Origin of the sequence: Streptomyces sp. NPDC058470, assembly GCF_042721055.1 — a bacterium.
Classification (GTDB): Bacteria; Actinomycetota; Actinomycetes; order Streptomycetales; family Streptomycetaceae; genus Streptomyces.
The window spans coordinates 1-46,423 of sequence record NZ_JBHXMF010000060.1 but is presented as its reverse complement, the minus strand read 5'-3'; the positions used below and the strand labels follow the sequence as shown (position 1 = coordinate 46,423).

43 protein-coding genes and 2 pseudogenes are annotated in these 46,423 nt (G+C 70.4%); 25 read left to right on the top strand and 20 right to left on the bottom strand.

Translation table 11 applies throughout. The annotated features are described in order from the left end of the window. On the top strand, nucleotides 1-2,674 hold a 2,674-nt coding region (locus ACFWP7_RS34150; RefSeq protein WP_384389629.1), incomplete at its 5' end, for a tetratricopeptide repeat protein. A 67-nt stretch (nucleotides 2,675-2,741) separates the two neighbouring features. Here ACFWP7_RS34150 and ACFWP7_RS34145 read toward each other — a convergent pair. The 4 genes from ACFWP7_RS34145 to ACFWP7_RS34130 all read right to left on the bottom strand — a co-directional run bounded on the left by ACFWP7_RS34145 (nucleotide 2,742) and on the right by ACFWP7_RS34130 (nucleotide 8,220). After that, nucleotides 2,742-4,439 carry a bifunctional 3'-5' exonuclease/DNA polymerase gene (locus ACFWP7_RS34145; protein WP_384389626.1) on the bottom strand — a complete coding sequence of 566 codons (1,698 nt, stop codon included), beginning with the start codon at nucleotides 4,437-4,439 and terminating at the stop codon, nucleotides 2,742-2,744. 86 nt (nucleotides 4,440-4,525) lie between these two features. After that, nucleotides 4,526-5,269 (bottom strand): Clp protease N-terminal domain-containing protein, encoded by a 744-nt coding sequence (locus ACFWP7_RS34140; RefSeq protein ID WP_384389623.1) that lies wholly within the window; start codon nucleotides 5,267-5,269, stop codon nucleotides 4,526-4,528. A 480-nt stretch (nucleotides 5,270-5,749) separates the two neighbouring features. Next, on the bottom strand, nucleotides 5,750-7,879 hold the full coding sequence (locus ACFWP7_RS34135; RefSeq protein WP_384389620.1) for an FtsX-like permease family protein: 2,130 nt from the start codon (nucleotides 7,877-7,879) through the stop codon (nucleotides 5,750-5,752). Next, entirely contained in the window at nucleotides 7,873-8,220 is a 348-nt protein-coding gene (locus ACFWP7_RS34130) for a hypothetical protein (RefSeq protein ID WP_384389617.1), read from the bottom strand. The genes ACFWP7_RS34135 and ACFWP7_RS34130 overlap by 7 nt, the downstream gene beginning before the upstream one ends. On the opposite strand from ACFWP7_RS34130, the gene ACFWP7_RS34125 reads away from it, so the two are divergent. Continuing rightward, nucleotides 8,198-9,310: a DUF2786 domain-containing protein gene (locus ACFWP7_RS34125; protein ID WP_384389614.1), complete on the top strand. Its 1,113-nt coding sequence runs from the start codon at nucleotides 8,198-8,200 to the stop codon at nucleotides 9,308-9,310. The genes ACFWP7_RS34130 and ACFWP7_RS34125 overlap by 23 nt on opposite strands. A gap of 9 nt (nucleotides 9,311-9,319) precedes the next feature. Here ACFWP7_RS34125 and ACFWP7_RS34120 read toward each other — a convergent pair whose 3' ends face one another. After that, on the bottom strand, nucleotides 9,320-9,871 hold the full coding sequence (locus ACFWP7_RS34120; protein WP_384389611.1) for a DUF4232 domain-containing protein: 552 nt from the start codon (nucleotides 9,869-9,871) through the stop codon (nucleotides 9,320-9,322). A 305-nt stretch (nucleotides 9,872-10,176) separates the two neighbouring features. Between ACFWP7_RS34120 and ACFWP7_RS34115 the strand changes: the two genes are divergently transcribed. After that, the gene (locus ACFWP7_RS34115) at nucleotides 10,177-10,422 is read left to right on the top strand and encodes a hypothetical protein (RefSeq protein ID WP_384389608.1); all 246 of its coding nucleotides are present in this window, start codon (nucleotides 10,177-10,179) and stop codon (nucleotides 10,420-10,422) included. 50 nt (nucleotides 10,423-10,472) lie between these two features. On the opposite strand, the gene ACFWP7_RS34110 is transcribed toward ACFWP7_RS34115, so the two are convergent. The 3 genes from ACFWP7_RS34110 to rpmB form a co-directional block, all read right to left on the bottom strand. Next, entirely contained in the window at nucleotides 10,473-10,985 is a 513-nt protein-coding gene (locus tag ACFWP7_RS34110; protein WP_384389605.1) for a hypothetical protein, read from the bottom strand. Nucleotides 10,986-11,051: 66 nt separating this feature from the next. Beyond that, entirely contained in the window at nucleotides 11,052-11,357 is a 306-nt protein-coding gene (rpsN, locus tag ACFWP7_RS34105) for a 30S ribosomal protein S14 (RefSeq protein ID WP_384389602.1), read from the bottom strand. Further along, complete coding sequence (gene rpmB, locus ACFWP7_RS34100) at nucleotides 11,357-11,593, bottom strand: 50S ribosomal protein L28 (RefSeq protein WP_384389599.1); 237 nt, start codon at nucleotides 11,591-11,593, stop codon at nucleotides 11,357-11,359. Before rpmB ends, rpsN begins: the two co-directional genes overlap by 1 nt. A gap of 62 nt (nucleotides 11,594-11,655) precedes the next feature. On the opposite strand from rpmB, the gene rpmG reads away from it, so the two are divergent. The 5 genes from rpmG (at nucleotide 11,656) to ACFWP7_RS34075 (ending at nucleotide 14,210) form a co-directional block, all read left to right on the top strand. After that, the gene (gene rpmG / locus ACFWP7_RS34095; protein WP_266457123.1) at nucleotides 11,656-11,820 is read left to right on the top strand and encodes a 50S ribosomal protein L33; all 165 of its coding nucleotides are present in this window, start codon (nucleotides 11,656-11,658) and stop codon (nucleotides 11,818-11,820) included. A gap of 5 nt (nucleotides 11,821-11,825) precedes the next feature. Further along, nucleotides 11,826-12,089: a type B 50S ribosomal protein L31 gene (locus ACFWP7_RS34090; protein WP_365429666.1), complete on the top strand. Its 264-nt coding sequence runs from the start codon at nucleotides 11,826-11,828 to the stop codon at nucleotides 12,087-12,089. Continuing rightward, entirely contained in the window at nucleotides 12,089-13,315 is a 1,227-nt protein-coding gene (locus tag ACFWP7_RS34085) for a GTP-binding protein (protein ID WP_384389594.1), read from the top strand. Before ACFWP7_RS34090 ends, ACFWP7_RS34085 begins: the two co-directional genes overlap by 1 nt. Before the next feature lie 4 nt (nucleotides 13,316-13,319). Next, the gene (gene rpsR / locus ACFWP7_RS34080) at nucleotides 13,320-13,553 is read left to right on the top strand and encodes a 30S ribosomal protein S18 (RefSeq protein WP_384389591.1); all 234 of its coding nucleotides are present in this window, start codon (nucleotides 13,320-13,322) and stop codon (nucleotides 13,551-13,553) included. Nucleotides 13,554-13,937: 384 nt separating this feature from the next. Further along, nucleotides 13,938-14,210, top strand: a complete 273-nt coding sequence (locus tag ACFWP7_RS34075) for a DUF397 domain-containing protein (protein WP_384389588.1) — start codon at nucleotides 13,938-13,940, stop codon at nucleotides 14,208-14,210. Between the two features lie 78 nt (nucleotides 14,211-14,288). Here ACFWP7_RS34075 and ACFWP7_RS34070 read toward each other — a convergent pair whose 3' ends face one another. After that, nucleotides 14,289-14,804: an ATP-binding protein gene (locus tag ACFWP7_RS34070; RefSeq protein WP_384389585.1), complete on the bottom strand. Its 516-nt coding sequence runs from the start codon at nucleotides 14,802-14,804 to the stop codon at nucleotides 14,289-14,291. 337 nt (nucleotides 14,805-15,141) lie between these two features. On the opposite strand from ACFWP7_RS34070, the gene ACFWP7_RS34065 reads away from it, so the two are divergent. The 7 genes from ACFWP7_RS34065 to ACFWP7_RS34035 all read left to right on the top strand — a co-directional run bounded on the left by ACFWP7_RS34065 (nucleotide 15,142) and on the right by ACFWP7_RS34035 (nucleotide 22,265). Continuing rightward, on the top strand, nucleotides 15,142-15,966 hold the full coding sequence (locus ACFWP7_RS34065) for a helix-turn-helix domain-containing protein (RefSeq protein ID WP_384389663.1): 825 nt from the start codon (nucleotides 15,142-15,144) through the stop codon (nucleotides 15,964-15,966). Between the two features lie 168 nt (nucleotides 15,967-16,134). Then, nucleotides 16,135-17,595, top strand: a complete 1,461-nt coding sequence (locus ACFWP7_RS34060) for an aldehyde dehydrogenase family protein (protein WP_384389582.1) — start codon at nucleotides 16,135-16,137, stop codon at nucleotides 17,593-17,595. Between the two features lie 135 nt (nucleotides 17,596-17,730). After that, nucleotides 17,731-18,276 carry a DinB family protein gene (locus tag ACFWP7_RS34055; protein WP_384389579.1) on the top strand — a complete coding sequence of 182 codons (546 nt, stop codon included), beginning with the start codon at nucleotides 17,731-17,733 and terminating at the stop codon, nucleotides 18,274-18,276. 63 nt (nucleotides 18,277-18,339) lie between these two features. After that, a complete protein-coding gene (locus tag ACFWP7_RS34050) occupies nucleotides 18,340-18,981 on the top strand; it encodes a PadR family transcriptional regulator (protein ID WP_384389577.1) in 642 nt (213 codons plus the stop codon). Between the two features lie 117 nt (nucleotides 18,982-19,098). Continuing rightward, complete coding sequence (locus tag ACFWP7_RS34045; RefSeq protein WP_384389574.1) at nucleotides 19,099-20,067, top strand: ATP-binding cassette domain-containing protein; 969 nt, start codon at nucleotides 19,099-19,101, stop codon at nucleotides 20,065-20,067. After that, on the top strand, nucleotides 20,064-20,867 hold the full coding sequence (locus ACFWP7_RS34040) for an ABC transporter permease (protein WP_384389572.1): 804 nt from the start codon (nucleotides 20,064-20,066) through the stop codon (nucleotides 20,865-20,867). Before ACFWP7_RS34045 ends, ACFWP7_RS34040 begins: the two co-directional genes overlap by 4 nt. 198 nt (nucleotides 20,868-21,065) lie before the next feature. After that, nucleotides 21,066-22,265 carry a WD40/YVTN/BNR-like repeat-containing protein gene (locus ACFWP7_RS34035; RefSeq protein ID WP_384389569.1) on the top strand — a complete coding sequence of 400 codons (1,200 nt, stop codon included), beginning with the start codon at nucleotides 21,066-21,068 and terminating at the stop codon, nucleotides 22,263-22,265. A gap of 53 nt (nucleotides 22,266-22,318) precedes the next feature. On the opposite strand, the gene ACFWP7_RS34030 is transcribed toward ACFWP7_RS34035, so the two are convergent. Together ACFWP7_RS34030 and ACFWP7_RS34025 are read right to left on the bottom strand one after the other, a co-directional pair. Further along, on the bottom strand, nucleotides 22,319-23,725 hold the full coding sequence (locus tag ACFWP7_RS34030) for a glutamate decarboxylase (protein ID WP_384389566.1): 1,407 nt from the start codon (nucleotides 23,723-23,725) through the stop codon (nucleotides 22,319-22,321). A 134-nt stretch (nucleotides 23,726-23,859) separates the two neighbouring features. After that, nucleotides 23,860-24,291, bottom strand: a complete 432-nt coding sequence (locus ACFWP7_RS34025) for a zinc ribbon domain-containing protein (RefSeq protein WP_384389660.1) — start codon at nucleotides 24,289-24,291, stop codon at nucleotides 23,860-23,862. Between the two features lie 374 nt (nucleotides 24,292-24,665). Here ACFWP7_RS34025 and ACFWP7_RS34020 point away from each other — a divergent pair, with 374 nt between their 5' ends. Continuing rightward, nucleotides 24,666-25,433, top strand: coding sequence for a MerR family transcriptional regulator (locus ACFWP7_RS34020; RefSeq protein WP_384389564.1), 768 nt, complete (start codon nucleotides 24,666-24,668; stop codon nucleotides 25,431-25,433). Between the two features lie 471 nt (nucleotides 25,434-25,904). Here ACFWP7_RS34020 and ACFWP7_RS34015 read toward each other — a convergent pair whose 3' ends face one another. Continuing rightward, nucleotides 25,905-26,270, bottom strand: a complete 366-nt coding sequence (locus ACFWP7_RS34015) for a YbjQ family protein (RefSeq protein ID WP_384389561.1) — start codon at nucleotides 26,268-26,270, stop codon at nucleotides 25,905-25,907. A 158-nt stretch (nucleotides 26,271-26,428) separates the two neighbouring features. Between ACFWP7_RS34015 and ACFWP7_RS34010 the strand changes: the two are divergent. Next, nucleotides 26,429-27,178, top strand: a pseudogene (locus tag ACFWP7_RS34010) (DedA family protein); the annotation flags it as partial. Nucleotides 27,179-27,289: 111 nt separating this feature from the next. On the opposite strand, the gene ACFWP7_RS34005 reads toward ACFWP7_RS34010, so the two are convergent. Further along, nucleotides 27,290-28,930 carry a threonine/serine exporter ThrE family protein gene (locus ACFWP7_RS34005; RefSeq protein WP_384389558.1) on the bottom strand — a complete coding sequence of 547 codons (1,641 nt, stop codon included), beginning with the start codon at nucleotides 28,928-28,930 and terminating at the stop codon, nucleotides 27,290-27,292. 193 nt (nucleotides 28,931-29,123) lie between these two features. Then, entirely contained in the window at nucleotides 29,124-29,615 is a 492-nt protein-coding gene (locus tag ACFWP7_RS34000; RefSeq protein ID WP_168529311.1) for an inorganic diphosphatase, read from the bottom strand. Nucleotides 29,616-29,694: 79 nt separating this feature from the next. On the opposite strand from ACFWP7_RS34000, the gene dacB reads away from it, so the two are divergent. From dacB to folE, 6 genes are all read left to right on the top strand, one after another. After that, nucleotides 29,695-31,257: a D-alanyl-D-alanine carboxypeptidase/D-alanyl-D-alanine-endopeptidase gene (gene dacB / locus ACFWP7_RS33995; RefSeq protein WP_384389555.1), complete on the top strand. Its 1,563-nt coding sequence runs from the start codon at nucleotides 29,695-29,697 to the stop codon at nucleotides 31,255-31,257. Nucleotides 31,258-31,516: 259 nt separating this feature from the next. After that, nucleotides 31,517-32,656 (top strand): zinc-dependent metalloprotease, encoded by a 1,140-nt coding sequence (locus ACFWP7_RS33990; RefSeq protein ID WP_384389553.1) that lies wholly within the window; start codon nucleotides 31,517-31,519, stop codon nucleotides 32,654-32,656. A 194-nt stretch (nucleotides 32,657-32,850) separates the two neighbouring features. Further along, nucleotides 32,851-33,978 (top strand): tRNA lysidine(34) synthetase TilS, encoded by a 1,128-nt coding sequence (gene tilS / locus ACFWP7_RS33985; protein WP_384389550.1) that lies wholly within the window; start codon nucleotides 32,851-32,853, stop codon nucleotides 33,976-33,978. 109 nt (nucleotides 33,979-34,087) lie between these two features. Further along, entirely contained in the window at nucleotides 34,088-34,648 is a 561-nt protein-coding gene (hpt, locus tag ACFWP7_RS33980; protein WP_384389547.1) for a hypoxanthine phosphoribosyltransferase, read from the top strand. A gap of 187 nt (nucleotides 34,649-34,835) precedes the next feature. Further along, a complete protein-coding gene (ftsH, locus tag ACFWP7_RS33975) occupies nucleotides 34,836-36,863 on the top strand; it encodes an ATP-dependent zinc metalloprotease FtsH (protein ID WP_384389657.1) in 2,028 nt (675 codons plus the stop codon). Nucleotides 36,864-37,008: 145 nt separating this feature from the next. Beyond that, nucleotides 37,009-37,614, top strand: coding sequence for a GTP cyclohydrolase I FolE (gene folE / locus ACFWP7_RS33970; protein ID WP_384389544.1), 606 nt, complete (start codon nucleotides 37,009-37,011; stop codon nucleotides 37,612-37,614). A 133-nt stretch (nucleotides 37,615-37,747) separates the two neighbouring features. Here folE and ACFWP7_RS33965 read toward each other — a convergent pair whose 3' ends face one another. From ACFWP7_RS33965 to ACFWP7_RS33940, 6 genes are all read right to left on the bottom strand, one after another. Then, a complete protein-coding gene (locus ACFWP7_RS33965) occupies nucleotides 37,748-38,233 on the bottom strand; it encodes a DUF3180 domain-containing protein (RefSeq protein WP_384389543.1) in 486 nt (161 codons plus the stop codon). Between the two features lie 131 nt (nucleotides 38,234-38,364). Further along, nucleotides 38,365-38,976, bottom strand: a complete 612-nt coding sequence (gene folK / locus ACFWP7_RS33960) for a 2-amino-4-hydroxy-6-hydroxymethyldihydropteridine diphosphokinase (protein WP_384389540.1) — start codon at nucleotides 38,974-38,976, stop codon at nucleotides 38,365-38,367. Further along, the gene (gene folB, locus ACFWP7_RS33955) at nucleotides 38,973-39,332 is read right to left on the bottom strand and encodes a dihydroneopterin aldolase (protein ID WP_384389538.1); all 360 of its coding nucleotides are present in this window, start codon (nucleotides 39,330-39,332) and stop codon (nucleotides 38,973-38,975) included. Before folB ends, folK begins: the two co-directional genes overlap by 4 nt. A gap of 308 nt (nucleotides 39,333-39,640) precedes the next feature. Beyond that, nucleotides 39,641-40,147 (bottom strand): nuclear transport factor 2 family protein, encoded by a 507-nt coding sequence (locus tag ACFWP7_RS33950; protein WP_384389535.1) that lies wholly within the window; start codon nucleotides 40,145-40,147, stop codon nucleotides 39,641-39,643. Continuing rightward, nucleotides 40,144-41,004 carry a dihydropteroate synthase gene (folP, locus tag ACFWP7_RS33945; RefSeq protein ID WP_384389532.1) on the bottom strand — a complete coding sequence of 287 codons (861 nt, stop codon included), beginning with the start codon at nucleotides 41,002-41,004 and terminating at the stop codon, nucleotides 40,144-40,146. The genes ACFWP7_RS33950 and folP overlap by 4 nt, the downstream gene beginning before the upstream one ends. A 153-nt stretch (nucleotides 41,005-41,157) precedes the next feature. Further along, nucleotides 41,158-43,071 (bottom strand): phosphatidylglycerol lysyltransferase domain-containing protein, encoded by a 1,914-nt coding sequence (locus tag ACFWP7_RS33940; protein ID WP_384389530.1) that lies wholly within the window; start codon nucleotides 43,069-43,071, stop codon nucleotides 41,158-41,160. A 226-nt stretch (nucleotides 43,072-43,297) separates the two neighbouring features. Between ACFWP7_RS33940 and ACFWP7_RS33935 the strand changes: the two are divergent. Together ACFWP7_RS33935 and ACFWP7_RS33930 are read left to right on the top strand one after the other, a co-directional pair. Further along, a pseudogene (locus ACFWP7_RS33935) lies at nucleotides 43,298-44,432 on the top strand (alpha/beta hydrolase). A 292-nt stretch (nucleotides 44,433-44,724) separates the two neighbouring features. Continuing rightward, the gene (locus ACFWP7_RS33930; protein ID WP_384389527.1) at nucleotides 44,725-46,338 is read left to right on the top strand and encodes a hypothetical protein; all 1,614 of its coding nucleotides are present in this window, start codon (nucleotides 44,725-44,727) and stop codon (nucleotides 46,336-46,338) included. Nucleotides 46,339-46,423 lie beyond the last annotated feature (85 nt).

Below are 46,423 nucleotides of genomic sequence, written 5' to 3'. Positions count from 1 at the left end.
GTCCGGCTCCCTAGGGTCCGGCGCCGTAGAGTCCCGTTTCGCAGGGTCCCGCTCCGTGGAGCCGGTGGGCCCGGAGCCGGTCAACCCGGAGCCCGTCAACTCCGTGCCCGTCTCCCGGGAGTCAGGCCTCCCGGAGGCGGGCTCCCAGAGGTCTGGTTCCGCGGATCCCCGATCCGGCGCCTCGGGGTCCGGTTCCTCGGGTCCCGGTGGCCTAGGGTCCGATGCCCCAGAGTCCCGTTTCGCAGGGTCCCGCTCCCTGGAGCCCGTAGACCCCGAGCCCGTCAACTCCGTGCCCGTCTCCACGGAGTCGGACCTCCCGGAGGCGGGCTCCCAGAGGTCAGGTTCCGCGGAGCCCACCCCACCTGGTCCCACCCCACCTGATCCGACCCTTCCCGGCCCCGCCACCCCCCGCCCCGCCCAACTCCCGCCCCCGCCCGCGCACTTCACCGGCCGAAGCGAGGTAGGAGAGGCGCTGCGCCTGGTCCTGGACGCGGAGCACCCGGCCGCTACCGGACCTGGACCCGGCGTCGCCGTGATCAGCGGAATGGCCGGCGTCGGCAAGAGCGCGCTCGCGCTGCACGTGGCGCACCGGACGAGGGACCGTTTCCCGGACGGGCAGTTGTACGTCAACCTGCACGGGGCCACGCCCGGAATGGCCCCGCTCACGCCTGGCCAGGCACTGGCCGCGCTGCTGCGAGACCTCGGTACGGATCCGCGTCGTATCCCCGAACACCCGGACGCGGCAGCCGCGTCGCTCCGGTCGATTCTCGCGCCGACCCGCACGCTGATGGTGCTCGACGACGCGGCGCACGCCGGGCAGGTACGGCCGTTGCTGCCCGCGGGACCGGGGTGCTCGGTGATCGTGACGAGCCGTTCGCCGCTCACGGCACTGGACGGCGCGCACCGTTTCCCGCTGGCACCGCTGTCGGACGAGGACAGCGCGGCGCTGCTCCGCGCGATCTCCGGACGGGAGGAGGGGCTCGACGGCGGACACCCGCTCGTCGAACTCACCGGACGGCTGCCCCTCGCCCTCCGCATCGTCGCGGCCCGTCTCGCCGCCCGCCGCGCGCTCACACCGGACGCGCTCGCCCGTCAACTGGCCGCCACAGAGGGCCGGTTGCACCATCTTGAGTACGACGACCTGAGCGTCCGCAGGTCACTGGCCGTCGCCCATGACGCGCTGCACGCCTCGGAGCGGCAGGCCGACCGGGACGCGGCGCTCGCCCTGCGCCGTATCGGCGCGCTCGACCTCCCCGTGTACGGGATCCACCTCCTCGCCCGGCTCACCGGCACCGACGAACGCCGTGCCGAGGCCGCCCTCGACCGCCTCGTCGACGTCGCCCTCCTTGAGGAGACGGCGTACGGCCGCTACGCACCCCACGACCTCGTCCGCGACTTCGCCCGCGAGATCGCGGGGACGCCACTGGAGCAGGAGGCGGTCGACGAGACGCCTGCCCAGGCAGCCGGCAAGACGGCTACCGAGAAGGCCGGTGGCAGGGCTACCGAGGAGACCGGCGGCCGTACGGTCCCCGAGGCAGAGGTCCCCCTCCACGCGGAGCGCGCCCTCCGCTGGTACGCCGCCGTCGCCGCGCGCACCCTCGCGGCGATCGTCGAACCGGGCCTGGACCGCGACGACCGCGGCACGCCGACCGCGTCGCAGCCGGACGCTCACGCGGCGGACGTCGCGACGACTCTGCCGTTCGTCTCCGCCAAGGAGGCCTTTGCCTGGGGCGATCTGGAACTGGAGAACGTGGTGGCGCTGGTGGAGCGCTACGCGCAGCTGGGCGCGTACATCCCCGTCCTGGTGCGGCTGCTCCACCCGTACGCCCAACGCAGCGGCCGAGTCGCCGAGGCGGAGGTGCTCCAGCGGGCCGCGCTCGGCGCCGCGCGGCGGCTCGGGGACGAGGCCGCCGAGGCGTACGCGCTCGGGGACCTCGCGGGGCTGCACTTCATGACCGGGCGCGCGGGTGAGGCACTCGCGCTGAACGACGAGGCGTTGGCGATCTGGCGGCGGCTCGGCGTCCTGTCGTGGGTGCGGCGAGGCCTGAACAACCGCGGCATGCTCCTCCAAGGGCTCGGCCGGCACGACGAGTCCAGCGAGGCGCTGCTGCAAAGCCTCTGCCTCTCAAGGAGGTTGGGAGACCAGCACACCGAGGCCATCACCTACAGCAACCTCGGCAACCTGTACGAGCACACGGACCCACGGGCCGCCATCGACCATCACAAGCGGAGCCTCGCGCTCGGTGACGCCCTGGACGACGTGATCATCCGGCACTCCGCGCACTGCAACATCGGCTACGCCCATCTCACTCTCGGTGAACCGGCCGCCGCCCTGCCGCACTTCGAGGAGAGCCTGCGCATTCTCGGCGGTCACGGCGACTGGCACGGCGAGGCCCAGACCCGGCTCGGACTGGTACGCGCCCTGCGTGGAGTGGGGCTCCGCGCCAGGGCCGCCCGCGAGTGCGACCGGCTGCTGCGCCGCGCCGACAGCCGCGCCGACCGGTACACCGAAGGACTCGCACGCCACCAGCGCGGACTGCTGCTGAGCTTGGAGGGGGACGCCGAAGGGGCGTATGAGCTGTGGCGGTCGGCCCTCGAAGCGCTGGACGGGACGGACACCTCGGTGCTGGGGGAGTTGAGGGAACTCCTCGCCCAGCCGGCCGCTGTGACCTGACACCAACGTCACATTCCCCGAGCGAGGTCCAGACGTCTATTCGCTCTTCGCCTCGGCTTCTCTTGCCTCACTTCGCGTCCGCGTAGCACTCCACCACCGCCGTCGTGAACGGAAAACGGACCGGTGTCTCGCCGAACGTGAGGCGCCCCGCGAGGTCGGCCGCCGCGCGGATCGCGGTCACCACGGTCTCCGCCTCCTCGGCGGGGCAGTGCACGATCACCTCGTCGTGCTGGAAGAAGACCAGCTCGGCGGCGAGGTCGGCGCAGCTGCGCCGGAGGGCGGCGAGCACCAGCAGGGTCCATTCGGCGGCGCTGCCCTGGACGACGAAGTTGCGGGCGAAGCGGCCGCGGGCGCGGGAGTCGGAGGATGCGTAGCCCGGGACCCAGGCCGTCCGGTCGCCGGTGGTCTCGGCGGGGTCGTCCTGCGGCAGACCCGCCTCCTCCGAAGCGCCGGACTCGGATGCGCCGGCCGCCGGAGGGCACGTACGCCCGAGCCAGGTCCGGACGAGCCGCCCCTCCTCGCCCGCGCGGGCCGCGTCGTCCACGTAGGCGACGGCTTTGGGAAAGCGGCGGCGCAGCAGGGCGAGGTTCTTCAGCCCGTCACCGGACGTCTGCCCGTACACCGCCCCCAGCACGGCGAGCTTCGCCTGCGCCCGGTCACCGGAGAACGCCCGGTCCGACACCGACTGGTACAGGTCGCTCTCGCGGCCCGCGACCTCCATCAGCCCCGGATCGCGGGAGATCGCCGCGAGTACCCGGGGTTCCATCTGGTCGGCGTCTGCCACGACGAGCCGCCAGCCGGGGTCGGCGACCACGGCGCGGCGGATCACCTTGGGGATCTGCAGCGCCCCGCCGCCATTGGTCACCCAGCGGCCGGTGACCGTCCCGCCCGGCAGGTACTCGGGTCTGAACCGCCCGTCCCGCACCCAGTCCTGGAGCCAGGACCAGCCGTGCGCCACCCAGATCCGGTACAGCTTCTTGTACTCGATCAGCGGCTTCACGGCCGGATGGTCGATGGACTCGATCTCCCAGCGACGGGTCGACCCGACTTTGATGCCGGCCTGCGCGAAGGCCTTTATGACGTCGGCGGGCAGGTCGGGTCTGACCCGTCTCCCGAAGGCCGCCGAGACCTCTTCCGCGAGCTCGGCGAGGCGCCGGGGTTCGCCCCCGCCCGCATACCGCTCGCCGAGCAGTTCGTGCAGCACCTCCCGGTGGACGTCCGCGCTCCACGGCAACCCCGACTCGTTCATCTCGGCGGCCACCAGCATCCCCGCCGACTCGGCCGTCGTCAGCAGGTGCATCCGCTCGGGGAGCGCGGTCGCGTCATGGCGGCGGCGCTGATCCGCGTACACCTCCAGGAGGTCTGCCAGCGGTACGAGGACCGGGCGCGGTTCGAAGAGGGACGACTGCGAGCCCGGTTCGGCGGCGCGCTGGGGCGGGTCCGGCGGTACGGGGCCGCCGCGCAGTCTCGCGAGCGCGGCGGCTGCCGACCGGGGTTCGCCGAGCCGTCCCTCGTGGCCGAGGAGCAGCGTCTCGGCGGCCTCGATGTCGTAACACCGCTCCACTCGCACCCCCGTGGCGAGCAGTCGCGGATATACGTCGGCCGTGGACCGCCAGATCCACCGGGTCACGTCCGGCCGTGTCCGCACGGCGTCGACGAGATCCGGCTCCCTGCACACCGGGCCCGCGGGCAGCCCGTCCGGGCCGAGGGGGGCGACCTCGGCGCCGCCGTCCTCGGCCGGTGCGAGAGCCCACCGGTCGGTCATGATTCCGAGTCTCGCAGGAGGGTCTGACAATGAGGACGCAGGCGGTGTCGCGCGGGGTCCGGCTCCGACTCCGACTCCAGGTCCGATCAGTCGGTGCTCTCCTTTCGCGCGTTCACGATCTCCGCGATCACGTGGGCGATGTACTCCTCGGCTGCCGCCTTGTCCACGCCGACTCCGCTGAGGACTCCCTCGCCGTTCTCGAACTCCAGGAGGGCCAGGAGGATGTGTTCGGTGCCGATGTAGTTGTGGCCGAGGCGCAGTGCCTCACGGAAGGTGAGTTCGAGGGCCTTCTTGGCCGGGGGTGCGAACGGGATGAGCGCCGGCACCTCGCCGACGGACGGTGGGAGCGCCGCCGTCGCCGCCTCGCGTACGGCGTCCAGGGTCACGCCCTGTGCGGTGATCGCCTTCGCGCCGATCCCCTCGGGTTCGACGAGGAGGCCGAGGACGAGGTGTGCGGGGAGGATCTCGGCGTTGCCCGCGGACTTCGTCTCGTTCTGCGAGGCGATGATCACGTTCCGGGCGCGGGGGGTGTAACGGCTGAAGCCCTGGCTGGGGTCCAGGTCTGCCTCGGCCTTCGGGACGAAGCGCTTCTGGGCGGCCTGGCGGGTGACGCCCATGCTCTTGCCGATGTCCGTCCAGGAGGCGCCCGAACGGCGGGCCTGGTCCACGAAGTGGCCGATCAGGTGGTCGGCGACGTCGCCCAGGTGGTCGGCGGCGATCACCGCGTCCTGGAGTTGGTCCAGTGCGTCGGTGTGGACCTTCTTGATGGCGTCGATGAGGTCGTCGAGACGGATGGATGTCGATGTCGGGGCGGGTTGATTCGTCGTCATGTGTCAACCGTAGGTTGGCAGCCGAGGGGTGTCAACCCCGGGTTGACACCCCTGTGGGGGTGTCCGCCGGAAGGGGGCGCGTCCGGTGCGGGCAGGGCTGTTTTCGCCCCCCTCCGCCCCTACCCGTCCCTTGTTCCTGGGGGCTGCCGCCCCCAGACCCCCGGCGTCGGCCTGAACGGCCTCGTCCCACAAACGCCGGACAGGCTGAAAGCGCCGCGCTTGCGGGCGGGTGGTGGATCGGGATGGCACTGCCTGATCCTCGAACGTCGGCCGGGCTGAAAGCTTCCGGCCCTGGCCGGGCTGAAGACTTCTAGCCCTGGCCGGGCTGAAGACTTCTAGCCCTGGCCGGGCTGAAGACTTCTAGCCCCGGCCGGGCTGAAAGATCTCTCGCCCGGAGCTGAAGAGCACCGCCTTCACGGGCGGGTGGGGAATCACGATGGTGCTGTGTCGTTCTCCGACGCCGGGCGGGCTGGATGGTGATCACCTCCGCCCCCAGGCTGCTGCCACCGCAGCCCCTGTCCCCACCACCAGACACACCCCCACGCACCCCGCAAGCACCCCCCACGGCACCGCCACCCCCACCGGCGCCGACAACCGCCCCAGCGCCGCCGCCAGCCCCGCGAGGTTCAGCCCGGCGACGGCGCCCCCGAGCAGGGCCCCCACGCCGATCCCCAGCGCGGCCTCGCCCGCGACCACGCGCAGCACCTGTCCGTGGGTGGCTCCCGCGAGCCGTAGTGACCGCAGTTCGGCGTGCCGGGCGGACGTGGCCATCAGCAGGGTTCCGGCGAGTGAGATCGCGGCATAGACGAGGGTGATGCCGAGGACGACCAGGAGCCCCAGCCGGGTCTGCGGGCCGGCGCCCGGAAGGGTGGCGGCGAGCCACGCCGAGGTGGACCGCACCGTCCCGCCGGTGGACCGGAGCGCCGCCGCGACCGTCGCCGGGTCCGCACCGCGCGCCACGCGCACGTCGAGCCGGTCGACCGTGGCGCCCGGCGCGTTCGCCGAGGTCACGTACGCGCCGCTGTCACCCGTCCCGCGCGCCAGCACCGCGGCGACACGCAGCCGGGCGGGGGTTCCGTCCCCGAGCCAGACCTGGACCCAGGAGCCCACCTCGTGCCGCTCCCACTCCTCGTTCACGACGATCGAACGGTCGTCGAGATCGCCTACGTCGCCCGCCACCACCGGAAGCCGGGTCAGCGACGCGAACGCCGTCACATCGCTCACGGCCCGGGCGTCGGACCGTATGAGAGCGGTTCCTTCCTCCCGTACGAAGACCGCGGTGGAGGCCGTCCCGGACACGGTCGCCCCGGCCACCCGCGCCACCTCCAACGTCTCCCCGGTCACGACGAACTGACCCCGCGTCTGCTCCCGAACCTCCGCCGCCTTCGCTTCCGTCACCGTCGCCGCCGACCCCAGGAGCGAGCCCGCCAGCGCGACCGTCACCAGAACGGGGGCCGCCACGGCGGCAGTTCGCCGCACGGCCGAGGACGCGTTCGCGCGGATCAGCAGCCCGACGGCCCCGGGGAGCCGGTCCAGCCGGACCAGTCGTACGACCGGACGCACCAGGACCGGTGCCAGCGCCGCCACCGCCGTGATCAGAACCATCGGCTGCGTCACGTACGTCTTGCGCTTCAGCAGTGCGGCCGGATCCGTTCCCAACGTCCAGGCCAGCAGCCCGAGTCCGGCCGTGAGCAGCGTGAAACCGATCACCCGCCGGGACCACGGCATCACGCCCGTGTCCACGGACGCCTCGCGCAGGGCTTCGAGTGGGCCGACCCGGCCCGCCCGCCGCGAGGCCGACCACGTTCCGGTGACCGCGACCAACACGCCTACCGCGAAGGCGACTTGATACGGCCCACTCCCCGACCCGCGCAGCGCGAACCACGCAGGCGCCACCCCGCCCTCCACCAGCGCCCGCACGAGCCGCGGCGCCGCCCAGGACCCGAGTACGCATCCCACCGCCGAGGCCATGAGCCCCACCGCGAGCGCCTCCCCGAGCAGGAGCCGCCGCACCTGTCCGGGCAGCGCCCCGACCAGTCGCAGCAGCCCGAACTCCCGCCTCCGCAGGGCCACCACGAAGGCGAACGTGGACGCCGTCACGAACACCGACACGAAGGCCGCGACCCCGGCCGCGGTGCCCAGCAGGGAGTCGACCCCGACCAGCGCCTCGGCGTCACGCGCGGCGGACGGGTCGGCCTGGTGGCGGTCCGCGCCGGTCAGGACACGGCCACGGGTCCCGACCAGTTCCCGTACGGCCGCGACGGGAGCATCGACACCGACCGCGTCCCGTGCCGCCCCGTCCAGCCGCACCTGCCCCAACTCCCTCAGCTCGCGGATCAGTTCACTGTCCACAGGGTGTGGATGCGCGAGCTTCTTCGACACGAGGGCGGTGCCCGGCCCGCGTTGCACCTCCACGGTCAGCGTGTCCCGGCCCATCACCACCACCGGCGAGGAGGCGAACCGCTCCGGCGCACGGGCGGGCGCGCCGAGGGAGGCGGCGAGACCCAGCCCCATCGCCGTCATCACGGCGACCCCGAGCGCGACGGCGACAAAGGAACCGAGGAAGGAGGCCCAGCGGATACGCAAGGAGGACAAGGCCAGGGTCAGCACGTCGCACCCGCCGGCCTCGCCGGGTGCGCCGCGATCTCCGCCGCCGAAGGGGCCACCGGATCGTGCGTGACCACGGCCGCCGTCCGGCCTTCCCCTTCCACCAGCTCCCTCGGCGGGGCCAGGACGTCCAGGGCGTTGACGGCGCCGTGGTCATGGCGCAGAGATCGGATACATACGGCTGTCGTGGTGTCCATGCCCTCCAGCGAACCGTCCGGAGGCCGCCAGGACACGACCACCAGCGGGTCTTCCGGGGGTAGGGCCAGTACGACCACCAGGGCCTTCGGGAGGGCAGGGCCCCGCCCGTGGCACGATCGAGGGATGAGCAGCAGTACGTCCACCACCGTGGAGCGCGCCTTCGAGGCCGCCCTCTATGCCGACTCCGACGCGGCCCTCGACACCGGCGCCTCGATGCTCGCCGCCGACCCCGCCTCCGATGCCGAACTCGCCCGGCGTGGCGAGGAGTTCGTCGCGGGGGCGTGGCGGCGCGGCTGGCAGCCCGCGGATCTCGTACGGTTCGTCCGCCGCGAACTGGAGGACGTACACGTACGTCTGGTGTCCGCGCTGATCGTGAGCGGGAACCACGATTCCCGCGGCCCCCGTTGGACGGCCCAGCTCGAAGACCTGGACGCACAGCCGCCCCGCACCGACCGCTTCTCCTACGCCACGGCCGCCCTGGAGCTGTACCGACTCCTCCTCCGGCTCCCCACCATCGAGCCACTGGACGTATCGGAGGGGACCGCCACCGCCCCACAGGACTCCCGCATGCTCACCCGGATCCGCGCGCTGCTGGCGAAGGCGGAGGCGACCGGGTTCCCGGAGGAGGCGGAGGCGTTGAGCGCCAAGGCGCAGGAGTTGATGGCGCGGCACAGTATCGACGAGGCACTGCTGGCGGCCCGTACGCATGCCAAGGACGCGCCCGGAGCCTGCCGGATCGGGGTCGAGCCGCCGTACGAGACGGCCAAGGCGGTACTCCTGGACGCGGTGGCGGGGGCGAACCGCTGTCGCGCCGTGTGGAACGACTTCCTCGGCTTCTCGACCGTCGTCGGCTTCGAACCCGACCTGGAGGCGGTCGAACTCCTCTACACCTCCCTGCTGGTGCAGGCCACGGCCGCGATGACGAAGGCGGAAGCGGCGCAGCGGGCGGCGGGACGGAAGCGTACGAAGACTTTCCGGCAGTCGTTCCTGGCCGCGTACGCGCACCGGATCGGCGACCGGCTCGCGTCCGCCGCGGAGAGCCAAGTGGCTTCCGCAGTGGGCGAGTTGCTGCCCGTTCTGGTGGCCCGCGAGGTGGCGGTCACGGACCACATGGAGCGGATGTTCCCCGAGACGGTGACCACCCGGCTGCGCGGGGTGACCGACGAGACCGGCTGGCAGGAAGGCGCCGCGGCGGCGGACCGGGCGCAGGTCAGGGGGCGTCGCCCGATCCCGTGACCCCGTGACTCAGTCGCCCGCGTGCTGGAAGGGGCTCACCGAGGCGTCCGGGTCGTCCGCCGCGGTCTTCCCCGCCTTCCCGGCGAGGGGGCCGTACGACCACGGGAAGTCCTGGGTCGCGGCGTCGCCGGGCAGGCTGACCTGCACCGTCTTGGCGTCGAGACTGCCGGCGCCGGCTGCCTCGCCCCGTACGTAGGTGATGGTGAAGGTCGCGGTGTCGTCCTTCGCCAGGGTCAGCTTCTCCGGCTGCGCGGCCTCGTCACCGGCAACGGTCGCGGAGACCTCGCCGGAGGTCAGGCCGACGCCGGGAAAGCCCTCCAGCGTGCACTGGGCGCCGGTGTTGGTGATCGTGACGGGCACGATGCCGGTGTCGCCGGCGGCCGGGGCGGCACTGGCGGGGTCGACCTCAATGCCGACCTGGCCGACCTTGCAGGCGGCGGAAGCGTCGGAGGCGGGCGAGGCCGTGGCCTTCGTACCACCGTCGTCATCGCCGCCACCACCGCAGGCGGTCAGAGTGAGGGCCGCGACGAGAGCGGTGACGGCGATCGGTATGGCGCGCATGTTTTGGTTCCCCTGAGATCGTGACGTTGCTCCGAGGATCATCACGCACAACGCGGTACTCCCACTCCACCACCCCCGGCCGTCTCGTCTCCAGGCCCCCGTCCCGCCCCCGTCCCGTCCCGCCCCCGTCCCGCCCCCGCCCCCGTCCCGCTCCCGGTCCCGCTCCCGCTCCCGGTCCCGCTCCCCGTCCCGGTGAGCGCCCGCTTCGCCGAGGCGCTGCGCACGGCCACCGAACAGGGCACCGAGGCCGTACGCGAGGGGCACGTCCTGCGTTGGGACGTCGTACGCGAGGGGCACGTCCTGCGTTGGGACGTCGTACGCGAGAGCCGTGTCCCGCGCTCGGACGCCGTACGCGAGGCCCGGGAGGCCGGGACAGCGCGGGTGTCCCCGAGGGCGGGCCCGAAGCGGCGGTCCACCGGAGCGCCGCCCTTCTCCCGAACTCCGTCGCCGAATTCTCCGAGGCCCTCGACACCGCCGCCCTCCCCGAGACGGCCGACGTGTCCACGAACGCGGACGTGTCCACGAACACGGACGGGCCGCGGCACCCGTAGGATTCCGCGGCCCGTCCATCAGCCACTCGAGCCACAAGCCTCCGGCAGGGTCAGCCCAGGCTCGCCGTAGGCAACCCCGAAGGCAGCTGCCCGCCCTCGGACTTCGTGTACGACTCCGCGCCGAGGTCGCCCTGCCACGTGACCTTCATGGTCGTACCGCTGACCGAGTCGACCATCCCGACCGCGCGATCCTTGTTGCCGTTCGTGCAGGTGAGACGGATCATCTGCATGCCCGACTCCTCGCCCGCACTGCCGCTGCACACCGTGCCGCCGGTCTCGAAGAGCCCCGCCTGCGTGCCGGTGATCACCAGTGCCACGGCCTTGCCGTCCGTCGTGGCCAGCCAACTGCCCTCCAGCTTGCCGCCGGAGGGAGTGGCGGCTCCGGAGCCACCTCCCGTGTCGGCCGAGGCCGATCCGCTCCCGGACGTGCTGGGGCTCGCGGAGTCGTCCGTGGAACCGTCGCCGCTGCTGCAACCGGTCAGCACGAGCGCGGCCGTCAGGCCCGTGACCGCGGACGCTGCCGCGATACGTGCCCGACGCCGCGGGAAGGTCGCCGAAGTCACTGAAGCCCCCAAGGGTGGAGATAAGAGTGGAGAAGATGCCGGGGTCGCCGGAACGACCGCAGCAAGTTACCAGGAGGACTTGCGGACCCCGGGAAGAAATCCCGCGTGCGCCTGCTTACGCAGATTCACCCGGGAGAGCCCGAAGGTACGGAGATAGCCGCGGGGCCGGCCGTCCACACTGTCCCGGTTGCGTACGCGGGTGGCGCTGGCGTCGCGCGGCTGCCTGCGCAACTCCTCCTGGGCGGCGAGCCGTTCGGCCCCGCTCGACGACTGCCGGCGGATGACCTCCTTCAGCTCGGCGCGCCGGGCGGCGTACCGCGCGACGATCTGCCGCCGCTCGTCGTTCTTCGCGATCTTGCTCTTCTTCGCCATCAGACCTTCACCCCTCGGGCGCGGATCCGCGCCACGGCCGCCTCGACGCCGATCGTGTCGACCGTCTTGATCCCGCGTGCGCTCAGCTGCAGCCGTACGTGGCGGCCCTCGCTCGGCAGCCAGTAGCGCTTGCGCTGGATGTTGGGGTCGAAACGGCGTGCGGTGCGCCGGTGGGAGTGGGAGATCCGATTGCCGAAGCCCGGCTGGGCGCCGGTCAGCATGCAGTGGGCGGACAAGGGTGACGCACCTCTCCAGATCGCTGGTTGGTAATGGGATTCATGTTCAGTAATATATCAGCATGGCACGCAACGAACTCCGTCCGGTCGTCAAACTCCGGTCGACGGCCGGGACCGGCTACACGTATGTCACCCGCAAGAACCGCCGGAACGACCCGGACCGGATGGTCCTGCGCAAGTTCGACCCGGTCGTCCGCCGGCACGTCGATTTCCGAGAGGAGCGCTGACCGTCATGCGCGAAGGAATCCACCCGTCCTACGGCCCCGTCGTCTTCCGCGACCGCGCCGCGAACCACGCCTTCCTCACCCGCTCCACGCTCGCCGCCACGGCGGGCGGGAAGACCATCGAGTGGGAGGACGGCAACACCTACCCGGTATTCGACGTCGAGATCTCGAACGTGAGCCACCCCTTCTACACGGGCAACGCGCGCGTGCTGGACACCGCGGGCCGTGTGGAGCGCTTCGAGCGACGGTTCGGCAAGCGCGGGGGTCGCTGATGGCAGGCGGGGGGCTGTCCGTCGCGATCGTCGGCGGACTGCACGCCGACGCTCGCAAGGCTGCCGTCGAGCAGTTGCTGACGGACGTGCCGGGGAGTGTCGCGCTCCACCACGACCTGGCGACGGCCGCGGCGGGCACGGTCGTCCGTACGATCCGCGACGCCACCGGCGTGCTGTCCGTGGGTGAGGCACCCCTCGTCAACGACTGCGCGTGCTGCGCCCTGCGCGAGGATCTGGTGCCGGAGCTGGAGCGACTCGCGGAGGCGGGGCTCACACAGCTCGCGATCGTGGAGCTGTGGGACTCGGTGGAGCCGAGGGCGATGGCCGAGGTCGTGGCGGCCGGCGGTCTCACGCTGACCGGCGTGATCACCGCCGTCGACCCGGCCCTCCTGCTGCCCTACCTCGGCAACGGTGACGACCTCGCCGACGGCGGCCTCGCCGCGGCCGCCTCCGACCAGCGCACGGTCGCCGACACCTTCGCCCGCCAGCTGGAGTACGCGCCCGTCCTCGCCATCGCCCCCTCCGAGGAGGCCGACGACGAGGACCGTGCGCTGCTGGCGCAGTTGCATCCGACGGCGCGACAGGTGCCGATCGGGGAGCATCCGACGGCTCGGCAAGTGCCGATCGGAGAGGGGGACTTCGCCTCGCCGACGCCGACGCCGATCCCGAACCTGACGCCGGCTCCCCGCTCTCCCCTCGCCGAAGCCGCCCTCGCCGGTTTCGACGTCGACGCTGCCGCCGCCGCCCAGCATCCCGCCTGTGCACGACTCCCGGCCGAGGCCGACGAGTGCGGGGTCGCCACCCTCGTATGGCACCGTCGGCGTCCGTTCCACCCGGAGCGGTTGTACGAGGCGCTGGAGGATCTGTGCTGTGCGGCGGCGCGCAGCAGGGGGCGGTTCTGGCTCGCCGACCGGCCCGACACGCTGCTGCACTGGGACGCGGCCGGGGGTGCGCTCTGTGTGGAGAGCGCGGGCCCGTGGCTCGCCTCGCTGCCGGACGCGGCGTGGGACCTGGTCCCTCCGGTGCGCCGTGCCGCCGCCGCCCTGGACTGGCACCCGGAGCACGGCGACTGCTGCCAGCACCTGGTCTTCACGTCCCCGGGCCTGGACCGCGACGGCCTCGAACTGCTCCTGGAGTCCTGCCTGTTGACCGACGCCGAGTATGCCGCGGGGCGCGCCGCCTGGAAGCGGCTCCCGCCTGCCTTCGACACCCTCCTGGAGGTCTGACCCCATGGCCCGCAAGCCCGAGCGCAAGCCCGCGAAGCCCCGCCCCAATCCGCTGGACCGCGAAAAGATCACGTACATCGACTACAAGGACACGGACCTGCTGCGCCGGTTCATCTCGGACCGGGGCAAGATCCGCAGTCGCCGCGTCACGCGCGTGACGGCGCAGCAGCAGCGGATGCTGACCCGCGCGATCAAGAACGCCCGGGAGATGGCGCTGCTGCCGTATTCAAGCCGCTGACCAGTGGGCCGGTCGGCCGAGGGGCACATGTTGCTGGGGGTTCCCTGTGCGTCACACGTAGGGAGCCCTCAGCTTTATCCGGTACCTATTTGTCGAGGTTTCAAGGAGGTTGGAACACAGTGGCTGCCTCGTGCGTCTCTTACATACAGACACGGGGGCCGGAGATCGTGTGCGATGCGATCTTCCGGGAATGCGCTGGGGACCAGCTGTAGTCGTCTTGACAACCGCCTGTAGTCAAAAGGCCGGTAAAAGCTGTAACCGCAGGACCACCCCGCGTGCACGTGCATCTGCCCATGCATCTGCACATGAACAGAGCTATGATCCGGGTCAGTTGACCACTGCATCAATGGCCACATCAGCCACTGCACGACCGGGGAGCGACCTGTGGACCACGACGTGTACGACGTGGATTTCGTGGATGACGTGTACAACGGCATGGCTGCGACCGCACTGAACGGAGTGGCCTGGCAGAAGAGCCGGCACAGCAACTCGCAGGGTTCCTGCGTGGAGTTCGCGCGGCTGCCGGGCGGCGACGTCGCCGTGCGGAACTCGCGGTTCCCCACCGGGCCCGCGCTCGTCTACACACGCGCCGAGATCGAGGCCATGCTCCTGGGCGTCAAGGACGGCGAGTTCGACCACCTGGTCGCGGGAGCCTGACCACGCAACCGAGCGTGATCGTCGCAGATCAGTGAGTAACGCGCGTAGAACCGCGGCGCCGAAAGGCGCCGCGGTTCCTTAGTCGCAAGGGGCCGCGGGCGGAGCCGACGGCAGCCGGAAAAGTGCCCACACGACCTTGCCGTTGAGGGTGCCCGCGAGCGGGTGCCAACCCCAGCTGTCGGAGAACGAGTCGACCAGGAAGAGGCCGCGGCCCGACTCCGCCGAGAAGTCCTCCGAGTCACCCGCGACCGGGCTGTCGTGACTGGGGTCGCGCACCGCACACACCAGACGCTCGGTCCATCGCATCAAGTGCAGCCGCACGGGCGGCCCTTGGTCCTCCGGGCGGGGCGTGTCCGAGGGCAGTGCGTGCCGCAGCGCGTTGGTGACGAGCTCGGAGACCACCAGACAGGCATCGTCGAAGCGGTCGCCGACCTCCCACTGGTCGAGCGTTCTGCGGGTGAACTGCCGCGCCTCGCGCACCGCTTCGTAGCGGGCGGGCAGGGCGCAGGAAGCGGCATTGGACACGGCCGCAGGATCGAGCGGCGGAAGTCCCTGCCGTAAGGGCTCGAGCATGGTCGATCCATTCGTCCCCATGCGAGGCACTCCCGGGTGTTCGCGGTCGTTGCGATGCAGCGGTGGCGCGAGGACCATGGTTCCGAATGCGCAGGGCAGATGCAAGGGCAGATGCACGTGCACGCGCCCGAATTGGACCTTCCTCTACCGGTTCTTGCTCATTTCTTCTGTCACCTTCTTCACTCTTGTTGTCCATCAAGTGGTCTGTTCCTGTGGCAGTCCTTTGAATCCTTTCCATTTCTGTAACCGAACGAGTACAGCTCGAAGTGTTTTAGTGGCAGACTGCGGCCCCTGGAGACGGTTGGGGAGGCGGACGAACGTGAGCGCTGGTGAGTCGAGCGGCTCGGTGGTGCGGCGCATGCTGCTCGGATCACATCTCAGGCGCCTGCGAGAGGCGCGTGGAATCACCCGTGAAGCGGCCGGTTATTCGATCCGCGCCTCCGAATCGAAGATCAGCCGCATGGAGTTGGGACGGGTGAGCTTCAAGACGCGCGACGTCGAGGACCTGCTGACGCTCTACGGCATCATGGACGAGGCCGAGCGCACGTCCCTGGTGTCCCTCGCGAAGGAAGCCAACGTCGCGGGCTGGTGGCACAGTTACTCGGACGTCCTGCCCAGCTGGTTCCCGACCTATGTCGGCCTGGAGGGCGCGGCCCACCTGATCCGGGTGTACGAAGTGCAGTTCGTACACGGCCTGTTGCAGACCGAGGCGTACGCGCACGCGGTCGTCACGCGCGGCATGAAGGGTGCGAGCCCCGCCGACATCGACCGGCGCGTGGCACTGCGCCTGGAGCGTCAGAAGTACCTCGTCGCCGAGAGCTCCCCCGAGTTCCACATCGTCCTCGACGAGGCCGCACTGCGCCGCCCGTACGGCGACCGCGAGGTGATGCGCGGACAACTCCAGCATCTGATCGAGGTGTCGGAGCGTCCGAACGTACGACTTCAGGTCATGCCGTTCAGCTTCGGCGGCCACTCGGGAGAGAGCGGCTCCTTCACCATCCTCAGCTTCCCCGAGTCCGACTTGTCCGACGTCGTCTACCTGGAGCAGCTCACCAGCGCGCTCTATCTGGACAAACGCGAGGACGTCACCCAGTACGAGAGCGCGCTCAAGCAGTTGCAGCAGGACAGCCCGGGTCCGTCGGAGAGCCGTGACCTGCTCAGGGGGCTGCTCCAGCTCTCCTGAGAACCCCGTGAGGACCCTGTGGGAACTTTCCAGGATTTCCTGGGATTCTTCACAGGATCTCCCGAGGTGTTCTCCAAGTCCCTTGAGACACAAGTACGATGACGTCTGATCAGGTGTTGATCGGATGTCTGCTTCGGCAGCGCAGGGATTGAGGGATAGAGGGAGTACATGTCGTCCTACTTCACCGACCTGGCCCAGCAGTACATCGACGGTGAGTGGCGCCCGGGGACCGGCTCCTGGGACATCATCGACTTCAACCCGTACGACGGCGAGAAGCTGGCGTCGATCACGATAGCCACGGTCGAAGAGGTCGACGACGCCTACCGCGCAGCCGAGCGTGCCCAGAAGGCATGGGCCGCCACCAACCCGTACGCGCGCCGTACCGTCTTCGAGCGCGCCCTGCGGATCATCGAGGAGCGCGAGGCGGAGATCATCGAGGTGATCATCGCCGAGCTCGGCGGCACCCACACCAAGGCGGGCTTCGAACTCCACCTCGCCAAGGAGTTCCTGCGCGAGTCGGTCCAGTGGGCGCTGCGCCCCGAGGGCAAGATCATCCCCTCGTCGGCCGACGGCAAGGAGAACCGCGTCTACAACGTGCCCGTCGGCGTCGTAGGTGTCATCAGCCCCTTCAACTTCCCCTTCCTGCTGTCGATCAAGTCCGTCGCCCCGGCGCTCGCCCTCGGCAACGCCGTGGTCCTCAAGCCGCACCAGAACACCCCGATCGTCGGCGGTTCCCTGGTCGCCAAGGTCTTCGAGGACGCGGGCCTGCCCGCCGGCCTGCTGAACGTCGTGATCACCGACATCGCCGAGATCGGCGACGCCTTCATCGAGCACCCGGTCCCGAAGGTCATCTCCTTCACCGGCTCCGACAAGGTCGGCCGCCACGTGGCCACCGTCTGCGCCGCGAACTTCAAGCGTTCGATCCTCGAACTCGGCGGCAACAGCGCCCTGGTGGTCCTGGAGGACGCGGACATCGACTACGCGGTCGACGCGGCGGTCTTCAGCCGGTACGTCCATCAGGGCCAGGTCTGCATGGCCGCCAACCGCATCCTGGTGGACCGCTCGATCGAGGCCGAGTTCACCGAGAAGTTCGTCGCCAAGGTCAGGACGCTCAAGGTCGGCGACCCGAGCGACCCGCAGACGGTCATCGGCCCGGTCATCAACTCCTCGCAGGCGGACGCCCTCACGAGCGTGGTCGACCAGGCGATCGCCGAGGGAGCCACTGCCCTGGTGCACGGCACCGCGACCGACAACCTCGTCTCGCCGAGCGTCCTGACCGGCCTGCCCGCCGAATCGTCCCTCTTGCAGCAGGAGATCTTCGGCCCGGTGGCCATCCTCGTGCCCTTCGACGGCGAGGAGGAGGCGGTCCGCATCGCCAACGACACCCCGTACGGGCTCAGCGGCGCCGTCCACACCGCCGACGTCGAGCGCGGAGTCGCCTTCGCCAAGCAGATCGACACCGGCATGTTCCACGTGAACGACGGCACCGTCCACGACGAGCCGATCGTCGCCTTCGGCGGCGAGAAGAACTCGGGCATCGGCCGCCTGAACGGCGACGCGGTGGTCGACGCGTTCACCACACTGAAGTGGATCTCGGTACAGCACGGGCGGAGCTTCTTCCCGTTCTGAAGTCTTCTCCAAGTGCTGAGACTTCGCGCTTTTCGCCGGGCCCTTGCGGACAGAACCTGACCGCAAGGGCCCGTAGCTTCATCGGTGTCGGGCAGCAGGTGCCCGGCAGGAAGACCCGATGAAAGGCGGCCGGTCATGGTCACTCATGTTCCCGCAAAGGCACCCGGAGACGAGCGCGGGGCCCTCCTGGCCTTCGTCGAGGCCCAGCGCGGCGGCCTGCGGCGCGCGGTGCTCGGACTGAGCGACGAGCAGGCGGCGCGCACGCCCAGTGCCAGCGAGTTGTCGCTGTCCGGTCTCGTCAAGCACGTCGCCGAGTGCGAGCTGAACTGGCTGCGGATGGCCCAGCAGGAGCCCAACGAGCGGGAGCGTACCCAGGAGACATGGGGGGACAGCTTCCGGCTCGTCGAGGGCGAAACGCTGGCCGGGACCCTCGCCTTCTGGGACGGCGTGGCCCACGAGACCGAGGAGTTCATCCGCTCCGTCGGCTCCCTGGACGACACCTTCCCGCTGCCCGAGGCCCCTTGGTTCCCCAAGGACGACGTCTCGATGCGCTGGCTCCTGCTCCACCTCGTCGAGGAGATCGCCCGGCACGCCGGCCATGCCGACATCGTCCGCGAGTCCCTGGACGGCGCGACCGCCTTCGAACTGGTCGCCAAGGAGCAGGGCACGTCCTGGGGGTGAGACGGGCCGTCGAGGAGCAGGGCGCGTCGTAGGAGGCAGGCGGCGGGTCCTAATGTGGACCGCATGTCAGCGATCCGTCTCCTGGTGCTCGGCGCCGTCCGCCAGCACGGGCGGGCCCACGGCTACCAGGTGCGCAACGACCTGGAGTACTGGGGCGCGCACGAGTGGTCCAACGCCAAGCCCGGCTCGATCTACCACGCGCTCAAGCAGATGGCGAAGCAGGGCCTGCTGCACGCGCACGAGATCGCGCCGTCCACGGCGGGCGGCCCGCCGCGCACCGAGTACGAGATCACGGACAAGGGCACCGAGGAGTTCCTGTCGCTCCTGCGTGAGTCCCTGACGTCGTACGACCAGAAGATGGACGTCCAGTCGGCGGCCATCGGCTCCATCGTCGACCTGCCGAGGGCCGAGGTGGTGGCCCTCCTGAAGGAGCGGATCCGCAGGATCGAGGAATGGCGGGGAGCCGTCACCGAGCACTACGTGCCCGAGGACGGCCCCGAACAGCTCGGTCACATCGGCGAGATCATGAACCTGTGGGTCCACACCGCCGACTCCGACGCCCAGTGGACGCGCGGCCTGATCGCACGGATCGAGCGCGGGGCGTACGTCTTCGCGGGCGAGGGCGAGCCGTTCGTCGGCGTCCTGGCCGAGGGCGAGGAGAACCCGTACGCGACGGGGACGCCACATCCCGGGGACCTCGGCTAGTCAGGTCTCGCCACTGATCGAGTGTGGTCTCGCGGCTGATCAAGTTTGACGAATGGTCCTTCCGGGGATTACTTTCGATGTGTAGTCAAGTTTGACTACTTGCCGAAGGGGGATGGGATGACCGACGCGATCGTCGCTGAGGGCGTACGGAAGCGGTACGGCGACAAGGCGGCCCTGGACGGCCTCGACCTGGCGGTGCGCCGCGGCACCGTGCACGGCCTGCTCGGTCCGAACGGAGCAGGCAAGACCACGATGGTGCGCGTACTGACCACCCTCCTGCGGCCCGACGAGGGCCGGGTGGAGGTCGCCGGGTACGACGCGGTGCGCGAGGCCGGTCGGGTACGGCACCGCATCGGCCTGCTCGGCCAGCACGCCGCGCTCGACGAGGAACTGGGCGGACACCAGAACCTGGAGATGTTCAGCCGGCTTCACCACCTGGGCGCCCGCCACGCGCGCGTGCGGGCCGACGAGCTCCTGGAGCGCTTCGGGCTGGCCGACACGGGCCGCAAGGCGGTCAAGCAGTACAGCGGCGGCATGCGCCGTCGCCTGGACCTCGCCGCGTCCCTCATCACCGAGCCGGAGGTGCTGTTCCTCGACGAACCGACGACCGGGCTCGACCCGCGAGGCCGGGCGGAGGTGTGGGCCGCCGTCCGCTCGCTGGTCGGCGGGGGCACCACTGTCCTGCTCACCACGCAGTACCTGGAGGAGGCCGACCAGCTCGCCCACCGCATCTCCGTCGTCGACCACGGAAGGGTCATCGCGGACGGCACGGCCGACGAACTGAAGGCGCGCACCGGCGGCGACCGGATCGACGTGGTGCTCCGGGATGGTGGCCAACTGGGCGCCGCTGTGGCCCTGTTGCCGTTCCCCGCCGACGGTGTCTCCGTCGACACCGACCGCCGTCTCCTCAGCGCCCCGGTCACCGACCGCATGGCGGCACTCGCCGGGGCCGTCCGCGCCCTGGAGGAGGCCGGCATAGAGGCCGAGGACATCGCGCTGCGGCGGCCGACGCTGGACGAGGTGTTCCTGGACCTGACCGGGGACAAACAGCGTGCGGACGAGCACCGTATGGAGGAGACCGTATGAGTACGTACGAGGCGATCCGCCCCGGGGCTTCGCGGGCTTCGGGGGCGTACGTCCTGACCGACTGCTGGACCATGACCCGCCGCGAACTCGCCCACTGGGCACGCCAACCCGTCCAGGTGCTCGTCGGCCTGGTCTTCCCCGTGATGCTCCTCCTGATGTTCGGCTATCTGATCGGCGGCGGCCGGGGCGTCCAGGGCGACTACGTCGACTTCCTGGTGCCCGGCATGCTCGCGCTGACCATGGCCTTCGGCCTGGAGGGCACGATGCTGGCCGTCACCCAGGACCTCAACAAGGGGGTGATCGATCGCTTCCGGTCGATGCCGATGGCCAACGGGGCCGTCCTGGTGGGTCGTTCGGCCGCCGACATGCTCCAGTCGGCGGTGGCCCTGGTGGTGATGATCGGCGTCGGGTACGCGATCGGCTGGCGGGCGCACGGCACGTTCGCGGCGTTCCTGGGAGCCGTCGCACTGCTGCTCCTCTTCCGGTTCGCCATGCTGTGGATCGGCATCCACCTCGCGATGGTGGCCGGGAAGCCGGAGATGGTTCAGGCCGTGCAGATCCTGGTCTGGCCGGTCGGCTTCCTGTCCAACGCGTTCGCGACCCCGGACTCCATGCCGGGCTGGCTCGGCACAGCGGTCGAGTGGAACCCGATGTCCCAGACGGCGACGGCGGTACGGGACCTGTTCGGCGGGCCGGGCGGGGAGCCGGGGCACGTCTGGGCGGCGGTGGCCTGGCCGCTGGCACTGCTGGCCGTGTTCCTTCCGCTGGCGGTACGGAGGTTCGGGGCGCTGAGCAAGTAGGCACCCGGAGCTCCCAACCCCCAACCCGGCGGGACGTGAAAAGTCGTCGCGAGGAAGTGGGAACCCGATCGCGCCGAGCGGTGTACCAGAAATGACGGCACATCACGGGATCGGGGGACTGTCATGAGGTGGGGATGGGGCAGGAGCAGGAGCAGGAGCAGGAGCAGAAGCAGAAGCAGGAGCAGGAGCAAGGCGGTTGTGGGCGCTGTCGCCGCCGTGCTTGGCGTGCTGGCGATGGTGGCCGGATGCGTCGACGCGGGTGCGGGTGCAGGTGCGGACAGGGGCGTGGACACAGGCCAGGGCGAGGGAGGGGGAGTGGGCGGAAGCGCCCCCGCTGCGACAGGGGCGGTGCCACCCCGGATCCCCTCCTCACCGGACCTGCCCGGTGTTCCGCACGCCGTCGGCTTCGCATCGGACGCCACCGGATTCGCCCTGCTCGCGGAGTGCGGGAAAGCGCCTTGCAGGCAGCACGTCGCCGTGCTCGACAAGGGCGCCGACTCCTGGCGCCTCGGGCGCTCCCCGCTGGCGGACGTGACCGGGGGCTTCGGCATCACGGCGGGGCTCGTGGTGCTGGGTCCTGGCCGCGCGCTGATCACCGAGGGGTGGTTGCCACCGCCCGACCGGACCTGGTTCACGGACGACGGCGGCCGCACCTGGCTGCGCGGCTCCCTCGCTCCCTCGGGCACGACTCCCGAGGTGCCCGAGGGAGGCGCCCTGGTCCACGACTGCTCCCGGCTGGACAAGGAGGGGAGCAACTGCGAGGCGTCCCGGCTGCTCGTGGTGCTCCCGGACACGGGCCGGTTCGCGGTCCTGGCCAACCAGCCCCCGCTGGCGGGCCGGCTGAGTCCGGCGGGGCAGACCGCAGGCGGTCTGCTCTTCGCCTCCGGCACCGACCCGTCCTCCGGCCTCCCGGCACTCGCCGTCAGCGACGACCGCGGGCGCACCTGGCGTACGGCCCCGCTCACCAACTCCGACAAGCAGGGCTGGGGAATCCGGGTGGTCGCGTCCGGAGACGTCCTGTACGCCGTTCAGTCAGGCCCGTTGCCTGCCGAGGAGGGCGTGAAGAACGGCCTGCGCGCACTGCACCGCAGCACCGACGGAGGCCACACCTGGGAGCGGGTCTGGAGGTACCGCAAGGGCGTGCACCCTCTCTCCACGCTCAGCGATCCGGTAGCCGCCGCCGACGGCAGCCTCACCATCCACGGAGAGGACGGCGTCTGGCGCAGCACCGACGGCGGCCGTTCCTTCGAGGGGGCCAGGGGCTCACAGGGCCTGGGAGGATCGGTGACCGTGACACCGCTCGGCTACCTGGCGGGCGACAGCTTCGGCGTCGGCAGCTACCGCATATCCGCCGACGGCATCCGCTGGCACAGTTTCGTGCTGGGCGACGGAGACTGACCAGGCCCGTCCCGTCCAGGCCCGTCCAGGCCAGGACGGGCAGCAGCGGCGGATCAGTGGTGGAAGCCGGTGGCCGCGGCCTTGTCGCGCGTCAACGGATGCGGCTGCATGCGCAGTTCCGGCAGCAGTCGCCCGAGGTCCTCCGCGAACAGCTCGGCGAGGTCCTCCGAGAAGCCGTTGCGGCACACCACCCGCAGCACGGCCAGGTCCTCCCGATTGGCCGGGAAGGTGTACGCGGGCACCAGCCAGCCCCGTTCGCGCATCCGCCGGGACACGTCGAAGACGTCGTACGCGGTCACGTCGGGCTTCGTCGTGAAGGCGAAGACCGGCAACTCGTCGCCTCGGGTGAGGAGTTGGAAGTCGCCCAGCGCCTCGATGCGTTCGGAGAGCCCGAGCGCCACGTCCCGGGTCGTCTGCTGCACGGCCCGGTAGCCCTCGCGGCCCAGCCGCAGGAACGTGTAGTACTGCGCCACGACCTGGGCGCCCGGCCGGGAGAAGTTGAGAGCAAAGGTCGGCATGTCGCCGCCCAGGTAATTGACCCGGAAGACGAGTTCCTCCGGCAGTTCGACGGCCGACCGCCACAGCGCCCAGCCGACACCCGGGTAGACGAGGCCGTACTTGTGACCCGAGGTGTTGATGGACGACACCCTCGGCAGCCGGAAGTCCCAGACCAGGTCCTCGTCGAGGAAGGGGGCGACCATTGCGCCGGACGCGCCGTCCACGTGCACCGGGATGTCGAGTCCGGTCCGCTCCTGAAGGGCGTCCAGGGCCGCGCACAGATCGGCGATCGGCTCGTAGGACCCGTCGAAGGTGGACCCGAGGATGCCGACGACCCCGATGGTGTTCTCGTCGCACAGCTCGGCGGCCGCCTGGGGGTCGAGGTGGTACCGGTCACCCTCCATGGGGACCTGGCGGGCCTCGACCTCCCAGAAGTTGCAGAACTTGTCCCAGCAGACCTGGACGTTGACCCCCATGACGAGGTTCGGGCGCGCCCCGGGATAGCGGTCCGCGTTGCGCTGGGCCCAGCGGCGCTTGAGGGCCATCCCGGCGAGCATGCAGGCCTCGCTGGAGCCGGTCGTCGAACAGCCCACGGCGGCCGCCGGGTCGGGCGCGTTCCACAGGTCGGCGAGCATGGCCACACAGCGCCGCTCCAACTCGGCGGTGCGTGGGTACTCGTCCTTGTCGATCATGTTCTTGTCCCGGCACTCGGTCATCAGCAACCCGGCCTGCGGCTCCATCCAGGTGGTGACGAAGGTGGCGAGGTTCAGCCGCGCGTTGCCGTCCAGCATCAGCTCGTCATGGACGAGTTGATACGCGGTCGTGGGCGGCAGCGGCCCGTCCGGGAGCCGGTGCTTGGGCGGGGCCTCGGTCATACCGCCGACGGGATTGGCCTCCCCGAAGAACGGGTTGACGGACATCGGGCGCTCGTCGCGCTTCTCGGGGCCTTGGTGCAGCGGCATGACATCTCTCCTAGCGGATCGGGGTTCCGTCGTCGTGAAGCTTCATCCGGTCGCCGGGCCCGGACCCGCGTGCCTCGGCGCTTTCCACACCACCAGGCCCACCGCGAGACCGGTGGCGGTGGGCATCACGATCATCAAGAGCGCGGATGGAGCACGGATGGAGCACGCATTGAGCTGCTCCTCGGGCTGAAGCCCGAGAACTCTGGCCTTCTCGGCGGGGCTCTGTGCCGCTGTGCGGTACGGGATTCGGGCGGGTGTCCGTGGCTTCCTGCTTTTCCGCGCTGTGCCAGGACCAGTCCTGGTCCCACCGGCGCTCCGCAGGCTGTCACCGCCAGTCCGGCGGCCGATTCGACGTTCTTCGCGGCAGTGTGGTCGCGATCGTGGACGATGCCGCAGTGCCGGCAGATCCGTTTCCGTACGTGCAGGGGTTCGGGCCCGTCCTTGACGCCACAGCCTGAGCACACCCCGGTGGCGCCCCACGCGCGGCGCGTCCGGCAGGGTCTCCCACAGGAGGTCCTGGAGCCGCTCGGCCACCAGACTGATGCCCAGCAGGACCCCCGCCACATCGACCACCGCGGAGGGCACGATCAACGGAAGCAGACGCGGCGCGGGGACCTGCGCCGGATCCGGTTCCGCCGGGGCTTCTGTGGTCACGCGCACACCCTAAGCGGGTGAAACCGACATAACACCCCAGGGGCCTGCTCCAGGACCCCAGGCGGCCCGCTCCTGGTCTCCGGTCCCCCGCTCCTGGTCCCCGGTCCCCGGTCCCCGGTCCCCGGTTCCTGGTCCCCGGTCCCCGGTCCCCGGTTCCTGGTCCCCGGTCCCCGGTCCCCGGTCCCCGGTCCCCGGTCCCCGGTCCCCGGGATTTTCGGACTTGCACCTCACGTCACGTGAGGACCCAGCCTGGGAGGCGTACGGACACCGGATGAAGGGAGCGGAAGTGAGTTATCCAGTGGGCCAGGTCGCCGGTTTCGCCGGAATCACGGTGCGCACGCTGCATCACTACGACGAGATCGGCCTGCTCGCACCGAGCGAGCGCAGCCACGCGGGCCACCGGCGTTACAGCGACGCCGACCTCGACCGCCTGCAGCAGATCCTGTTCTACCGGGAACTCGGCTTCCCCCTCGACGAGGTCGCCGCCCTGCTCGACGACCCGGCCGCGGACCCGCGCGCACATCTGCGCCGGCAGCACGAGCTGCTGACCGCCCGGATCGAGAAGCTGCAGAAGATGGCGGCGGCCGTGGAACACGCCATGGAGGCACGCACGATGGGCATCAACCTCACGCCCGAGGAGAAGTTCGAGGTCTTCGGGGACAAGGATCCGGAAAAGCACGCGGAAGAGGCCGAGCGGCGCTGGGGCGGCACGGAGGCCTACGCCGAGTCGCAGCGCCGCGCCGCCCGCTACACCAAGGACGACTGGCAGCGCATGCAGGCCGAAGTGGCCTCCTGGGGCGAGCGTTACGACGCCCTGATGGCGGCCGGTGAGCCGCCGGCCGGTGAGCGCGCCATGGACATGGCCGAGGAACACCGGCAGCACATCACCACGTGGTTCTACGCGTGCTCGTACGAGACCCACCAGGGGCTCGCCGGGATGTACGTCGCCGACGTGCGCTTCAAGGAGTTCTACGACTCCATGCGCCCGGGGCTCGCCGAACACCTGAGGGACGCGATCGGGGCGAACGCGGCCCGGCACTCCCAGGGAGCCTGACGGTAAGGGGCGTCGCCAATTGGCCACGCCCCTTACCGACGTGCACTTCTCCGCCCAGCCCTCTTCCTTCGGACCGGCCCCGTCCGCTACCGGGATTCATTCGCAGTGCATCGGGCTTCAGTCCGATGAAGAGATAGTGGGGAGGGACCAGAACTGATGGGAAAGTTGGACGCCGCACCTGCTGCGGTGAACGGACCTGACGACGGACCCGAACTTGACTGGCACGGCATCGACTGGGCCAGCGAGGAAGAGAACGTACGGCGACTTCGCCAACGGATCTTCCGCGCAGAACGTGAAAACGGCCGCCGGACTGGCGGTTACAGCCTGTGGAGCGCAGGTCAGACCAGGACTCCTCCTGGCACAGCGCAAGGAAACAGGAAGCCACGGATTCCCGCCCGAACCCCGTGCCGCGTAGCGGCACAGCAACGGACGAGAAGGCCAGAATCCTCGGGCTTCAGCCCGAGGAGCAAGTCAATCCTTCACCAGCACGACCGCTGTCCCGTACGCGCACACCTCCGTGCCCACCTCCGCCGCCTCCGTCACGTCGAAGCGGAACATCAGCACCCCGTTGGCGCCGCGCGCGCGTGCCTGTTCGATGAGCCGCTCCATGGCCTGGTTGCGGGTCTCCACGAGCGTCTTGGTGAGCCCCTTGAGCTCACCGCCGATCATCGATTTCAGGCCGGCGCCGATCTGGCTGCCCAGGTGCCGGGAGCGCACGGTGAGGCCGAAGACCTCGCCGATGACTTCCTGGACTCGGTAACCGGGTGCGTCGTTCGTCGTCACGACCAGAACGTCGGACTGGGGTCCCTGACCGCCGCCGTACTCTTCAATGCCCATGACGCCCAGCTTTGTACGGCTCACAGCTTTGTACCAGTCGGCTCACAGTGCATCCTGTAGGGGGCGGTGGAACCTGGGCGGGACGTATTGCGTTGATAGCTTTGGTCGGCCGCATCTGGACCGCCGTCCCTTCCTTCACCCCTCAGGAGCCCGGAACCGTGACGACGCTTGCCCTCGGACCAAGCTGGCTGGATCCGAACACGCTCCTGGACAACTTCGGTATCTGGGGCCTGCTGCTCATCGTCTTCGCCGAGTCCGGCCTGCTCATCGGCTTCTTCCTGCCGGGCGACTCGCTGCTGTTCACCGCCGGCCTGCTGATCACCGCGGGCACGCTGGACTTCCCGCTGTGGGCGGCGATCGCGCTGATCTGCCTCGCGGCGGTCCTCGGTGACCAGGCGGGCTATCTCTTCGGCAAGAAGGTCGGACCCTCGCTCTTCACCCGCCCGGACTCCCGCCTCTTCAAGCAGGAGAACGTGGCCAAGGCCCACGAGTTCTTCGAGAAGCACGGGCCCAAGTCCCTGGTCCTGGCCCGCTTCGTGCCCATCGTGCGCACGTTCACACCGATCATCGCCGGCGTCAGCGGCATGAAGTACCGCTCGTTCATCACGTACAACGTCATCGGTGGTGTCCTGTGGGGCGCCGGCGTGACGGCGCTCGGCGCCTGGCTCGGCAACATCGAGTTCGTGCACAAGAACATCGAGGCGATCCTGATCCTGATCGTCCTGATCTCGGTGATCCCGATCGTCATCGAGTACCTCCGGGCGCGCGGCAAGTCCAAGAAGGAGGCCGCCCAGGCCCCCGAGCCGGCTCCCACCGGACCGGCCGACGACGAGACCGCACAGCTCCGGGTACCCCCGCTCCAGCAGTACCAGAGCCAGAGCCAGGACCCGAACCAGGACCCGAATCAGCCTCCGCGCGGCGGCCGCCACGCCAAGCGGTAACGCCGACAGGACCGGAGCCCCGTACTACCAGGATTCCCGTACGACCGGGAACCCCGTACGACCGGGAACCCCGTACGACTAGAAGCCGCGCGTCCGCTTGGCCGCGCGGCGGCCCCCCGCGCTCCCGCCTGGCACCCGCAGGAACAGCCGGGAGATCTCGGACCCCAGGTTCACGCCGATGGCGATGGCCATCGCGAGGGCGGCGGCCTTGGTCAGGGACACGAGCCCCTTGTCGAGCTCGTTCTGGGCGATGGACAGCAGGCCGAAGTAGGTGGCCGAACCCGGCAGCAGGGGGCCGATCGCGGCCGTCGTGTACGGGAGCGCGGACGCGAACCGGTAACGGGACAGCAGCTGCCCGAACAGGCCGACCAGACCCGCCGCCACGGCCGTGGAGGCAACCGGTGAGATGCCGCCCGCGAAGTGCATCGCCCCGTACACCGACCAGGCCACGCCTCCGTTGAGGGTCACCGCGAGGACGGTGGACCGTTCCTGCTGGAGCAGGATCGCGAAGGTGAGCGACAGCAGCATGGACGCGGCGATCTGCAGCAGAGGCCGCTCGGAGATGCTCAGGGCCTGGTCCGGATTGAGTTCCGCGCCCAGTTTCACGCCGAAATAGAGCACAAGAAGTACGCCGACGACGATGCCCACAAAGAAGTACATGACTTCCAGCAGGCGCGCGGACGCCGTGATGTAGAAGCCCGTCAGACCGTCCTGGACGCCCGCGACGAGCGCCCGCCCGGGCAGCAGCGCGAACAGCCCACCGGTGATCACCGCGGACGCCTTCACGTCCATGTGCGCGAGCTGGATCGCGACACCGATCGCGGCGGGGGGCATCGCCGCCACCGTGAACTGGTAGAACTCCGGCAGCCCGCGCCCCGCGCACAGCCACGCGAGCCGGTCGCCCAGCATGGCGCCGAGCGCGGCGGCAACGAACACGAGGGCGTCACCGCCGACGAGTACCGAGGCCGCGCCGGCCAGCAGCCCGGTCGCCGAGGTCAGCACCCAGCCGGGATACGGGTGCCGGTTGCGCCGCATCTCGGCGAGCCGCCCGTACGCGTCCTCCAGGGAGATCGCGGTCTCCGGGTCGCTCAGGTCGTCCACGAGCCGGAAGACGGCCGCCAGGCGCGTGTAGTCGGTGCCCCGGCGGCGTACGGTCCGGGACGCCGTCACCGGATCCTCCACCAGGGACGGCTGGTAGGAGATGGACAACAGCGTGAAGGTGACCGTCGGCTCGCAGCGGTCCAGGCCGTAGCTGCGGCACACGGCGAACATCGCCGCCTCCACGTCCTCGGCGCCCTCACCGCCCGCGAGCAGCAGCTCGCCGATCCGCAGGGTCAGGTCGAGCACGCGCGGGACGGCGGGCCCCGACTCGTCCTCCTTGTGGACCGGTTCGGGCGCGGGCCGCTCGGTCACCGGCATGCGCAGCATCTCGCGCATCCGGTCCTGCCAGGGCACGTCCTTGGTCAGCTTGACCATGGGGATGCCCGTCGGAGGCGTGAACGCGGGCCAGGCGGTCTGCGCGCTGTACGAAGCGGGGGTACTGAACGCCGAACCCTCGGCGTCGGCCGCGGACGGTTGCGGTGCGCCCATCCCCTTCGGGAGTGCGAACTCCGACGTCGTCGACGACTCGCTCTCGACCTCCGGCGCCGTTCCGGCCGGTACGACGAAGGCACTGCGGGCCTCGTCCGACTGCGGTTTGCGGTCCTCCGCCTCCGTCACCAACAACTCCCGGCTCGCCTTTGCCCGTACCGCCTCAGTATGCGCACAGACACACAAGCAGGCCGCGCGCCCCCGACGGGACCGCGCGGCCTGCTGTAGTCATGACGCACGCACCGCAGCCATCAATTGAGCAACCACGATGGCGAGCAACCAGCTCCGCGAGAGCGGCGCCGGATTAGGCGCAAAGGGGGGCTCAGTGGCCGCCCTGCTCCTTGAGTCGCTTGTACGAGCGCTCGATCTCGGCCTCGGCCTCAGTGCGGCCCACCCAGTTGGCGCCCTCGACGGACTTGCCGGGCTCCAGGTCCTTGTAGACCTCGAAGAAGTGCTGGATCTCCAGGCGGTCGAACTCCGACACGTGGTGGATGTCGCGCAGGTGCTCCACCCGGGGGTCGTGCGCCGGGACGCACAGCAGCTTGTCGTCGCCGCCGGCCTCGTCCGTCATACGGAACATGCCGATCGTGCGGCACTGGATGAGGCAGCCCGGGAAGGTCGGCTCGTCCAGGATGACCAGCGCGTCCAGCGGGTCGCCGTCCTCGCCGAGGGTGTTCTCGACGAATCCGTAGTCGGCCGGGTAACTGGTCGAGGTGAAGAGTCGACGGTCCAAGCGGATCCGACCGGTCTCGTGGTCCACCTCGTACTTGTTCCGCGAACCCTTCGGAATCTCGATCGTGACGTCGAACTCCACCGGTGGCTCCTCCATGATCAGCACATAGTTCTGGTGGTTAAGTGTCCCTCACGCAGGTGTGTGATCGCGAAAGGGGCTGGTGGTCGTGCCAGAGGTGAGGGCTTGGCGGGCCGTGAGACCGCATGTGGTGCGGCTCGCGAGCTCGGTGAAACCGCACGTGGCGCGGATCACCCAAGCCGTGCGGCCGCGTTCCGTCAAGTTCACGACCCCGCGGCTCACCGTCGTCGCCGCCACCGTGGGCCTGGCGCTCGCGGCCGGGGCGGTGGCCGCGGCCGGTCCCTGGGACTCCTCCGGTCAGCGTACGGCGGAGCGCGACTGGGCGGCATCGCGGGAGGGCGAGGGTGGCACAGATCACGGCCCTGTGTCCGGTACGTCCGCGAAGGCGCCCCGCCCCGCGCCCAGTGCCGCCTCCGTACTGACCGGCCTCGGCGGCTCCACCGCCGCGGGTTCGGTGCCCGCACCTGCCGAGAAGGCACTCGCCGACGTCCTCGACCCGCTCCTGAAGGACCCTGCCCTGGGCGCGGACCGGACCGCCGTGGTCGTCGACGTGGCGACCGGCAAGCGGCTGTACGGCATGGGTGCGGGCGAGGCCCAGACCCCGGCCTCCACCACGAAGATCGCCACCGCTGTCGCCGCGCTCTCGGCGGCGGGCCCCGATCACCGCATCACCACGCGCGCGGTCCTGGAGCCCGACACCAAGGAGGTCGTCCTCGTCGGCGCCGGCGACCCGACCCTGACCGCCCGCGAGGACGCGAAGGGCTATGCGAGCCTGCGCACCCTGGCGGACGAGACGGCGACCGCCCTGAAGGCGCGTCGGCTGTCCCAGGTGACGCTCTCGTACGACACCTCGCTGTACTCCGGTGCCACCGTGCACCCCATCGGCGCCAACCCCAACCTCGCACCGGTCACCGCCCTGATGGTCGACGAGGGTCGCACCGACGACTCGGACAGCGGCACCGCCACGCGCAGCGAGGACCCGGCGGGGGACGCAGCCAGGGAGTTCGCGAAGCTGCTCCAGGCCAAGGGCATCAAGACGACATCGCCCGGTCTCTCGAAGGCGACGGGCCGTTCGCAGGCCCTCGCCTCGGTCTCCTCGCCGCCTCTTTCCGCCCTGGTCGAGCGGATGCTGACGAACAGCGACAACGACATCGCGGAGGCACTGGCCCGCCAGGTCGCCCTCGCGACGGGTCAGCGGGCCAGTTTCGAGGGTGGCGGGAGGGCGATCGGCCTGCAGCTGAAGAAGCTCGGATTCCCCCTGCCCGGCGTGGAGTTCGCCGATGGAAGCGGTCTGGACCGCGCCGACAAGCTGACGGCCGACCTGCTCACCGCGCTGCTGGCGAAGGCCGGCGACCCCGCCCACCCCGAACTCCGCCCCGTCCTCACCGGCCTCCCCATCGCCGGCTTCACCGGCACCCTCACCGACCGCTACGCCACCGACGCCTCCGCCACCGGCGTCGTACGCGCCAAGACCGGCACCCTGACAGGCGTCAACACCCTGGCAGGCACCGTGGTCGACACCGACGGCCGCCTCCTCGCCTTCGCCTTCCTGACCTCCGACGAGGCCCAGCCACCCCAGAAGGAAGCAGCCCAGGCGGCCCTGGACCGCACGGCTACGGCGTTGGCGGGGTGCGGCTGCAGGTAGTTGTCCTCCCTGCGGGCGGCGGCCCGCAGGGCTGCCGCTGCGGACCGCCGCCCGCAGTCGCTGCCGCTGGGGACCGCCGCCCGCAGTCGCTGCCGCTGGGGGGAGGGTGGGCACAGCCGACAGCGCCGGGCAACGAGAAGCCACGCCCCGGCCCCTGCCGACCCGGACGGCACCAAGCGCACCGCCCGCCCCAAGGCGGAGGGCGACCAGGACCTCGTACCTCTCACCGCAGCCGGACACGCTCACGTACGGTTGACGCATGACGAGCATCGGTGGTGCCGAGATGGTCGACTGGAATCTCGCGGTGGCAACCGCGACACGGCTCGTACGTCCGGGCCCCGAGGTGAGCCGCGACGAGGCCAGAGAGGTCGTCGCGGAGCTGCGGCGGCACGCGAAAGCCTCGGAGCTGCACGTCCGGGCCTTCACTCGGATGGGTACGGAGGACACCCACGACACCCCCATCCTCGTCGTGGACCGCCCCGGCTGGGTGCGGGCGAACGTCGCAGGGTTCCGGGAGGTGCTCAAGCCCCTGCTGGACAAGATGCAGGAGCGGCGGGGGAGCACCCCGGGTGGAGCTGTCCTCGGCGCCGTCGGTGGCAAGGTCACCGGCGTGGAGCTGGGCATGCTGCTGTCGTTCCTGTCGTCGAGGGTCCTGGGCCAGTACGAGACGTTCGCCCCGGCGACGCGTGAGCTGCCCGCGGGCAGCTCCTCCGATTCACCGAGTGGCGGCGGCAGGCTCCTCCTGGTCGCGCCGAACATCGTGCATGTGGAGCGCGAACTCGACGTACAGCCCCACGACTTCCGGCTCTGGGTCTGCCTGCACGAGGAGACGCACCGCACCCAGTTCACGGCCGTGCCCTGGCTGCAGGCCCACCTGGAGGGCGAAATCCAGTCGTTCCTGGGGGAGACCGAGGTCGACCCCATGACCGTCCTCGAACGTATCCGCGAAGCTGCCCAGTCGCTGGCGGGCGGACGGCCCGAGGGCGAGGAGGACGACGGCGGCCGCTCGCTCGTCGAGATCGTGCAGACGCCCGCCCAGCGGGAGATCCTCGGCCGGCTGACCGCCGTGATGTCGCTGCTGGAAGGCCATGCGGACTTCGTGATGGACGGCGTCGGTCCCGACGTCGTGCCGTCCGTCGCCGAGATCCGTGAGAAGTTCCAGCAACGTCGTGCCAAGGGGGCCTCCCGCCTGGACCTGGCCCTGCGCAAGCTGCTCGGTTTGGATGCCAAACTGAGGCAGTACAGGGACGGCGAGCGGTTCGTGCGGTCCGTCGTCGAGGAGGTCGGCATGGACGGGTTCAACCGTGTGTGGACTTCCCCGAACACACTCCCGACCAAGGCGGAGATCGCCAAACCGGCGGACTGGGTCGCGCGGGTGCATCGCAAGGCGGAGTCGTGAACCCTACGTGGGGGTCGTGAAGCGAATCCGGCCGACGGCAGGCAAACGCCCCTCCAATCACCCGTCCGAGGGACCGTGGGGCACGGGCAGGCGTGCAATGCTCGGGGAACGGCCCGGTTCTGTCACCATCTACACACTCTGAGTGACCGACACCGGGTTCACCACCCCCGAAAACTTCATGAAGGGAACCGGACATGGGTCCCCATCCTGCGGTCGCGGCGATACGCCTGGCGGTTCGCCGCGTACTCCACGACATCCTCACCGAGCACACGCCCGCCCCCGACACCAGGCGCACGCCCGCCTCCGAGGCCGCGCGCCCGTCCGCCGCCGAGCGCGTACCCGCTCCGGGTACCAGGCGCTCGCCCGCACCCGACACCCCGCCGGCACCCCCGCACCAGCCCACGCCGCTGGTGCTCGTCGCGTGCTCCGGCGGCGCCGACTCGATGGCGCTCGCCTCCGCCCTCGCCTTCGAAGCCCCCAAACTCGGCATCCGCGCCGGCGGCATCACCGTCGACCACGGTCTGCAACCCGGCTCCGACCTGCGCGCCGACGAGGTCGTCCTGCGCCTCACCGAGCTGGGACTGAACCCGGCCGAGTCCATCGCCGTCACCGTGGGCCGCGAAGGCGGGCCCGAGGCCGCCGCCCGCGACGCCCGGTACTCCGCCCTGGACGCAGCCGCCGAACGCCACGGCGCCACCGCGATCCTGCTCGGCCACACCCGCGACGACCAGGCCGAAACCGTCCTGCTCGGCCTCGCCCGCGGCTCCGGCATCCGCTCCCTGTCCGGAATGGCCGCTGTTTCCGGAGGCCCCGGGGCCGCCCGCCGCTACCGTCGCCCGTTCCTGTTCCTGGACCGGCAGACCGCCCGCAAGGCCTGCATGGTCCAGTCGCTGCCCGTCTGGGACGACCCGCACAACGCCGACCCGGCCTACACCCGCTCCCGGCTGCGCCACGAGGGCCTGCCCGCCCTGGAGAAGGCGCTCGGCAAGGGAGTCGTCGAGGCGCTCGCCCGTACCGCCCAGCTCTCCCGCGACGACGCCGACGCCCTCGACGCCTGGGCCAGCCAGGCAGAGGCCTCCGTACGGGACGCAGCGGGCCTCCTGGAGTGCGCCAAGCTCTACGCCCTGCCGCCCGCCGTACGCCGCCGCATCCTGCGCCGTGCCGCCATCGAGGCGGGCGCCCCGGCCGGTTCACTGTTCGCCCGGCACATCGAGGAAGTCGACCGGCTGATCACCGGCTGGCGCGGCCAGGGAGCCATCAATCTCCCGGGCAAGGTCGTCGCCCAGCGCCAGGGTGGCAGACTGGTGATTCGGCAAGGCTGAATCCGGACCCTCCACCGGGACCGCCCACGCGGTTCCCGGGGGCCCTCTCACGCGGGTCGCGAGCGGTTCGAGCGGCCGCCGAAAAGGTTCGGACGGACGACCGAAAGTGATGCGGGTGGACGCGAAAGACATGGGCACCGACCTCAAGTCGGTGCTCATCACCAAGGAAGAGATCGACGCCAAGCTGGTTGAGCTGGCCGCGAAGATCGACGCGGAGTACGCGGGCAAGGACCTGCTGATCGTCGGTGTCCTCAAGGGCGCCGTGATGGTCATGGCGGACCTGGCGCGTGCGCTGTCCACCCCCGTCACCATGGACTGGATGGCGGTGTCCTCGTACGGCGCGGGCACCCAGTCCTCCGGCGTGGTGCGGATCCTCAAGGACCTCGACACCGACATCAAGGGCAAGCACGTCCTCATCGTCGAGGACATCATCGACTCCGGGCTGACCCTGTCCTGGCTGATCTCCAACCTCGGCTCCCGCGAACCCGCCTCGCTCAAGGTGTGCACCCTGCTGCGCAAGCCGGACGCGGCCAAGGTCGCCATCGACGTGGAGTGGGTCGGCTTCGACATCCCGAACGAGTTCGTCATCGGCTACGGCCTCGACTACGCGGAGAAGTACCGCAACATCCCGTTCGTCGGTACGCTCGCGCCTCACGTGTACGGCGGCTAGCACAGCCGTGTAAGACAATCGGGAACCCCAGCGGGGTCCGCGCCGTTGGAGCATGCGTGGACGGGATTGCCAGCAGTCCCCTGCGGCTTCGGGTGGCAATGCTGGGGTACCGTCCGAAGAACAGTCTTTAAAAGTCTTTATCAATCTCACTATGGCAGGAGGGACGGAGCGTCACCGCTCCGTATGGATGGACGTGAAGCGATACTTCCGTGGGCCGGTCATGTGGATCGTGCTGGCCGTCCTTGCCGTGGTCGTGTTGATGCAGGTCGTCGGCTCGTCCGGCGGCTACAAGACAGTGGACACCGGCCAGGTCGTCCAGGCGATCAATGACAACAAGGTCGAGTCGGCCAAGATCACCACCGGCGACGAGCAGATCATCAAGGTCTCTCTCAAGGATGGCGAGAAGGTCGACGGCAGCTCCAAGATCCAGGCGAGCTACATCGGCAACCAGGGCGTGACCCTGGCCGACACACTCCAGAACAAGTACCAGAGCAAGCAGATCCCGGACGGCTACACCGTGGCGCCGTCCAAGCAGAACCCCTTCCTGGGCATCCTGCTCTCTCTGCTGCCCTTCGTCCTCATCGTCGTCGTCTTCCTGTTCCTGATGAACCAGATGCAGGGCGGCGGCTCCCGGGTCATGAACTTCGGGAAGTCCAAGGCGAAGCTCATCACCAAGGACACCCCGAAGACGACGTTCGCCGATGTGGCGGGCTCGGACGAGGCGGTCGAGGAGCTCCACGAGATCAAGGAGTTCCTCCAGGAACCCGCGAAGTTCCAGGCCGTCGGGGCGAAGATCCCCAAGGGCGTGCTCCTCTACGGGCCTCCTGGAACCGGTAAGACGCTGCTCGCACGCGCTGTCGCGGGCGAGGCCGGCGTCCCCTTCTACTCGATCTCGGGTTCCGACTTCGTCGAGATGTTCGTCGGTGTCGGTGCCTCCCGAGTCCGAGACCTGTTCGAGCAGGCCAAGGCGAACGCTCCGGCGATCGTCTTCGTCGACGAGATCGACGCGGTCGGCCGTCATCGCGGCGCCGGCCTCGGCGGCGGTCACGACGAGCGCGAGCAGACGCTCAACCAGCTGCTCGTCGAGATGGACGGCTTCGACGTGAAGGGCGGCGTCATCCTGATCGCCGCCACGAACCGCCCCGACATCCTCGACCCGGCCCTCCTACGCCCCGGCCGCTTCGACCGCCAGATCGCGGTCGACCGCCCGGACATGCAGGGCCGTCTGGAGATCCTCAAGGTTCACCAGAAGGGCAAGCCGGTCGCCCCCGGCGTCGACCTCAGTGCGGTCGCCCGGCGTACACCGGGCTTCACCGGCGCGGACCTGTCGAACGTGCTGAACGAAGCTGCGCTGCTCACCGCGCGCAACAACGGGAAGCTGATCGACAACGACATGCTGGACGAGGCGATCGACCGTGTGGTCGCGGGCCCGCAGAAGCGGACCCGGATCATGTCGGACAAGGAGAAGAAGATCACCGCGTACCACGAGGGCGGCCACGCCCTGGTCGCGGCGGCGTCTCCGAACTCCGACCCGGTCCACAAGATCACGATCCTGTCGCGTGGCCGTGCCCTCGGCTACACGATGGTCCTGCCGGACGAGGACAGGTACTCCACGACCCGCAACGAAATGCTCGACCAGCTGGCATACATGCTGGGCGGGCGCGCGGCCGAGGAGCTCGTCTTCCACGACCCGACCACGGGCGCTGCGAACGACATCGAGAAGGCCACGGCCACGGCCCGCGCGATGGTCACGCAGTACGGCATGACCGAGCGTCTTGGCGCGATCAAGTTCGGCGGCGACAACACCGAGCCCTTCCTGGGCCGGGAGATGTCGCACCCGCGTGACTACTCGGAAGAGGTCGCCGCGCTCGTCGACGAAGAGGTCAAGAAGCTCATCGAGAACGCGCACAACGAGGCCTGGGAAATCCTGGTCGAGAACCGCGACGTCCTCGACGCGCTGGTGCTCCAGCTGCTGGAGAAGGAGACGCTGAGCAAGGAGCAGATCGCCGAGGTCTTCACTCCCCTCGTGAAGCGTCCTGCCCGCCCCGCGTGGACCGGCTCCTCCCGGCGTACTCCGTCCACCCGCCCGCCGGTGCTCTCCCCCAAGGAGCTGTCACTGACGAACGGGTCGAACGGCGCGACGCCCGCCATCGCCAAGGCGACCGAGTCCGTCCCGGCGACGGAAGCAGTCCCGGAGGAGCGTCCCGAGAGCTGACGTCCACGGCTCCCGGTAGCCCCACCAGGCCCGGAATGAATGCCGCGCCCCCCAGGTTCTAGCCTGGGGGGCGCGGCATTTTGGTGTGCCCGTACGGTGGACGCGTCGACCCGCGCGCGTGAGAGGCACAGGAACGAGGACCCACATGACCGACCCCGTGACGCTGGACGGCGAGGGCGCGATCGGCGAGTTCGACGAGAAGCGAGCCGAGAACGCCATACGAGAGCTCCTCATCGCGGTCGGCGAGGACCCGGACCGCGAGGGCCTGCGGGAGACCCCGGGGCGGGTGGCCCGGGCGTACCGTGAGATATTCGCGGGCCTGTGGCAGCAGCCGGAGGACGTCCTGACGACGACGTTCGACCTGGGGCACGACGAGATGGTCCTGGTGAAGGACATCGAGGTGTTCAGCACCTGTGAACACCACCTGGTCCCCTTCCGGGGTGTTGCGCACGTCGGCTACATTCCGGCCACCAGCGGCAAGATCACAGGGCTGTCCAAGCTGGCGCGGCTGGTGGACGTCTACGCCCGGCGCCCGCAGGTGCAGGAGCGGCTGACGACGCAGATCGCCGAATCCCTGATGGAGATCCTGGAACCGCGCGGCGTGATCGTGGTCGTCGAGTGCGAGCACATGTGCATGTCGATGCGCGGTATCCGCAAGCCCGGCGCGAAGACGATCACGTCGGCGGTGCGGGGGCAGCTGCGGGATGCAGCTACGCGCAATGAGGCGATGAGCCTCATCATGGCGCGCTAGGTCCCGTCGGCCCGGCGCCCCGCCGGAGGCCGGGTGCGTTGCCCGCGGGTGCGCCGCCTGCCGGTGTTTCGCCTGCGGGTTCGTCGTGGCTGGTCGCGCAGTTCCTCGCGCCCCTACGAGGCGCCGGCTCGGGTCACATCGCCGGAGCCGTGCCGCCGTTCTCGTCGTCGTCCTCCGGGAGCTTGCAGACGCGCTCGAGGAAGAAGGCGGCCGCTATGACGCCGATGCCGGCGAGGACCGAGAAGCCGGCGTAGATGGCCTGGTCGCGGCGGGCGGGGATGTCCAGGGATTCGAGCAGGAACACGCCCGTGCCGCCGTACATGCCGGCGACCAGGGCGGCGACCAGGGCGCTGGCCTGACCGAAGACGACGGCGCGGGCCGCCATCAGGGGGTCGACTCCCTTGGCGCCGGGGCGCCGCTCGCGCTGGGCCTTGAGGCGGCCGCGCAGCGAGAGCGCCGTGGCCAGCAGGACGACCGCGATCAGGGCCAGGACGATGGGGGCGGCCAGCGGGACCGAGGGGAGCGTGCCCACCGAGTTCCACAGGCGGGCACCCGCCCAGGACAGGGCTCCGGCGATGACGAACACCGCGGCCAGCGTCCTGATGCGCAGCTCTTTCACTCAGTTCCCCTCGCGATTACATGTCCCGGTTGCCACAGGTGTCGGCCGGGGGGCCGGGGGTCGTCCCCCGGGAGGACGCAGCCACTGTGCCCCTTCGGTCAACCGCCTGATGGTCGTCTTGACCTTAACGACTACTCGGGCAGCTGGAGTTCCAGATCCGCGCGGGGCGCGACTCCGTCCCGGGTGACCGTCGCGAGGAGCTGGGCCACCGGGCCGCGGCCGGGGAGCTGTGCCTCGGGTTCCACGTCGTGCCAGGGGGCGAGGACGAAGGCCCGCTCGTGGGCGCGCGGGTGAGGGAGGGTCAGGACCGGGTCGTCGGAGACCACATCGGCGTACGCCACGATGTCCACGTCGATGGTGCGGGGGCCCCAGTGGTCCGCGCGCACCCGGTGGAAGGCCTCCTCGACCGCGTGGGCCCGCTCCAGGAGGGACGAGGGGGGCAGGGTCGTCCTGAGGACCACCACCGCGTTGAAGTACGTCGGCTGGCTGTCCGGGGCGACGCCCCAGGGCTCGGTCTCATAGACGGGGGAGACCGCTTTGACGCGGACGCCGGGGGTGTCCTCCAGGGCGTCGATGGCGCCCTGGAGGGTCTCCAGACGGTTGCCCAGGTTCGAACCGAGGGAGATCACCGCTCGCCTCGGATTCTGCAGGGTCGTGTCGGCGGCGTCCACCTGCTGCGTCACGGAGGCGGGCACCGGCTGTACGGTCGGGTCGCTCTGACCCTCGGTGAAGAAGGCGGTCATACTCGGCTCCGGATGATGGTGACGGTCACGTCGTCGAAGGGCACCGTGATCGGCGCGTCCGGTTTGTGGACGCAGACCTCGACCTCCTGGACCCCGTCGTGCTTCAGGCACGTCTGGGCGATGCGCTCGGCCAGCGTCTCGATGAGATCGACGGGCTCGCCCGCGACGACGGCCACGACCTCCTCCGCCACGATGCCGTAGTGCACGGTCTTCGCCAGATCGTCGTCGGCCGCGGCCGCTCGGGTGTCCAGGCCCAGCGTCAGGTCCACGATGAAGGTCTGGCCCTCTTCTCGCTCCCTGGCGAAGACGCCATGGTGCCCACGGGCCTTGAGGCCGCGCAGCGCGACACGATCCACGCGAATCACTCCTGCAATCGTCGGTAGGGGCAGATATGTACCGAGTGCGGTCGGTACACCGGCCTCAAACGAATCTACCTGCGGACACTGACAGTCCTCGTCCGTGGGGCCGCCCGCCCGGTCGGCGGTCATGAGGCTTCATCGGGTGTTTCCCTTGGGGAACACGGCGGCTCACGGGTTGATAGCCGCCCCTACCCAGGGGTACGTGATTCCAACCACGCCTTGGTGCTCGCGGACCGCCCACCCACTCGGCCGGACCGCCCACCCACTCGACCGGGTGTCCTCGTCTCGACCGGGGCGTCCTCGCCTCAGCCGGGAGTGTCCTCGTCCTCCTCGCTCGACTCGGCGAGGACGGGGGAGGCGTGGTGCGACCAGAGCTTCCAGCCGTAGGCCGTGCGACGGAACACGTTCGTGGCGACGACCAGCTGGCCGACGAGCGGGCCGAGCTCGTCGCTGTCGTCGGGGGCGGGGCCGCCGCTGAGGATGTTCTCGGTGCAGGTGACCAGCGCCGTGTCGCCGACGACGGAGACGTGCACGTCGGTGAGGAAGAACTGGATGTACTCGGTGTTCGCCATGATCAGCGCGTACGAGCGCAGTACCTCGCCGCGGCCGTTGAGGACGGGCCAGCCGGGGTGGACGCAGGAGACTCCCGGGCCTCCCTCGTCCTCGGGGCCGCCCTCGACGACCTCGTCGGCCGTGTCCAGCGGGGCCAGCCAGAGAGACGACAGCTCTTCGAAGTCGCCCCGCTCCAGGGCCTCGTAGAAGGCGGTGTTGGCGAGTTCGACCTGCTCGACGTCGGTGCGGGGGGCGCTCACCGGGCTCCTTCTACGGCCCTCGCGACGCGTACGGCGTCGGCGGTGGCGCGGACCTCGTGGACACGGACGGCCCACGCGCCCTGGTAGGCGGCGAGGGCGGAGACGGCGGCGGTGGCGGCGTCGCGTTCGCGCGCGGGCGGCGGGGCGCCTTCCGGGCCCGCCAGTACGCGGCCCAGGAACCGCTTGCGGGACGCGGCGACCAGCAAGGGGTGGCCGAGTTCGCCCAGGCGGTCGAGGTGGGCCAGGAGCAGCAGGTCGTGCTCGGAGTCCTTGGAGAAGCCGAGGCCCGGGTCGACGACGATCCTGTCGGGGGCGATGCCGCCGGCCAGCACGGCCTCCACGCGTGCGTGCAGCTCGTCGACGACTTCGGTGACGACGTCCTCGTACACCCCCTTCACGTTTCCGCCGTGCAGGAAACCGCGCCAGTGCATGACCACGAAGGGGGCGCCCGCCGCCGCGACGACCGGGATCATCGCGGGGTCGGCGAGGCCGCCGCTGACGTCGTTGACGAGGACGGCGCCCGCGGTGAGCGACTGCTCGGCGACGCTGGCGCGCATGGTGTCCACGGAGACGGTGACGCCCTCGGAGGCGAGTTCCCGGACGACGGGGATGACCCGCTTGAGCTCTTCGGCCTCGTCGACGCGGGTAGCGCCGGGGCGGGTGGACTCGCCGCCGACGTCCACGAGGTCGGCGCCCTCGGTGACCAGGCCGAGGCCGTGTTTGACGGCGGCCGTCGTGTCGAACCAGCGGCCCCCGTCGGAGAAGGAATCGGGAGTCACGTTCACGACTCCCATGACCGCGCAGCGGTCCCACGTCGGCAGTCCCGCGACTTGGCCGCGCCCGCGCTCAATGCTCATACGTCCAGCCTAGGCCTCTGGCAGGGGGCGGTTTCGCCCCTGTGGACAAGGGCTGCTTCCCGTCGGCGGGTGCGGGTCGCCGCGGGCAGGGGTCTTTTGGCCGCTTCACGGCCTGTCTCTCCCCCGCCTGCCCGGGGCATGGGGCCGCCGGGTCTACGCCGCCCGGACCCGCTCGGCCACCGCGTGCGCGCAGGGACGCGCGGCCGCCCTCCGGCGGCGCAGCAGGCGTGGCAGGGCGAGGCTGACGAAGCCCTCCGCCTGCAGGGCGGCGAGGCCGATGCGGGGGAGGTCGCGGGAGGAGCCGTAGACGACGAAGCGGGGCTCCCAGCGTGGGCGGAACTTGGCGTTGAACTTGTACAGGGACTCGATCTGGAACCAGCGGGAGAGGAAGACCAACAGGCTCCGCCAGACGCGCAGCACGGGGCCCGCGCCGATCTTCTCGCCGCGCGCGAGCGCCGAGCGGAACATCGCGAAGTTCAGCGAGACGCGCTTGATTCCGAGGCCGGGGGCGGCCTCAAGCGCGGCCACGATGAGGAGTTCGTTCATGCCGGGGTCGGCGGAGCGGTCGCGGCGCATGAGGTCCAGTGACACGCCGTCGGTGCCCCATGGGACGAAGTGGAGGACGGCCTTCAGGTCGCCGTACGGGCCAAGGTCGCCGTACGGGTCAAGGTCGCCGTACGTCCCATGGTGGGCGTACGCGCCAGGATCGGCGTACGAGCCGGGCTCCGCGCCGGTATCCGGCTTCTCGGGCCGGTCGGTCTTGTGGGCGGTGGCGATCAGGCAGTCCCCGTCGGCCGGGTCGCCGACGCGGCCGAGTGCCATGGAGAAGCCGCGTTCGGTGTCCGTGCCGCGCCAGTCCTCCGCGGCGCGCCGGATCCGCTCCAGCTCACCCTCGCTCAGGTCGCGGACGCGCCGTACCCGGGTCTCGTAGCCGGCTCGCTCGATGCGTTTCACCATCTGGCGCACGTTCCGCATCGCGCGCCCGGCCAGGGAGAAATCCGTGACATCCACCACCGCCTCGTCTCCCAGTTCGAGGGCGTCGAGACCCGTCTCGCGGGTCCACACCTCGCCGCCGGTCTCGGAGCAGCCCATGACGGCGGGCGTCCAGGAGTGCGCCTTGGCCTCGTCCATGAACCGCTCGATGGCGCCGGGCCAGGCCTCCACGTCGCCGACCGGGTCGCCGCTGGCCAGCATCACTCCCGACACGACGCGGTACGTCACCGCCGCTTTGCCGCTCGGCGAGAAGACGACCGCCTTGTCCCGGCGGAGCGCGAAGTGGCCGAGCGAGTCGCGGCCGCCGTGCTTCTCCAGGAGGGCGCGCAGGTGCGTCTCGTCGTCCTGGGTGAGGCGGGCGGCCGGGTGTTCGGGGCGCAAGGCGAGGTAGATCGTGGTGATCGCGGTCAGCAGGCCGAGCGCGCCGAGCGAGACGGCGACCGTCCAGGAGGTGGGGCCCGTGTAGTCGAGGGGCCCTTGGAAGCCGAACAGGCCGTACAGCACGTGGGTGATGCGGTCGGCCAGGCTCGGGTCGCCGATCATCCGGTTCGCGTGGACGCTGACGATGACCAGTCCGAGCAGCAGCGAACCGGCGCCCATGAGAACGAAGTTGGCGAGCGCGCGCCAGCGGCTGCGTGGATCCGGCAGGGCGGCGAACTCGTCACGGTGGCGCAGCAGTGGCGCGAGCAGGGCCAGCGAGATGGCGACGCCGATGAGCGAGTGCCGGTACGCGAACTGCGCGACCGCGCCTGCCGGGAGCAGGATGACGGCGGCCCGCCAGGCTCGGCGCTTGCGGCGGCGCAGTCCGTGGGCGAGCAGCAGCAGGAGTACGCCGGTGCTGAGCGACAGCGCGGCGGCGAACGGCCCGAGCGCACCCGGCAGTACCTCGGCGGCGCTGTGCATACGGCTGTTCCTGAAGCGCGGGAAGACCCCGGCGGCGATGTCCAGGAGCCCCACGAGCGTGCAGGCCCTGGCGATCAGGGCGGGCACCGCGTCGGGACGCGGACCACGGACCAGCGAGTCACGGACCATGCGCCGCGCGTGCCCCGTTCGGTCCGGAACCCCGACCGACATTTCACCCTCTACCCTGACAGACATCGCACCCTGTGGTTCTGCGAGAGACCTTGGCTTCCGGGGCCATTCCGGCATCCGGCGACATTACGCCCTCTAGGACGGTGTCTTGGGGGTGCAGGTTCACTCCCTACAGGAAAGCCGGTTCAAAGGTCGGGGAAAGTGCCGGGCAAGCGCTCGCGAAGGTGCGGGGGCGGGCCCGGGACGGAAAGCGCGGGCAGAACAGCTCATGGGTCTCACGAGTGACAACGTGCTGGTGTCGGCGGTCGTACTCGCCGTACTGCTGTTCGTCGGCACGGTGTGGCTGTGGCCGCGGCTGGCGCGCCCAACTGGCGGGCCGTCAGCGGCCGGATCGGCCTGTTGCTGACCAACCCAGGTGGTGGTCTTCGCCTCGGTCGGCCTCGGCGCGAACCAGGCGTTCGGCTTCTACGGCGGCTGGGCCGACCTCTTCGGCAGGGAGAACGGCGGGGGTGTGGTCGTCGACCACGACGGCGCGGGCGGTGGTCCCCTCCAGGTGGTCCCCTCCAGGTGGTCGACACCCAGGAGGTGAACGTGGCGGGCGGTTCCCGGCCACCGGTCGGCGGCCAGATCCAGAAGATCGACATTGTGGGCCGTACGACACACATCGCCACTCCGGCGTACGTCTATCTGCCCCGGAGTACTTCCAGGCGCGGTATCGCACCCGCACCTTCCCGGCCGCCACGGTCCTCACCGGATACCCGGGCACCGCCGAGGGGCTCATCAAGGCTCTGCATTATCCGCGGACGGCCCATGAGTTGGCCAGGGACGGCGCAATGCAGCCGATGATCCTTGTCATGCTGCGGCCGACCGTCGCGCCCCCGCGCGATACCGAGTGCGTGGACATCCCGGGTGGCCCGCAGGCCGAGTCGTTCTTCGCCAGGGATCTCCCCGACGCCGTATCGGCCCACTACAGGGTGGGTGAAAAACCGGGCAGCTGGGGTGTCATCGGCGACTCCACGGGCGGCTATTGCGCGCTGAAACTCGCCATCCACCACCCCGAGGTGTACGCAGCGGGGGCGGGCCTGTCGGCGTACTACAAGGCGCCCGTCGACGCCACGACGGGCGACCTCTTCCACGGGAACGAGGAGCTGCGGAACAGCGCCGACCTGCGGTGGTGCCTGTTGCACAGGCCCGCGCCCGACACCTCACTGCTCGTCACCAGCAGCAAGGTGGGCGAGGCCGACCACCAGGACACGCTGGAGTTCATCGAGCTGGTGAGGTCGAAGAGGCCCACCCGGATCTCGTCGATCATCCTCGACAGCGGCGGTCACCACTTCAACACCTGGCGGCGGGAAATCCCGGGGACCCTGGAGTGGATGAGCGGGCGGCTGAGCGACCGCTGAGCCACCGGCCGTTCAAATCGATCTCCGGGCGAATGCGCGGCGAGGTTCACGGATAGGGCGGCCGCCTTCGGGGGATACGGCGCCTTCGGGATGTGCCCCCTTTGGGGATACACGGTGACGTTCACGGAATTTCGCATCGTGGAGAAAACCGTGGAGAAATGGGGCGAAGGGCTTGATCAAGTAAGGGGGCACGTGTCCACAGGGGCTGCCGAGTCGCGTGAAGGCTACGAGCTGGTTGTGTTTTTACCGGGCGGGGCACCAAGATTCGCCTACTCGCGGTAAGTTTCTGGCCATGCCACGTGGACGTCACCGTCATTCCCCGCCTCTGCACAGGCTGCTGCCTCCGTCGGCGATCGCGGCCGTCTCGCTCGTCTGCGCCGTGGGGCCCTGGCTGTTCACGGAGCCGATGGTGCTCCGCGGGCTGGCCGGGGGTGCCGCGCTGACGGCGGTCCTCGGTGCGGTCGTCATGCGCCGCTGGGACTGGTCCGCGGGCAAACAGGTCGCTGACCTCGAGCGCGCGCGAGTGAGCGACGAGTGGCGTTTCGAGGAGCGCGTCGCCGAACTGGAGACGGACCTCGACGAGTCGCGCGAGCTGCGCGTCAAGCTGGAGCACAAACTGCGTGCGAAGCGGACCGAGTTGGCGGGCCTGCGCAACGAACACGCGGCGCTGCTCAGGCGGTACGCCACGGCGGAGACGGAGCGGGCCACCGCCCTGGAAGGGCGCCGACTGCTCGAGATAGAGACGATAGAGACGCCGGATCCGGAGCAGGATCCCGCGCTGACGGCTTCAGGGGAGCCGGGGGAGTTCAAGACGGCTGAGGCGACCGAGACGACCGAGACGCTTGAGGCTTCCGATGCGGCTGAGGGTTCTGAGGCGGTTTCCGCCGGGCCGGACGCCGACGGGGCCGACGGGGACTTCGGGGCAGTTGACGCCGGTGAGGCAGCCGAGGGCCAGGGAGTTGAGGCGCAGGGCGAGACCGATGCGCCGAAGTCCCCCGAGGTCTTCTCCCCGAGCGGCTCGTCGCTCTTCCTACGGGCCAACGCGGCGCTGAACCGGATCGCGAACGGCGAGACGGAGACGGCCCCGGGCACGGCCCTCGAGACGGCCCCGGACACAGCCCTCGAGACGACCCTGGAAACGGACTCCGAGACGGACCCGGAAACGGACCCGACGGCGGAGAACGCCCCGGATCCGGACGGATCGGCGCCGAGCGAGTCGGCGCACGAGGGTTCGACGGGGGCCGAGGCGGAGCCGGAGACCGAGGCGGAGCCGGAGACCGGGGCCGAGGCCGAGGCCGGGGCCGAGGCCGACGCGGTCACCGTGGCGAGTGCGTCGGAAGGCGCCGCTGCGGAGGAGGGTGAGGCGGCGGGAAAGCCCGAGGCGGTCGGCGGACATGAGCCCGCGGCCGCCGAGGCGAAGCCCGCCCCGACATCGCCCGCGCAAGAGGCCCCTTCTTCCGCGTCGCCCCAGAGCACGGGCCCCGCGGACCACACGCACCCGTCCACACGCCCGGACCGGCCGACGCCGCCGGACCGCCCGACGCCCTCGAGGCCGGTGAAGCCCATCAAGCCGGTGCGGCCCGCTCCGTCCGCCGGGCACTTCACCGTGCCGACCGCGGTGGCCGTCGCACCGGCCGCGCCCGTACGGCGTCCGTCCGTCGAGGGTGGCTTCGACTTCTTCGGTACGCAGCAGGAGTCGTCCCCGGAGACGCTGCAGGCCGTGCAGAACGAGGACCTCGCGGACGTGGTCGGCGAGGAGGCGCTCGCCCTGCACAAGGCGGAGGCCGAGGCCGGTTTCAAGCCTGCGGACGAGGAGTCCCGTGGCGTCGGCCAGGTCATCGACCTGACCGTCCATGACGAGACCGAGCGGATCGACATGGGCGAGCTGCGGAGCGCGGTTTCCTGACCCGGCGGTCGTCCTACGACGTGAGGGTGGGGGGGGGGACCCCGCCACCCCCCCCCCACACGTCGGAGAAACCCACACCCCCAAC

Coding starts and splice junctions, on each gene's coding strand:
- ACFWP7_RS34055 (WP_384389579.1), top strand. CDS start 17,731: ATGGTCACTCATGTTCCCGCAAAGGCACCCGGAGACGAGCGCGGGGCC.
- ACFWP7_RS34040 (WP_384389572.1), top strand. CDS start 20,064: ATGAGTACGTACGAGGCGATCCGCCCCGGGGCTTCGCGGGCTTCGGGG.
- ACFWP7_RS34070 (WP_384389585.1), bottom strand. CDS start 14,804: ATGGGGACGAATGGATCGACCATGCTCGAGCCCTTACGGCAGGGACTT.
- rpsN (WP_384389602.1), bottom strand. CDS start 11,357: ATGGCGAAGAAGAGCAAGATCGCGAAGAACGACGAGCGGCGGCAGATC.
- ACFWP7_RS34030 (WP_384389566.1), bottom strand. CDS start 23,725: ATGCCGCTGCACCAAGGCCCCGAGAAGCGCGACGAGCGCCCGATGTCC.
- hpt (WP_384389547.1), top strand. CDS start 34,088: ATGCGGGTGGACGCGAAAGACATGGGCACCGACCTCAAGTCGGTGCTC.
- ACFWP7_RS33990 (WP_384389553.1), top strand. CDS start 31,517: ATGACGAGCATCGGTGGTGCCGAGATGGTCGACTGGAATCTCGCGGTG.
- folK (WP_384389540.1), bottom strand. CDS start 38,976: ATGACCGCCTTCTTCACCGAGGGTCAGAGCGACCCGACCGTACAGCCG.
- folP (WP_384389532.1), bottom strand. CDS start 41,004: ATGAGCATTGAGCGCGGGCGCGGCCAAGTCGCGGGACTGCCGACGTGG.
- ACFWP7_RS34065 (WP_384389663.1), top strand. CDS start 15,142: ATGCTGCTCGGATCACATCTCAGGCGCCTGCGAGAGGCGCGTGGAATC.
- rpsR (WP_384389591.1), top strand. CDS start 13,320: ATGGCCCGCAAGCCCGAGCGCAAGCCCGCGAAGCCCCGCCCCAATCCG.
- ACFWP7_RS34140 (WP_384389623.1), bottom strand. CDS start 5,269: ATGACGACGAATCAACCCGCCCCGACATCGACATCCATCCGTCTCGAC.
- ACFWP7_RS33930 (WP_384389527.1), top strand. CDS start 44,725: ATGCCACGTGGACGTCACCGTCATTCCCCGCCTCTGCACAGGCTGCTG.
- ftsH (WP_384389657.1), top strand. CDS start 34,836: ATGGACGTGAAGCGATACTTCCGTGGGCCGGTCATGTGGATCGTGCTG.
- ACFWP7_RS34060 (WP_384389582.1), top strand. CDS start 16,135: ATGTCGTCCTACTTCACCGACCTGGCCCAGCAGTACATCGACGGTGAG.
- rpmG (WP_266457123.1), top strand. CDS start 11,656: ATGGCACGCAACGAACTCCGTCCGGTCGTCAAACTCCGGTCGACGGCC.
- ACFWP7_RS34015 (WP_384389561.1), bottom strand. CDS start 26,270: ATGGGCATTGAAGAGTACGGCGGCGGTCAGGGACCCCAGTCCGACGTT.
- ACFWP7_RS34050 (WP_384389577.1), top strand. CDS start 18,340: ATGTCAGCGATCCGTCTCCTGGTGCTCGGCGCCGTCCGCCAGCACGGG.
- folE (WP_384389544.1), top strand. CDS start 37,009: ATGACCGACCCCGTGACGCTGGACGGCGAGGGCGCGATCGGCGAGTTC.
- ACFWP7_RS34120 (WP_384389611.1), bottom strand. CDS start 9,871: ATGCGCGCCATACCGATCGCCGTCACCGCTCTCGTCGCGGCCCTCACT.
- ACFWP7_RS34090 (WP_365429666.1), top strand. CDS start 11,826: ATGCGCGAAGGAATCCACCCGTCCTACGGCCCCGTCGTCTTCCGCGAC.
- ACFWP7_RS34145 (WP_384389626.1), bottom strand. CDS start 4,439: ATGACCGACCGGTGGGCTCTCGCACCGGCCGAGGACGGCGGCGCCGAG.
- ACFWP7_RS34085 (WP_384389594.1), top strand. CDS start 12,089: ATGGCAGGCGGGGGGCTGTCCGTCGCGATCGTCGGCGGACTGCACGCC.
- ACFWP7_RS34025 (WP_384389660.1), bottom strand. CDS start 24,291: ATGTGGCGGGGGTCCTGCTGGGCATCAGTCTGGTGGCCGAGCGGCTCC.
- ACFWP7_RS33940 (WP_384389530.1), bottom strand. CDS start 43,071: ATGTCGGTCGGGGTTCCGGACCGAACGGGGCACGCGCGGCGCATGGTC.
- ACFWP7_RS34045 (WP_384389574.1), top strand. CDS start 19,099: ATGACCGACGCGATCGTCGCTGAGGGCGTACGGAAGCGGTACGGCGAC.
- ACFWP7_RS34125 (WP_384389614.1), top strand. CDS start 8,198: ATGAGCAGCAGTACGTCCACCACCGTGGAGCGCGCCTTCGAGGCCGCC.
- tilS (WP_384389550.1), top strand. CDS start 32,851: ATGGGTCCCCATCCTGCGGTCGCGGCGATACGCCTGGCGGTTCGCCGC.